The organism is Bacillus sp. 05T21 (assembly GCF_056396785.1).
Genome location: NZ_JBFTMD010000023.1, coordinates 1 through 57,671, shown reverse-complemented (window position 1 = coordinate 57,671; position 57,671 = coordinate 1). Strand labels below are relative to the sequence as shown.

The window sequence follows — 57,671 nt, the reverse complement described above, 5'->3', positions numbered from 1 at the left end:
GAGCTGGCCAAAAGACCTGCGCAAGGTAAATGGGAGTTATGTAAATAGCATGCTCCTTTCCAAGATAAAAAAGGGCATCCATACTTAGAAGCACATCATGTGAAATGGCTATCAGAGGATGGAGAAGATACGATTTATAATACTGTTGGAGTATGTGCGAATTGTCATCGGAAGCTGCATGTTTTAAATCTACATGAAGATGTTGCAAAATTAGAGAAGAAGATGGCGCGATATAAGCAAGAAGACGAGATATAGAGAGTATATGTACTAAATAAGATGTGAAAGAAGTGACGATTCATGAAGAAAAAAGTATCGGTTGTTGGAGCGGTCATTTTTAATGAGAAGAATGAAATACTATGTGCATTACGTTCTCCTACAATGTCATTACCGAACTATTGGGAATTTCCAGGTGGGAAAATTAATGAAGGGGAAATGCCGCAAGATGCATTGATACGTGAGATCAAAGAAGAACTAGGATGTTTAATTACTGTTGGTGAAAAAATAGAAGAAGTGGATCATGAGTATGAGAATATTATAGTTCATCTTGCTACTTATAAGGCATACATAGAGTGCGGTATACCTAAAGCGCTTGAGCATGCCGAGTTGATATGGGTTCATGTTAATAATTTATTGGAGTTAAAGTGGGCCCCGGCGGATCTTCCAACCGTGGGAGTTTTATGTTTGAAGTTTAAAAATTAAGGTCTGAAATAAGAAATAATGAGACAGATTTTTATAAGTTATAAACTGTTTTAAAAGTAGTTGTATGACTCCGGTGGCTCGGGCTCATGATCTTTACCCTGTCAAGATGGCGCTCTCCCTACTGAGCTACGGGGTCCCAACTAACGTTGATGTATCAACGTATCCGAAAATTATTTTAAAACAATTATACAGAAATGAGTGAAACCTTACAACAGTTTTTAATTGTAATATTTAAAGTGAAAGCCTGTAGTATGTTACTTCCCATTTTTTAAATAATTGATAAGAGTGGGACGTTTAATATTGAGAGCTCGACTCGCCTCTGAGACTGAATGAAATGAGATTTCATCAGTTTTGTTAATTGCAATAATTCTGCGCTGTTGTTTTGTATATGCTATTTTTTTATTTTCTTCAGTAGATATAACACTGCAATTTTCGAGGGAATATAGTATCCCACCTTTTTTATCCTTATCTAATTGATAATCAGAGCTATATAATAAATGACCGTTTGGCATAATGTTATCAATATCATATATAAAATTATTGAAGCTATGCCATCGTTCGGCGACTGTCACTCCTTTAGTACCGTAATATTTATAATTTGGATGGCTTTTGACATAACATCTAGCCATCATATTTTTCCATGTAGAATATAGGTTATGTTTCTTTTTATCTATCATTTTCATTCCTCCAATATAAGTGTACAAGTATTATATTGGAAAGAAATGTAGATGACAGGAGAAACTTCCACGAAAAGTTATGGCATAGAGCAAATTGAATGGACATATGGAAAAGGTGTTGATCAGCCTACAGTGAAAATTAAATGCAAGTAAACGAACCACGCTCGTCACTGGGCGTGGTTTTGATGTGTGTAATAGGAAACTGTATGTAAAAAAGAAATTAAAAAGCTCATTAGCACTGGATGATTTAGGATGAAAAATGAAATTTATAACAAATTATAGCTTAAAATTGATATAATATGGTAAAAAGGATGTTTTGCTATTGCAGTTTAAGAACAAGAATTTTGAACGGAAAAAAATTCATTATATAAATGGAATTGTGAAATTGCCTTTGGGGTTTAAAGGAGGGATGGCTAGTGGATATAAGTTCTTATCCTAGCTTGGAAACTTACGAAGCACGTGAGAATACAGGTTCAAGGTCTTCAAACAGGTTAGCTATGCAGATTAGTTTTGCTATGTGGAAGATTTTTGAATTATATCAAAACGAAGATTTTACTGTTGCCATGGATTGTATTGATGATGTGGTCATATTTAAAACATCAAACGAAAAACCAACCATTGTGACCTATCAATTGAAAACAAAGGATTCTACTACCGGGAATTTTGAACTGAAAAGTTTAACAAATAAAGATGTATTTTTGAAAATGTATGACCATATTGAGAAAATAGATGCAGATATTAAAGAAATATATTTAATAACCAATAACCCTTTAAAATATAAACAGAAAATGGTCAATGCAGAAAGAATTCTATTTGAAAATTTAGATGAAGAAATTAAAAAGCTAATTGAAGAAAATATGTCTAAGAGCCCGGTCTTTGTAGAGAAAGGATTATCACCGAAGTTTATATATTCTTTGTTAGATATGTCTTTTCATAATCATAGAGAAATCAGCCAATATAAATTAAATTCTTTATTAATGGAACAAAAAATAGATATTAGTATAACAGCTGCCGATGCACTTTTTAATACGTTGCAGGATATTTTAACAACCAAACAAAATTATGAGTTTAGTTTACAAGATGAATTTAATACTGTACTTAATAAAAAGAGTTATTCGAAAACAGAATTCGCATCATTATTAGATAACTCAAAAAAGATTAATGCGGATGTTTTAACTTTTGAGGATATTTGTGCCGATTATAAAGGCAGACGTTTAGGCTTGAAAGAAGAAAGCTTATATAGGAGAGCGATGGCAAGTGTTAAAGAAAAGTGCAATAAATCTCCAAATATATTACAAAATATAAATAGGGATATTTCTCGATATGCTAAAGAACAAATTGATACTAACGATGAATTAACGAGAAGTGGACTAGTCATACTTTTGCAAAATGCTTTCGATGACAAAGTAGATGTTGAGTTATCTAAAGAAGAAAAAGAAATCTTGTATATGCAAAATATTGAATTAGCCCTGAGGGAGGGATAAACTCATGAATGAAATAATAATTCGTAAGTTATTCATATTTGATGTAATTGAAAAAAAAGCTAAGAGTGTAAATTTCGAGGATGGTATTAATATTGTTACAAGTAAAGGAAATCAACTAGGTAAATCAACAATAATGAAATCCATTTATTATACATTGGGCGCAGAAGTATTCTTTGCTGATAGGTTAAATGCGAAAAGTAAAATCCACATGTTAGAGATAGAAGTAAATGATATGAAACATACTTTTATTAGACATGGTGATGTTGTTGTAATAAAAGACCTTAAAGGAATCTTTAAAACATCGAGCGCTTCTGAATTATCACATAAGTTACATGATATATTTGGATTCAATGTTTTTTTAGAAGACAAGCAGAAAAAATATGTGATAGCTCCGCCTGTGTTTCATTACATTCCTTATTACATTGACCAGGACCATGGTTGGACATCAGAATTGAAATCTTTTGATAAATTAGGCCAATTTGATAAAAAAAGTAGAGACTTATTATTTTATTATCATCTAGATATTCTTGATGAAGATTATGGAATAAAGTTGAAAGAAAAAAAAGAATTAGATGTTTCTATGAGTGATTTGAAAACGAGAAAAAAAGAAATTTTAGGTTTGCTTGCATATATAAGAGAAAACATTACAGCGTTTAATTTGGAACTGGATATTACAGCACTACAAATTCAAAAGAAAGAGATACTTCATAAATATGAAAAGTACTCATATGATTTGAATAACATTCGAAGAAAACTTATAGAATATCAGGAAGAAATATATAAAATTGACAATGTAATTGATAATTTAAATAGTACTTTGAAACAAAATGATAAAGTAAGAGCACATGTAAAACATCAATTTGATGTAGAATGTCCGTATTGTAAAGAGCATTTTGAAATACAAGCTAAAGACATTTTAAGAATTAATTATAATATTGTAGACTTAGAAGCATCAAAATTAGAAATGTTAGATATAAAGGGAAAATTGCAGGGGAAAATGAAAAAAGTACAAAAAGAATATGAAGATTATCAAGCTACGTTGAAAACTATTGAAGAAGAAAAGGTTGATTCAGACAATACATTTGAAGACATACTGAAATTTAAAGGATTACAAGAAACTCAAAATCAACTAAGCACGGAACTTGTCAAAAATGCTGGTGACATAGAAGAAAAGTCAGAAGACTTAAAAGAAATAAGAAAAGATTTAAAAAAATGGCAGGATGAAATAGATAAAGCTAACAGTAGTTATAAGGATATCTTAAATTTAAATCTAATTAGATTTAATACGAATGAACACGCACTCCCTGAAAAATATAATATTGGAAAAAACCTCAAAGCATCTGGTAGCGGTCAAGTTCGAGTTAATTTAGCTAGAGTATATTCATTTATAAAGCTTCTTGAAGAATATAATCCTGAAGGATTAAAATATCCATTAGTAATTGATTCTCCTAAAGGTGGAGAACAAAGTACTACAAATAGTGAATTGATTTTAAGGTTGTTGACAGAGAAAGCACAAATTTCAAATCAAATTATTTTAGCTACAATTGATTTTGAAAGTTTTTATAATGGAGATACTAAAAAATTTAACATAATTACTTTAGAAAATGAACCTTATCATTTATTATCTGCTGAAGATTATCAAAATAATCAAGTGATAATTGATGACTTTGTTGCTTTATATTTTGAAGCAAATCAATAATTAGAAATAGTAAAAGGACGCTTTAATACGGAGCGTCCTTATTTAATTTGAAGGGAGCCTTAAATTCAGGCCTCCTTTGTTATATTGTAAAGGGAGTTACGTTTCGTTCCTTCCTTCACTCCATATTTTTTATTATTTCTAAACGTTGTAGGCGTCGTTCCTCCCGTTCTTGCTCTTGTCTTATCATTTCATCATCTTTCTTAAAGGTGACGTCCCACACGGTAATAGCGAACATTATCATCATTATTATTACCGATACTGTTAATAGTATCATTTGTATGTTCTCATTCCATTTCATTGCCTGTTGAATATCCTTTATATCTTTGGTTATTTATTTGTGCAATGCTCTTTCTCAATTCAACTGAATCTTCAAAAGCGTAACATTGGTATTTTTTATTCTTCCGATTCCGTGTCGTATATTCCAAATCATGTCCCGCTTTTATCAAATCCATAGCAAGAGTCTTTTTGTATATCATTTTGATTCCCATATTACAAACCTCCAATTGGTAATTGTTTATTTAAAAATGTCAAACGTTTATTGAGGCATTTTTCGACAAGATAGGTCACTAACGAAACGTTATATACCTCATCTGCAGTCTAAGGCAGCGTCCAAAATTATCTGAAGCTGCTACACTCTTTTCGTGTAGCAGGTGGAAACAGTATTTATCTCAGGCCTGATGGGGGAAATATCCGCATCATCTCTACCCCGAACAATAATCTGAGCAGGTACAAACATTGTTTGTAGCAGGTCAATTCTCATATGGGCGGTATTTGACACGAAGCAGTTCAAGTTCTTCTCGCTTAGTGATTACATCATCTTTGAGGAATAGGGACACACCTCTTGTTTTATTTTTGGGATTATCAATATGCACTAATTAATTCCACGAACCAGATAGAACAGAAAACCTAATGTAAACAGTTGACGAAAGGAATATATTAATCTCATAAAACATTACAAAATAATAAGGAGAAATTTAACGACTATTAATACTGGTTTATTTACTTCAAAAACTGATTTGTGGGCTACTTCACAAGATTTATTTGATAGATTAAATGAAGAATTTAGATTTGAACTTGATGTATGTGCAAGAGAAGAAAATGCTAAATGCGAAAATTATTACAGTCCAGAAATAGACGGTTAAAACAAGAATGGCGTTTGCTGGATGAATCCTCTTTACGGTCGTACTATTGGAGAATGGGTTAAGAAAGCCTATGAATCTTCGAAGAAAGATGCTACAGTGGTTTGCCTAATCCCTGCCAGAACGGATACGAAGTGGTGGGATGACTACTGTATGAAAGGTGAAATTCGGTTTGTAAAGGGAAGGTTAAAGTTTGGTAATTGTAAAAGTTCAGCACCGTTTCTTTCTGCCATTGTAATTTTTAGAAATAAAACTAAGAAATATAGTTTAATGGCTATAAATATTGCTTGAATATTACCTATTAGCATATGCTTAAAAGGCTGCGTTAGAAAACGAGGCTTTTTATATTTATATGTTAAGTAACTATCAATTGAAAGAACCCAAGATTGGATGGTATTCGTATTTTAAGATATCGGGATATCTTAAAAATGTTCTTCCAAATTAATAGCAAATAATAGTAGATTGTTGGTACAATAAAAATAGAACATTTATATCATTTGGAGGGGGGAAATTGGATACAAGGGGAAGTATTACTTTAGAACAGTTGTTTGAAATACATAGATTTAAACCAAATGAAGGGCAACGTGAAGCGATTTTATCATTAGATGGTCCTCTGTTCCTAATGGCAGGTCCAGGTTCAGGAAAAACGAGGGTTCTCTTATGGAGAACTGTAAACGCTATTGTTTTTCATAGTGTATTACCAGAAAGAATCTTTTTATCAACATTTACAGAAAAGGCCGCAAAGCAGTTAAAAGACGGATTGCAAACTATATTAGGAACAGTAACAAATCTTACGGGAATCTCTTATGATATTTCACGTATGTATGTTGGTACAGTCCATTCACTTTGTCAAAAAATTATTGGTGATAGACGATTTATTAAAAATCGTACAAGGGTAAAACCTCCAATTCTTATGGATGAATTAGATCAATACTATTATATAAATTCAAGCTCTTTTTGGAATTTAGCAGAAGAATTGCTTCATGTAAAGGAGAATGAATGGCGATCTGATATAAAGCAATACTTTGGGAAACGTTCGGAATCACGTCACGAAACTGCCTTGTCTCTTATTTCAATTTTTAATAGATTATCAGAAGAAAATCTACCGATTGAATTGATTAAAAATCACTCAATTAAAAAGCAAGACGAAACATTGCTTCAGATTGCAAAGTTATATGAATGGTATACACAAAAACTTCAGTCTAATAATATGGTAGATTTTTCACTTCTACAACAAAGGGCTTTACATCAATTACTTGAAAGTAAACATGTCATTAATGAATTTGAATATCTTATTATTGATGAATTTCAAGATACAAATCGAATCCAAGAACAGCTTTTTTTTCGATTAGCTTTAGGGAATAAAAATCTATGCGTTGTTGGTGATGATGATCAAGCCCTGTATCGTTTCCGAGGTGCTACAGTAGAAAACTTTGTTCAGTTTCCGCAAAGAAGTCAGTTGTATTTACAAACACCACCGAAAGAAATAAGGTTAAACATAAATTACCGCTCAAAAAAACAAATTGTTACAACTTATACGAACTTTATTGATAAGGTTAGCTGGGTAAAGGAAAACGGTGAAGGATATTACAGATTACATGATAAAAATATCCAAGCGTATAAACAAGATAATGACATTTCTGTCATTACGACTACCCCTTCAAAGTCTGAGGATATAGCGGAGGAAATTGCTCATTTTGTTAAAAAGCTCATAGATGAAAAAAAAGTCGAAGATCCCAATCAAATTGCATTTTTATTCCCAGCATTAAAAAATAATAAGCATGTAAAACGAATGAAGAGAGCTTTAGAAAAGGAAGGAATTAATGTATATGCTCCAAGAGCAGGGAGATTTTTAGAAGTTGAGGAAGCCAAGGCTATGTTCGGTATTTTTACAAAGGTATTTGGAAAACCTGCTCGACAAGATTATTCTGGTGTATATAAGGACTACCATGATTGGTTAGACATTATAGAGGGAACAGCTAAAGAATTACTGCAGAAGGATGAACGGTTGGAGCGGTTTGTTAATGTAAAAACAGAAGAACTGAAAAGATGTAAAGAGGACTATATTCGTTTATTAAAAACAGTAAATGATAATGGATGGACTTTAAAAGAAAGTTATATTCCTCAAAAACATAAAAGAATATTATCGAAAACACCATTGATTTCTCAACTAACAATTAGAGGATTAGGCTCAAATAGATTAGATAAAATCATTGAGCAAAGAACAAAGCAAGGAAAACCTTTTAGTTTGCAATATATTCTTAATCGAGCAACTTCAGTTGACTGGAACATCCTTGACTTATTCTATCGTCTTTGCGGATTTCCGTATTTTTCTCAAATGTTTAAATTGGCGGAAGATGGATTAGACGAAGGACCGATTTGTAATTTGTCGATGATATCTGAGTATTTATCACGATATATGGAGCAATCTTCTTCTGTTATTACTGGTGCAAGGCTAATTGAGGATCACCTTTCAAATGATTTCTTTGGTCGTTATGTTTATGGCCTATTTAGAATTGGAGAAACAGAGGTAGAAAATAAGGAAACTCCATTTCCAAAGGGGCGAGTACCATTTTTAACTATCCACCAGTCAAAAGGATTGGAATTTCCTTATGTTGTCCTTGGAAACCCAGGAAAGAAGAATCAGAGTGTTCCAAGGGAGGAAGAAATTGTTAGACCTTTAATTGAAGGTGACAATGAGCCATTGGAAAAAATACCTGAATTCGATACAATGAGATTATTTTATGTTGCTCTTTCAAGGGCTGAAGAAATGTTGATTATTAGCAATTTAAGAGGGGCTGGACAAAAAGTCGAACCAGCATTTAAGCAGTTATTAGAAGAGATGAAATATCCCCAAATACCGAACGTAGTTGTATCTGATATGCCTAAAGTGGAAGTGAAAGAAGAAGAAATCCCTAAAGTGTATTCATATACAAGTGATTATTTACTTTATTTAAAATGTCCAAGAAACTATATGGTGTTTAAAAAGTATGGGTTTATCCCTTCTCGATCACAAACTATGTTATTTGGTAGTCTTGTTCATCAGACGATTGAGGATATTCATAACCGAATCATTTCTTTAAGAGGTGATAGAAATGAATAATGAAGAGATGTTAGAATTTATTGCGGAAGCATTTGAGGAAAATTATGAGCTTTTGAGATTGGAAGGGGGACATTCATTGTCTCCTCATGTGAAAAAGTTAGCTTTAGAACAGGTGAAGCAATATTGGAAAAAGCTTAGAAACCTTGCAGAGAATGTTTCAGATACTGAAGTTAGACTCACACTTCCACAACAAAAAACACCGTCAGGAAAATATTATACAATTCAAGGAGTAGTTGACGTTGTAAAAGAAGATGATAAAGTAGTCATGTATGATATAAAAACCCATGATGTAGATTTTGTAAGATGTAACAAAAAGGACTATGAAGGCCAACTAAACATTTATGCTTATATTTGGCAATCTATACGAGGACAACATTTAGGTGGTACCTCAATTATTGCTATTGGTGAAACTGACGAATTAAGAAAAGCAAAACAACGAGCATCTCAATCTAAAAATGAACAAATTTTAGAAGAAGCCATTGTAAAATGGAATCCAGAAGTTCCTATTCAATTAGAATCAGAACAAGTAGAAGCCTATTTAGAAGCATTTGGAGAAGTGGTTGATAGGATTGAAGACTTTCAATTTACCCCACCTCCTGTAGAGAAACTGCATTCTAAAATACAAGATAATAAAACTTTTGCAGTACACGTTTGTCGAAACTGTGATGTCCGCTTTTCGTGTGAATCATATAAAGAATATGCTTATTCCTCCAGTCGTGCTAAAAGTAATTTCTTAGCATTTTATGATGACTATGGAACGGAGCATGAAAGAGTAGAAGTAATAGAAGCGAATTTAGAGGAAGAAGAGGTGTAAGGAATGTCTATTGAGAAATTAAAAAGACCTGAACAGATTGACGAAGATAGAATTGAGAAACTTAAGGAGTTGTTTCCAGAAGCATTTATTGAAGGTATTTTAAACATAGATAAATTGAGAGAGGAACTAACTGCACTCAATGATGAAAGTTTTGAAGAAGGTAATGAAGAATTTTACAGTCTCAATTGGACAGGAAAAAATGAGGCAAGGAAACTTGCTATGCTTCCTCCAAATGGGACTTTAAAGTTCGTAGAAAATGAAGGAATCAATGAAAAAAATACAAGAAATATCTTTATTGAGGGAGATAATCTTGAGGTTCTTAGACAAATTAAAAAGAGTTATTCAGGTAGAATCAAACTAATATTCATAGATCCTCCCTATAATACAGGTAGTGATTTAATTTATAAAGATGATTTTAAAGAACCTACAGAAAAATACCTGCAAAAAACAGGACAAGCAGATGAAGAAGGTTTATTGACTGCAAATCCTAAAGCAAGTGGTCGCTTCCACACTAGCTGGCTGAATATGATGTATCCACGTCTTAAACTGGCAAAGTCTTTGCTTAGAGATGATGGTTTTATATGTATTACTATAGGGGAAGAAGAAGTTAGTAATTTAAAGTTAGTTGCAAATGAGATTTTTGGTGAATCAAACTTTTTAGGTTGTATTATTTGGAAAAAGAAAACTAATGGTAACAATGTAGGGTTTATTCCTTCTGTCCATGATTATATCCTTTGCTATGCTCGTAATGTAAATTTGGTAGGGGAGATTGGTTTACCAATTAGTAAAGAATACATTGAGAAAAACTATTCTAATCCAGATAACGACCCAAGGGGTCCTTGGACAGTGCAAGACTTATCTGCAAATCATGTTGGACCATATTTTCCAATTACTAATCCTTTAAATGGCGAAGTCCATTTGCCACCAAAAGGTAGGTATTGGGTGTTTAATGAAGAAGAGGTAAAGAGAAGGATTAAAGATGGTAGAATAATTTTTGGGAAAAGTGGTACTGCTCGTCCAGTACAAAAAGTTTTCTTTATGAACAAGAAGGGGAGTAGACAAAAGTCTGATTCTTTGTGGGATAAACATGGGATGAACTCTGACGGAACAGAGGAATTAACTCAATTATTTGATATTCCAAAGATATTCTCTCACCCTAAGCCGTCAAAATTGCTGAAGAATATTTTAAACATGTTCACTGATTCATCGGCTAATGATATTGTTCTTGACTTTTTTGCAGGTTCAGGAACAACTGGTCATGCAGTATATGAATTAAACACAGAAGATAAGGGGAACAGACAATTTATCCTAATTCAGTTACCAGAGAAAACGGATAACTCTCAATATCCTGTAATTTCAGAGATTACTAAATCCAGATTGAAGAAAGTTGTTGAAAAAGTTGACAATGAGGATGGCAATAAAGATGGGTTAGATAGAGGCTTTTCGGTTTTTAAAATGGGAAAATCAAATATAAGAAAATGGCAGAGTTTTGAAGGGAACAATATAGATAGTTTTGATCAGATACTTGATTTATTTACAAATTCTCCATTTATTCAAAAGGCAAATGAAATAGATATTATTATTGAGTTGATGCTACATCAAGGATTTCCGCTTGATACTAAAATTAGGAAAGAAGCGAGAGAATCTAATTTACTTTGGATTGTTCAGCATGATAATGTTCCTTTCTCATTAGTAGTATGTTTAGATGATAAATTGCATGAGGAAGTTGGAAGTTACTTATCCTTGAATTTTGTAAATGGAACGTTTATTTGTCTGGATAGCGCCCTGTCAAATGAGCAAAAAATTATCCTTAGTGAATCAATGAATGTCAAAACAATTTAATGGAGGTGGATTAATTGGCGAAAAAACTTACTTTACAATATAATCCTGATCAACAGTTCCAGTTAGATGCCATTTCCAGCGTGGTTGATTTATTTGAAGGAGTACCATATCAAGAGCAAATTGAATTGCCAGTTGGGACAATGAACGATGTTACTCCCAACTTTCCTCCTGATGAATTTTTAGATGAGATTTTGTTGTTTGAAAATCTTCAAAGAGCTCAAGAGAAAAATAACGATGAAAATCGTGGAAGTGAACTGGAATTTTCGGATGACTTGTATGTAGATGATGGGATGGTACTTGAAGTAGCTGGGAACGATTCAATTCGTGTCCCGCATTTCACTGTTGAAATGGAAACAGGTACAGGGAAGACTTATGTCTATATTAGGACAATGTATGAGTTGAAAAAGAATTATGGGTTTACGAAATTTATAGTTGTTGTCCCAAGTATTGCTATTTATCAAGGGGTTATTAAGTCCCTTAAAACAATGAGAAATCATTTTCGTCAGATATATGATAACCAAGACGTTGCTGTTATTGAATACGATAGTGCAAAATTAGGTGAGTTGAATACTTTCGCAAATAGCAATGATTTAACTGTAATGGTTATGACGATAGATTCATTTAATAAAGCGAGTAATAACATTTTCAAGCATACAGAGAAACTTCAGGGTGAATGGAAACCTTATGAGTATATACAGGCTACAAGACCAATAATTATTTTGGATGAAGCCCAAAACTTTGAAACAAATAAAGCAAAGGAAGCAATTCGTACACTCAAACCTTTATTTGTATTAAGATATTCGGCAACGCATAGGGAAACACCTAATTTGGTTTACCGACTAACACCAATTGATGCTTTCAGAAACAATTTAGTTAAGCAAATTGAAGTAATTGGGATTTCTGAATTGGGCAATCTCAATGAGGGAGTTCTTCGCTTATTAGAAATAAAGAGAAACCCAATGTCTGCGGTATTAAGGGCATTAGTTTTAGATAAGGGGCAGTTAGTTGAAAGGGACATTTCCTTAAAACAAGGGGATGACCTGTTTGTTAAAACGAAAAACTCTGATTATGAGCAATTCGTTGTTGAAGATATTCGGTACGGACGGAATGAAGAGGATCAGTTGATTGTATTTGAAAATGGTGTAACTTTATCGGTTAGCGATTCCATGCTATCAAAAGAGAGTATCTTTAGAGCTCAAATTGAAAGAACAATTAGTGTTCACATGCAACGCCAACAAACATTAAAAGCTCAAGGAATCAAAGTGCTCTCTCTGTTTTTTATAGATAGAGTAAAGAATTATACTGCTCCCGATGGAATGATAAAGAAACTATTCGATGAAAGTTTTGAACGATTAAAACGTCATTATGACGATTTTAAGAATTTATCTGCAAACGAAGTACGTCAAGGTTATTTTTCAAAGCCAAAAGCAGATTCTCCCGAAGAAGAAGCTGTTGATACAGATGGTAAAAACAAAAAGCAACGTGAAATGGAAAAACAAGCGTTTGAACTAATAATGAAGGATAAAGAACGTCTCTTAGGTTTTGGTGAACCAGTTTCATTTATTTTCGCCCATTCAGCATTAAAAGAAGGCTGGGATAATCCGAATGTATTCCAAATTTGTACGTTGAACCAAACAAGTTCAACAATGAAAAAACGTCAAGAGATTGGTCGGGGCTTACGGTTATCTGTGGATCAAGAAGGAAAAAGAGCAGAAAACCAAGATATTAATATTCTTACAGTTGTAGCAAATGAGCAATATGAATCATTTGTATCCAGACTACAACAAGAATACATTGAAGATGGAGTGGATGCACCACCAGCTCCTAAGCCGCCTGAATCAAGTGAGGTAAACAGAAGAGATGATGTTTATAAGTCAGAAGAGTTTAATGAGTTTTGGAGAAAGCTAAATAAAAAGATGTCTTATATGGTAACAGTGGACACTGGTAAACTAATTGAGCAGTGCGTAGAAAGGCTCAATAATGCAAAATTCCCTTCTCCTCTAATTGAAATTACAAAAGGCCGCTTTATCATGTGTGAATATAAAATCTCTCTTGTTTCTGTTGAAGGAGAGAGTGCAAAACTCAAAATTGAAATGGAAGATTCCAGAGGGGAAAAGAATCATTATGAATTTGTAGTTGGGGTTAATGATGACCTTAAGAAAAAGACAAAAGATGAACGACTGCGTGGATTTAAAGTTCTTCATATGGGAGAGCTGTATGGAGAGCCTTATGTAAAGTTTGCAAATGAAATAACAGTAAAGAAATTTGAGCCATTTAAATTTCAAACTGAAAAAGCAGAGAAGCCTAAAAAGCAAGTTGAACAGGCTGAAAAGTCAGCCTACCCAATTCCAGATTTTATTACTCGAACTGCAAACGAGACAAACTTAACGAAGAAAACAATTGTAGAAATTTTCAAACGTATTAGTAAAGGACAGAAGGAGAAGATTTTCTATAACCCAGAAGGCTGGATTTCAACGTTCCTTTCTGAAATTCGTATTATGTTAAGTGACCATATTGTTGATAATATAGAATTTGAAATTGACGATAATACAGAAGTCTATGAATTAGATACTCTTTTCCCTGCAACGGTTAAACAACCTCAAAGAGAACTAATTGAGGCTGGTAAAGCGGGGCTGTACGATAAAGTGCAGGTAGATTCAGATGTTGAACGTGATTTCATTGAAAATCTAATCAAACCAGATGTGGAGAAAGACAACACAATTCTTTACTTTAAATTTCCACCAAAGTTCAAAATCTTGTTACCAAAAATTATTGGAAATTATAATCCTGACTGGGCAATTGTGAGAAAGTATAATGGTAAATTGAAACTTGAATTAGTAAGAGAAACAAAGGGTGGAGTAAAACTTGAGGATCTTCGATTCCCACAAGAAAAACGTAAAATATTATGTGCAATGAAATATTTTGAAAAGATTGGTGTTAGCTATCGAGTAGTGACTTCAACAAGCCATGATTGGATGGGAGTTAATGAAGCAAAACAGATGAGTTTTAAAGAAAGCTAAAATGTTTGTAAAAGTGAGAGAAAGTTTATATTGCTTATGAAAAAATGCTGGTTAATTTCAGCATTTTTTCTTTTAAAAAAGATTAAAAATGGTATTTTTGGTCTCATCACTTAATGGGATAGGCTCTATTACTTCTTTCTTATTATCAGGTAATAGTAATTCATTATTTTGTAATGCTTGAAGAATTCTTACCGAAATTTTCTTTTCATCTATAAAAGAAGAACGGTTATCCATGTCTTGCTGAATAAGACCACGGATATATTCGCTTACTTACAAATTAGTGGAATCCTGTAATAAACGCCTGACCAGTAACTTTTGGAATAATTGCCTCATATTCGCCTACTTTTGTCGATGACGTTCAAAGTTGAAACCGTACTTTTTGTTGTGCGCCTAGCATGCACATATTCTCTAGGGTTCAAGTCCTGAATCGCGAACACATTAGTAGCGATTAGCTTAAGACAAGGGTGTTGAAGGAAGTCAGCGGTAAATCTTCGGCCTGAGGAACATGAACTTCATATAAGGCTAGGTATCATTGGATAAGGTTGCACCACTCATCGTAAGTTTGAATTAAAGATTGACCGTTTTGAAAAAAGATTAACTGTTATTAAAAAAGTCATGATGTTTTGAAGAAAGTTTAACCGTTTTCCTTTCAAAAGGGTTCTGGTGCAAACACTCCAAAAGGCTTATAAGTAACCTCCTAAACTTAGACATATTGATACTAGTACTCTAAAAAAGGATGTGATCGGTATGGAAAAGCAACATCTATTTAAATGGAAACATTATCAACCTGATATTATTTTTCTGTAAATTCAAAGTTTAGGTTGCTAGTTGATAAATAATAATAAAATTGAGAAAGGATGATTTTTCTTGGTAAGTAAAATTGTCAAAAATAAAATCATATACGCAGCAATAATATTCTTTTTTTTGTTTATAACTATAATAATCGTTTCAGTCTCTTATGGTCAGGCTGGAATAACAATCGGATTTGGTTTTCTAGGGAGTATTTTAGGTGGAGGAATAGGGGGGGTTCTTACATATCTTGGCGTATTGTTAACTATTAAACATACAAGTGAGAGCCTCAAGATTCAAGAAAAACAAAGATATATAGAACAATTACCAAATAGGGTAATACATATAGATAATATGCTGACTGAATTAGGTGAATTTAAGGGTGTTCTCTTTAAAATTCAATGTCATCCCAATTATCATATTGCTGCGCTTGATGAAGAAATGCCTTCTCCTCGTGAACAAGATGAGGCACCTGCTAAAGCAAAAAGTATATCAGATGGTATACTGGAAAATCTCGAAAAGTTAAGACCAAAATTGGCTCATGGATCAGCGTACTTAGATAGTAATATCTATCCGAAAGTAAGAACGTTTTATAATGAAATTTTTCAGGAGGCACATGAAGTAAGGAGTGCGGATTTATTTATTGAACGAGTAAGCGCAAAGGATTATGCAAGGAAAGTTATAGACCTGGTTCAGAACACAGAGAATAGAACCGATAAACTAGTTAGAGATTTGCAAGATCAATTAGCAGTATATACAAGCTTATACAGTGAACAAGGTCAGGCTATTATTAGTATTAAAGAAGAGCATGAAAAGACAAGTTATATAATAAATAAGCAAAATAATGAAACAAATATGTTGTTAACTCTAATGGAACTAATTAATTTTCCTATGTATTTTATTCTAATTAATGTGATTTATAATGAAAAGATAAGTAGTAGCAAGGATATGGATAAAGTCTCTTATTTTTATAATCTTATTGATAGTGAGTTAGGTATAGAATGCCTTTTGAAAAATGAAATATTAATTGGTTCAAAAGACAGTTTTAGAATTAATGAGAATTACAATTCGTTTTTATCAGTATGGCTAAATGAAAATAGAAAAATTATTAATGAACTTATGCATATGAACAAATTTTCAATGAATAACTTTGCTATAGGAGAGAATGTGCTTGGTAGTGAAATGCAAAGGATAGCCCGAACTTTAAAATTTAAAAAAGATGTTTAAAATTGGATTTATTGTTTTAAATTATAATCTTATAAATTTAGATGTATCATTATTTATAAACCGTTATTTTCTTTATTTTTACTTATAAGTAACATACACTTAAGGTGTTTATTACTTATAAGTATATTCTAAAGGAGCCTTGATTCGCGAGTTCAGGAAGGCGTATTAGAGATTGAACATTTTATCCAGGTAATTCGGATTTTTGAACATTGGAGGGGATTCAGCTTGTATGATGAAGATAAACAAGTTAGGACGGGGTATACTCTTACGTACCTGGTAAATGGAAAGCCTAGATGTATAGATATTAAGGAAAAAAATTTTATGACGCTAACGAAAAGGCGTTAAAAGGTAAGTTTACTAAAAACATGAATATTAAATTACGCTCAAATAATTCTAAAGCAATATATAATCTTGAGTGGAAAAAACATCCACCATTATCAGGGTAAGGAGGGTATTTTACCACATTTAAATATAATTCAAATGAAAATGACAAAAAGGTTAAATCTAATACTAGTTTTAGTAATACCTATGCAATGCCTTTATTTGTACTTGTTATAGGTGTACTCAGCGGTTTTACCTTGGGTGAGGTCTAATTTGTTGGAAAAAGCTAAAAATATAATTTTGAACAATATACTTTTAGATTCTCCTATTTGGCTCGGGACGTACTTTACTATGTATGCTTTTATTAAAAAAGGGATTATTACAGATACAGTACAATATATTTTTTTGGTGATATCCTTGCTTTTTGTTAAATTAGCTATAAATTATGGGAATGAGAGAGAGAAAAGTTACTATGATAGAATATCAAGTTAATGTAACTAAATGTGCTTACTTGTATTTTCATAGCGTTGAAAGGAAAATTCTATATTACATAAAGTCTCCTTTTTAAAATGAGAGAAAAGGATGTTTTAAACAAGGGGAAATGGGTGTTAGTGACGACTGAACTTGCAATAGTGTCCAGTCTCTTTTTTCCTTCATAAAAGGTTACTTTGGAATTGGAACAGGTAATACAGAGCATATAAATCAACAAATAGAAATCAACTTCTTGAATATATTAATTCCTGTATTGGTTGCTCCTATTATAGAAGAATTGATATTCAGAAAGCAATTGGGTTAGAAAACTTGTTTAAAAGGATTAATCGAACCACAGCGGGTATTATTACTAATGGTATATTTACAGTTGTTCATTTTGAATGGTTCTTCTTTCCTTACTTTTGTAAATGGCTGTTTATATGCGTGGAGTTATAAAAAGACAAAAAAATTTAAAATACCGATGTTAGCTCATACTGTATATAACTCATTTGTATTTGTGATGACAAGTTTTCTAGTTAATTAACATAGTGCTATAGCAATAGAATAGAAAAATGGATTAAGTAGAGAATAGCGACATAGTGATATGTAGCTATTCTGTTTGATTTTTAAGTACAATTTTATAAATTTATACTTTATTATAGGTGTTGTCTAGATTTTTAAAAATGTAAAACATATATAATATCAAAATGATATTAGTTCTTTTCCTGTATGTATTACTTCACCACATGCATTGCATTGATGTATCCATTCGAGAGCACCTTGATAACTTGGTCTGTAAGCACTTTCCATTTGTGCTTTGCATTTTGGACACTCTGGCTCTGATGTGTATTTATAGTACAATTCTCTTTCTATACCTTGTTCAATGGCTTTCTCAATTGAATTGCTATGAATTTTATTAATTAATTGAGCAATGTTTGTAGAATATTTCAGATTTATTTCATCTGCATAAGGTTTTAGGTCATCGTGTAGTGTACTTCTCTTTTTTCCTGAAGTTCCTTGACTGTAATCCTCGACATTATCTGTTACAAAATACAAATTTGTATATTCAAACCCAGAATTTTTAAAGTAATCGTATATACTAAAGAATATAATAGCATCTCCCATGCTATTTTTATTTTTTGTAAATGGTTTTTTACCCTCTAATGCAAAGTCAATTGTGAGATTTTTAATTTCGTTATCCTTTATTGAGATATGCCGAGATGCATGTTTTAATAAATCATCTACAAGATGTACCATTGCTGTATTTCTAGCAATCATATTCATTCTAATATCATAACCAGTTTTTTCTATTAACTTTGAGTATGTAGCTACCTGGGAATTTGGTAAATAATTTGAAAGTGCTTTTGTTTGTCCAATGCTATTTTCAATTGAAGCATTTAATCTTTTCATGACTTCAGGTTGATTTCGATTCCATTCTACTATTATTTGTTTAGGTGTAAATAATAGTATGTCCTTTTCGCGAAATAATTCACTTAACTTCTTAAAGTTGACCATATCTAAATCAACAGTCTTTAAGAAATTAAGCCATACACATGTATCTAATATTAATACTGGTGTTGTAATAGTTTCTCTTGGAGAATTCTCCATTTATATCAGTCCCCTTTTTATTTTGTTAATTAACATATGAACGGTAATCTATGTAATCGAAAGGAAATTAGTATTATATATAAATTATATAGTATATTACATGAAAAAACTGCTATTTCTTAATTAGGAATAGCAGTTTTTTATATAATGAATTCTAATAGAAATTATTCGAATTTTAGTTTAGTGCTATCTAGTTCATTCAGCCACTCACTAATAGCTATAATAATAATCTCTACAATTTCATTATATGGGGGAGCTAATATTTTTGTTTCATTTTTACTATGTCCGCGTGACGACATAGAAATCTTGATGCCCCTTTATTATTTATATATTCATTTAATTCTTCTAAGTCAAGAAAAGATTTAAATGAATATTTCTCTGTAATTTCATCTTTTCTTTCTTTTGCTGAACCCTTTTTATGTCCGTCACGTTGTTGAAATCCCCTAGCATTACGAATAATTTCATATATTTTATAGGCATTAACCAATAAATATAATTCTTCTTCTAACGAAAGTGTTAAAAGTAGAACCGCTTCTCGAACTAAATTATATCTAACTATTAATTCAGTATAATCAGTACGTATAGTATTCTTAATAGGTCGCTTTGCATTTTCCTCTTCAATTTTATTTAATACACTTTCTACAAACGGACAATGTATGCTGTGTGAGCAACCAGCCAGCCCCTTTTATGGATGAGCTGGGAAGGCCATATTTAAAATGTCATCATATTGAATGGCTTTCAAGAGGCGGGTTAGATGTAATTGAAAATTGTTCAGCGGTTTGTAGTAATTGTCATTCTCGCTTGCATGTACTTGATAATGAGAAAGATATAGAGAAATTAAGAAAAATTGCATCAGAATATAATAACTAAAGGGGAGAAATTAAATGTTGCATGTTGTAGGAACAATTTATACAAATAAAGAGTTAAATGAAGAGACAGATTATTCAATTATGGGAGGTATTCGTGTTGCTAATACAACTAATATCATTGTATTAGTTCATGTTCCTAATTCAGTATACGTAGATCGACCAGCTCCTCAAAATTCAACTATATTCTTATATACAGGTCAAGGGCTAGACGGTAATCAAAAAATGGAAAAAGGCAATCTAGCATTAAGAAATTCAGAGCTAATGGAGTAACAAGAAAAGGAAGTTTCAAATTAATATTGTTACCAAGGAGTTTACCGATTAGCTGAAGAAGTGTTTACGGAAGAGCAATACGATCAAAAAGGAAATTTAAGAACTGTATTCATGTTTCCGATTACTGCAATTTAATAACTAATGAGAATGAAGGTTTTTCTATTTTATCAAAGCATGCTGCTCGTAAAAAGCCTTTCATAAAGGGGCATGTTTATCAGTTGAAATATCCACTTAGAATAAGTATTTACGCAAATGAGAGGAACTAAGTCTGAAGATAGAAGTACCTATAAATTTTAAAAGATTTCCTCTTGTGAACCAAGAAGCAAAATATATTTATGATAAAATATAGAAAAAGATGATTAAGAAGGGACAATTAAAGTGAAACCAACAATTTATGATGTTGCGGAAAAAGCAGGTGTATCAATAGCGACTGTATCTAAGGTAATTAATCAAACAGGGCGTATTAGTGAAAAAACAATAAACAAAGTAAATAAAGTAATGGATGAATTAGATTACCAACCAAGTAGTGTGGCAGCAGCGTTAACAGGAAAAAAAACATATACGATTGGGGTACTTGTTCCGGATATCTCAAACTCCTTTTTTGCAGAAGTAGCAAGAGCTTTTGAAAATAGTGCACGAGAATCAGGGTATACACTCATTTTATGTAGTACAGACCATCAAACAAAACGTGAGCATGAATACATTGATTTATTATTTAAAAAGCAAGTAGATGGCATTATTATTGCAACGGAGCTAAATGATTATAAACTAGTTAAAAAAATAGTGAATCGAGATTTGCCGCTTGTTTTATTCACCGTAGATCATCCTTCCATCACAACTCATGTTGTAACAACTGATGATATGAAGGGAGGCTATCTAGCTGGACAGTATTTAACGCAGAAAGGCCATACATCTTTAACGATTATGATGGAGAAGGATAGAAAAAGTAGCTTAGGGAGACTGACTGGTTTCAAACAGGCTCTTACAGATTCAGAGGTTTCGTTAGAAGAGGATGCTATAATTAGTTGCTATTCGACAGTGGAAGATAGTAAACGTGCAAGTAAGGAATTACTTAATTTGCCTAACAGGCCTACAGCTGTTTTTGCTTGTACAGATTTGATTGCTATATGCCTTATGAATGAAGCAAGAAAACAAGGGCTTTCAATTCCAGAAGATTTATCAATTATCGGATTTGATAATACCATCTATGCTGAGATTGCAGATCCAGGGTTAACGACGATTGAACAGCCAATTACACAAATGGCAGCCTGTACGTTTGAACAACTCTTAAAAACGATGGAAATGAAGGCACATGCTAAGCAAAAAATTACAATTATTCCTCAGTTAGTAGAGAGATCCTCAGTAAAGGATATTACATGAAAACTTTTTTAATAGCCCACTTGAATGTAACGAAAAGAAGGTCATCGTAACCATGTACAGTTATGATGACCTTCTTTTTATTTAGAGTTTATACTGAGAATTGCTCTCCACTTTTCGTATTTAAATCCTGTTTCATCTCATTCTTCTTTGGAATAGTAAGGAAATGAGTTAAAAATGCACCAAAGAAGTACAACCCAGCAAAGATCCACATCACGCCGCCTACACCTAATGGACCGATGAAGGCAGTTACTACTAATGGACCAACAAAAGCTGATAATCCTGAACCTAAATTTAAGACAGACATCGCGGCTCCTTTATTTTCAGGAGCTAAAGATGGTACTAAAGCTGTAAGAGGTACATAACCGGCAAGTGTTGCTCCGTAGCAACATGCAACAAATAATATTGCCCAATAATTATGTCCTACCATTTGTGGTACATAATAGAGTGCAAGAGTTACAATTCCGCAACCGACTCCTCCGAACCATTTAATCGTATTTACCCAACCAAACTTGTCTCCAACAATACCAAAAATAATATTAAATACCATATTTACAAAGAATAGAGTACCCCAAATTTGAAGCCATTCAGTCATCGTAAAATTATATTTCATCATATAAGTAGGCAGGAAAACAACAAATCCAAACTGAGCGGCCGAGTTTATAATTTTAACAATACCACCTATACCAACTTTAGGATTTTCAAATGCGATGGTAATGCCTTTTAGTAATTCACTTGATTTGTTAGAGCTTACGGTTTGTGCTTTAAATTTGTCCTTATTTACAACAATTGAGAATAATCCCCCGACGACAACAAAAATTAAGGCGCTCCATAAAGTAGCGATTTCTCCGATTTTAGGAACCATATAGCTAGAATAGAAGGCCCCGATAACACTAAGTCCAAGCTGGAATACGAACCAGAACCAACCAACTGCTCTTGAAAGCATTTGCTGAGGAGTACTGTAAGATACCCAAACTAGGAAAGAATAAGCAAATAAGGGATAACCAAATCCTCGTAGAGCGTAGCAAAGTAATATAACGGGATAATTCATATGTTGAATTCCTATACCGATGAACCCAATGGAGCCTAAAATGAATGATACTAAACCAAACGTCATTACTTTTCTTGGTCCCCACATTTGTACAAATACCCCCGAAAACCAGGAAGAAGCAGATACAGTAATTCCGTAAATAGTAAACAGCAAAGCAGCGTGTTCTAGCGTTAAGCCATTCTCAACGAGATAAGGGGATAACCATCCTTGTTCTAAACCATCCCCAATCATAAAAACAATAATCCCTATGTATCCCCAAGTTAAATTAGAAGGGATACCAATCTTGTCCATAAATGTTTTGTTTGAACTCATTGCGTTCATTCTCCCACCACCGATAATTTTTTGGTTAAGCGCTTAATTCTTTTTGATAAAAAAAGTATACGCTTACATTATGAGGTCGTCAATGAAATTTTTTGACAATTTACAACTTTCTTTCATAGGGTGCAATCTATTTACTTATCGGACACTAAAATAATTGTGAGTATGAAAAGAAAGAAATAACTTATAGATGGGAGTTTACTATTTAAAAGGCTTAATTTCCTTTGTTATATCAGTATTTTAAAAGAGTATTTTTGTAGCTGTTTAGATTATTTGTTTCTTATTATTACTTTGTAGATGCATGGATTACGTTTGTTGAGGAAATTTGAAATTCGGATGAAAAGAAAAGTATTCAAAAAAATAAAAATGTTTTCGATTTAGAATCAAGTGTGTATAATGAAGAAAAATAGGGAAAGCGCTTAACTTAATTTGATACGCTAAACCTTATAGACTTCCATTTTGTTTCTTAAATTTAAATAAAGAGGGAGAAATCATATGAATGTTTTAACGATTGGGATTATTGGTGCTGGACGAATTGGGAAACTGCATGTTGATAATTTGCAGCTTATGCCACAAGTAAAAATTAAAGCGGTTTCAGATGTAGTGATTAGTCATCTAGAAAAGTGGGCTGAGGATAAAGGGATTTCCACTTTGACAACTAGCTATCAGGATTTATTAGCAGATCCAGAAATTGATGCTGTCTTTATATGTTCACCAACAAATACACATGCGCAAATTATTAAAGAAGCGGCTCTTGCGAAAAAACATATTTTCTGCGAAAAGCCAGTTAGTTTCTCAGTAGAAGAAACATTAGATGCATTAGAAGTAGTAAAAGAACAAGGAGTATCTCTTCAAGTAGGTTTTAATCGCCGTTTCGATCCTAACTTCAGAAAAGTCTATGATCTTATTCAACAAGGAGAAGTGGGACACCCACATATTTTAAAAATTACGTCTAGAGATCCACAACCGCCAAGTATAGAATATGTTCGTTCTTCAGGTGGATTGTTTATGGATATGATGATTCATGATTTCGATATGGCTAGGTATGTGATGAATAGTGAAGTTGTTGAAGTATTTGCATATGGAACAACATTAATTGATCCTTCCATTCAGGAAGCAAATGATGTTGATACAGCAATTGTCACATTGAAATTTGCGAATGGAGCATTAGGGGTAATTGATAATAGCCGCCAAGCTGTTTATGGATATGATCAGCGTCTTGAGGTGTTTGGTGAAAAAGGAGCGGTCGCTGCTGATAATTGCTGTCCGACAACAGTACAAGTGTCAAAAACAGAAGGTGTTGTAAAAGATAAGCCACTTTATTTCTTCTTAGAGCGCTATACGCAGGCTTACATTGAAGAAGTAACACAATTTACAAAGTCAATTATAGAAGGACAAGCTGTTATTTGCAGTGGTAATGATGGGTTACAAGCGGAGCGAATTGCGAAGGCCGCGAAAGAATCTTTACTAACAGGAAAACCTGTTCAAATTGAGCATAAACAGCCTGCTTTAAATCAATAAAGAGAGCGCTTACTTCTAAATAGTTAAAGAGTGGTGAATAGTATGGCCATAAAATTTCTGAACCATATCATTTACCTTTACATAAAGCACGGGAGGTAGTAGCAATGAATCCACTTATTTTTAAAGAAGATTGTCCATTAGATCTAATTGCAGTTGGACGTTTATGCGTTGATTTAAATGCCAATGAAACACAACGTCCTATGGAAGAAACAAGAACGTTTACTAAGTATGTGGGGGGATCTCCTGCGAATATCGCAATTGGTGCGGCGCGTCTTGGCTTACAAACAGGATTTATCGGTAAAGTGTCCGATGATCAAATGGGCCGCTTTATTACAGGATACCTAAAGGATAACAATATTAATACAGATCAGATATGTATTGATCGTACTGGTGCAGTGACAGGTTTAGCTTTCACAGAAATTAAAAGCCCTGAAGATTGCAGTATTTTAATGTACCGCGACAATGTCGCCGATTTAAATCTTGATCCAACAGAAGTATCTGAGGACTATATTAAACAATCAAAAGCTCTCTTAATTTCAGGAACAGCTTTAGCGAAAAGTCCTTCTCGCGAGGCGGTATTTTTAGCGCTAGAATATGCGCGTAAGCATGATGTAGTCGTATTTTTTGATGTGGATTACCGCCCTTATACATGGCAGTCAGAAGCTGAAACGGCTGTGTATTACAATCTAGCGGCTGAAAAGTCGGATGTCATTATTGGAACGCGTGAAGAATTCGATATGATGGAAAAACTATTAAACTACGAGGAATCTAATGATCAAGTTACGGCTGAAAGATGGTTTTCTCATCATGCAAAAATCGTTGTAATTAAGCACGGCGGGGATGGGTCAATCGCTTATACGAGAGACGGTCAATCGCACCGCGGCGGTATCTTTAAAACAAAGGTATTAAAGACGTTTGGCGCTGGTGACTCGTATGCTTCTGCGTTTATTTATGGCCTAATGCAAGGGCTTGAAATTCCTCAGGCGATGCGATTAGGTGGTGCTTCTGCTTCCATTGTTATTTCTAAACATAGCTGTTCGGATGCAATGCCAACAAGGGCGGAGATTTCTGCATTCATGGAAATAGCTGAGGAAATTGTATAGAAACATCATAAATGAGTAATCAAGTAAGGGGCGTATCTTATACACGCTTCTACATTAAATAAAAGGGAGAGAATAAATATGACAGTACAAACAGCACAAATTGTAAAAAACTACATTGGCGGCGAATGGGTAGAATCCTCTTCAACGAAGATGGAAGCTGTATATAATCCTGCAACAGGAGAAGTAATCGCCCGGGTACCACTTTCAACAAAATTAGATGTTGAACAAGCTGTACTAGCAGCAAATAAGGCATTCAAATCTTGGTCTAAAACAGCTGTGCCAAAACGTGCTCGTATTCTATTTAAATATCAACAATTACTAGTAGAGAACTGGGAAGAGTTAGCGAAACTTATTACGATTGAAAATGGAAAAAGCTATAACGAAGCTTACGGTGAAGTTCTTCGTGGTATTGAGTGTGTGGAATTTGCTGCAGGTGCTCCTACATTAATGATGGGAAAACAGCTTCCTGATATTGCGACAGGTATTGAGTCTGGTATGTATCGTTACCCAATTGGTGTTATAGGCGGGATTACACCTTTTAACTTCCCTATGATGGTTCCATGCTGGATGTTCCCACTTGCGATTGCTTGCGGTAATACATTTGTGTTAAAACCTTCAGAGCGTACACCACTTCTAGCAGCAAAATTAGTCAAATTAGCTGAAGAAGCAGGCTTACCAAAAGGTGTATTAAATATCGTAAATGGTGCACACGATGTAGTAAACGGTCTTCTTGAACATAAATTAGTGAAGGCAATTTCATTTGTTGGTTCTCAGCCTGTCGCAGAATATGTATACAAAAAAGGAACAGAAAACTTAAAACGTGTTCAAGCATTAGCGGGTGCGAAAAACCATTCCATTGTATTAAATGATGCGAATCTTGAACTAGCAACAAAGCAAATTATTAGTGCTGCATTTGGTTCAGCTGGTGAGCGTTGTATGGCTGCTTCAGTTGTAACAGTAGAAGAAGAAATTGCAGATCAATTAGTTGGAAGACTAGTAGAAGAAGCAAATAAAATTGTGATCGGCAATGGTCTTGATGCAGATGTATTTTTAGGACCAGTTATTCGTGATAATCATAAAGAGCGCACAATTGGTTACATCGATTCAGGTGTAGAACAGGGCGCTACATTAGTTCGTGATGGACGCGAAGATACAGCTGTAAAAGGAGCTGGATACTTCGTTGGCCCAACAATTTTTGACCATGTTACAAAAGAAATGAAAATCTGGCAAGATGAGATTTTTGCTCCTGTTTTATCCATTGTTCGTGTGAAATCATTAGATGAAGCAATTGAAATTGCGAATGAGTCTCGCTTTGCAAATGGAGCTTGTATTTATACAGATAGCGGAGCAAGTGTACGTCAATTCCGTGAAACAATTGAATCAGGTATGTTAGGTGTGAATGTTGGGGTACCAGCACCAATGGCATTCTTCCCGTTCTCTGGTTGGAAAGACTCTTTCTATGGTGACCTTCATGCAAACGGTACGGACGGCGTTGAGTTTTATACTAGAAAGAAAATGCTTACATCTCGCTGGGAAAAGTAATCATTAAGAGAGAAGTAGAATCTCTCTAGTTGCTTGTAAGCGAAAGTAACGGAAGTAGTAAAACATAAGAAGGAAGTATTAGGAGTCTATCAAATTCCTGATACTCCTTTTTCATATGCAGAATGACTGATAGAGATAGAAAGGAGCAAATAAAATGCAAACTGTTAGAATGACGACGGCGCAAGCATTGGTGAAATTTTTGAATCAGCAATACGTAGAGTTTGATGGAGAGCAACAAAAGCTTATTAAGGGTATCTTTACTATTTTTGGCCATGGAAATGTAGTTGGCCTAGGTCAAGCTTTAGAAGAAGACGCAGGGGAATTAGAAGTATATCAAGGAAGAAATGAACAAGGGATGGCAAATGCTGCGATGGCTTTTGCAAAACAAAAACATAGAAAACAAATTATGGCATGTACTTCTTCTGTTGGTCCTGGATCAGCAAATATGATTACCTCTGCTGCAACTGCTTCTGCAAATAATATTCCCGTTTTACTACTTCCAGGTGATGTATTTGCAACGAGACAACCGGATCCTGTTCTTCAACAAATTGAACAAACACATGACTTATCTATTTCTACGAACGATGCTTTTCGAGCGGTAAGTAAGTACTGGGACCGGATAAATCGTCCTGAACAATTGATGACAGCTATGATTCAAGCCATGCGTGTTTTAACGAATCCGGCAGATACAGGAGCTGTAACAATTTGCTTACCACAAGATGTCCAAGGGGAAGCATGGGATTTTCCAACTTACTTCTTCCAAAAGCGTGTTCACCGTATTGAGCGTCGTCTCCCTACAAAAGCCAGTTTAGCGGATGCGGTGGAAATGATTAAGAAAAAGAAAAAGCCAATTATGATTTGTGGTGGTGGTGTAAGGTACGCAGAGGCAGCAGAGGAACTGAAACAGTTTGCTGAAGCATTCCGCATTCCATTTGGAGAAACGCAAGCTGGGAAAAGTGCGATTGAAAGCAGCCATCCATATAATCTTGGCGGCATCGGAGTAACTGGAAATTTAGCAGCCAATACAATTGCAAAGGAAGCGGATCTTGTTATTGGAATCGGGACGAGATTTACTGATTTTACAACGGCATCTAAGCAATTGTTTCAGAATGAAGAGGTTGAGTTTTTAAACATTAACATTTCAGAATTCCATGCGAACAAGCTCGATGCATTAAAGGTTATAGCAGATGCAAAAGAAGCGCTTCTTGCTCTAATTGATGAACTACAAACAATTGATTATCAATCTAGTTATACATCAGAAATTGATGATGCAAAAGAGGCTTGGAAAACAGAATTAGCACGTCTACATAATATTCGCTTTACAAATCAAGATTTTAAACCAGAAGTTGAAGGTCATTTCGATGAGAATTTAAATGAGTATGTAGACGCACTAGGTACACAATTAACACAGACTGCGGTCATTGGACAAATGAATACACTACTTGATGAAGATGCAATCATCGTTGGTGCGGCAGGAAGTCTTCCAGGTGATTTACAAAGAATGTGGGCACCCAGAAAACCAAATACATATCACATGGAGTATGGATACTCTTGTATGGGCTATGAGGTTGCAGGCGCACTTGGTGCAAAGCTAGCTGAACCATCGAAAGAAGTATATGCAATGGTAGGGGATGGCAGTTACCAAATGCTTCATTCTGAGCTCGTAACAAGTCTTCAAGAAAACAAAAAAATTAACGTTTTATTGTTTGATAACTCCGGATTTGGCTGCATTAATAACTTACAAATGGGTAACGGAATGGGGAGCTTTGGAACAGAGTTTCGCTACCGAAACCAGGAAACTCGTAAATTAAACGGGGCTATTATGAAAATAGATTTTGCAGCTAGCGCGGCTGGATATGGCGTAAAAACGTATCATGTTACATCGATAGAACAATTACAGGAAGCGCTTATAGATGCGAAAAAACAAACAGCTTCTACATTGATTGATATTAAAGTATTACCAAAAACAATGACAAATGGATACGATTCATGGTGGCATGTAGGTGTTGCAGAAGTATCTAATAGTCAAAGTGTACAAGCCGCGTATGAGAGTAAAGTAACTAACTTGCAAAAGGCAAGATCTTATTAGATTAGGGCAAAAAGAGAGCATATTATCTACATGCATATTTATAGAAAGCTCTCTTTTTAACGAATAGATAGGAGAATTTAGCGAAACTCTATAACATTTTACAAAGAGGAGAGACAAGGGGATGTTCAAAGAAAACACGATTAAGCTTGGGATTGCACCAATTGCTTGGACAAATGATGATATGCCGGAGCTAGGAGCAGAAAATACGTTTGAACAATGTATTAGTGAGATGGCACTAGCTGGATTTAATGGAAGTGAAGTAGGGAATAAATATCCAAGAAATACAGTTGTATTGAAAAAATCTTTGGAATTACGAAATCTAGAGATTGCTAGCGCATGGTTTAGTGCGTTCTTGACAACGAGGCCACTTGAAGAGACGGTACAAGCATTTATTAAGCATAGAGATTTCTTGCATGATATGGGTGCAAAAGTCATCGTTGTTTCAGAGCAAGGACATAGTATTCAAGGTTTAATGGATGTACCGCTATTTCAAAACAAGCCCGTTTTTACAGAAGAAGAGTGGGATAAGCTTGCAAATGGGTTACATCACCTCGGTAAATTAGCTCAGGAAAAGGGGCTACATATTGTATACCATCATCATATGGGTACGGGTGTTCAAACAACGGCAGAAATTGAAAAGTTAATGGAAATGACGGATCCAGAGCTTGTATCCCTGCTTTTTGATACAGGTCATCTTGTTTTTTCAGGAGAAAAGCCGCTTTATATTTTGAAAAAATATTTACCTCGTATTAAACATGTACATTTAAAAGATATTCGCCAAGAAGTAGTAGATGATGTAAAGGAAAACGAATTAAGCTTCTTACAGGCAGTGAAGAATGGTGCATTTACAGTTCCCGGAGATGGCGTAATTGTATTTGATGAAGTGTTTACTATCCTTGCAAACTCTGATTATAAGGGTTGGTTTGTAGTAGAAGCAGAGCAAGACCCGGCTTTAGCGAATCCTTTTGAATATGCATTAAAAGCCCGGAAATTTATACAAGAGAAAGCAGGTCTTTAATTTCCGCATGGTGAGATTACATAAGGAGTAAAAAGACGAAACGTTTGTTTTCTATTTAATAAATAATATTGAAACAGGTGAATGTGTAATGCCATTAGTGCAAATGAAGGGTATTTTAATTAAGGCAAATGAAGAGAATTATGGGGTCGGGGCTTTTAGTGTCGCTAATATGGAAATGGTAATGGGAGCTATCAAAGCAGCAGAAGAGTTGCGTTCTCCACTTATTCTACAAATTGCGGAAGTTCGTTTGAATCATTCGCCGATTCATCTGATTGGTCCTTTGATGGTTGCTGCGGCGAAAAAAGCGACTGTCCCAGTAGCAGTTCACTTTGATCATGGTATGACGTTTGAAAAGATTAAAGAGACATTAGAAATTGGGTTTAGTTCGGTTATGTTTGATGGCTCTCACTATCCGTTAGAGGAGAATATCCAAAAGACAATAGAAATTGTAGCGCTTGCGAAACAGTACGGAGCGACGGTAGAAGCTGAGATTGGCAGAGTAGGTGGTAGTGAGGACGGATCAGAAGATATTGAAATGTTACTGACAAGCACTACAGAAGCAAAACGATTTGCAGAAGAAACAGACGTTGATGCGTTAGCTGTTGCGATTGGAAATGCGCACGGTATGTACAATGGAGATCCTGATTTACGATTAGACCGCTTGCAGGAGATTAATGAGGTAGTTCGTATTCCTCTCGTATTACATGGTGGTTCTGGCATTAGTCCAGAGGATTTCAAGCAATGTATTCAACATGGTGTTCGTAAAATTAATGTAGCAACAGCGACGTTTCAGAATGTAATTGCTGCGGTTAACACCGCTGCCCTAAATACTCCTTATTCAGATTACTTTACATATCATCAAGATGTAATTGAGGCCGCATACGAAAACGTTAAAAATCATATGCTCATATTCGGAAGTGAAAACAAAGCATAACCAGAAAGGTTTTCTTCATTAATATCAGAAGAAACTCGAAATTTAGTTAGCTGACAAAGATAGAGAATTATAGAGTAGCCATTAATTAAAAGGGGGAGAAAGCCGTGTTAGGAAAATTAGGTGAATTAAATGAAGGGTATAATATATTAACAGAAATGAACGGTCAATGCAGTGATATGTTAATGGATATAGGCATATATAAGATGTCTAATGGAAAAGAAGAGTTGCTATTTGATAATAAGAATGAAACGGCAGTACTTTTACTAGAAGGGGCAATACGTTTAGAGTGGGATGGAATGGAACAAGTTATTCAAAGGCAGTCTGTTTTTGAAGAAAACCCTTGGTGTTTACATGTGGCTAAAAATGTGAAGGTTACAATTACTGCTCTGTCAGATAGTGAAGTGCTTGTTCAAAAAACAGATAATGATCAAGAATTTGCGTCTAAGTTGTATACTCCAAATGAGTGTCAAAGTGTTGTAGCTGGAGATGGAGTATGGGAGGGAACAGCGCAGCGTGTTATTCGGACAATTTTTGACTATAACAATGCAGCATATTCTAATATGGTAGTAGGAGAAGTTATTTCTTATCCAGGGGGATGGTCCAGTTACCCACCACATCATCATGACCAGCCAGAGGTATATTATTATCGCTTTAACAAGCCGCAGGGATTTGGATGTGCAATGGTTGGGGAGGATGCTCATCGCGTCGTACATAATAGCTTTATTACGATTCCAGGTGAGCTAGACCACCCGCAAGCAACTGCGCCTGGATATGCAATGTATTTTTGTTGGATGATTCGACATCTTGAGAATAATCCATGGAATGATCGTATCATGGAGGAAGACCACAAGTGGTTATTAGAACCAAACGCGAAAATTTGGCCAGAAAAGGAATAGACGAAAATAAAGGATCTGGTGCAAAAAAGTATAAAAAAGTAGGAAGTGAATCTTTTAGGATAAAGTTACGAAATTTCTAAGAAGTAGATTTAATTTTTACTTACTAGGAGAGACTATATTGATTCGATAATTATCCATAAAAATAAAAACGAGCACTCCTAATCATAGCGATAGGGTGCTCGTTTTCCTATTTATGCGCAGAAAGGGAAATTCATCTCCTACCTACTAGATAGCAATAGGTAATTTTCAGGTTTGATGAATTCCTCTCACTCTTTATTTTTTTAGCTTGATAGCGATGTGACACTCCCCCTATCAGAATGTTTGCATTAAAGGGTTGACCCATCAACCCGATTTATTATATATTATAAATGTTAGAAAATTCGCTTAATTATAATTAGAACAGAGGAGATGATAAATCTTATATTAGAAATAAAACAGAAAATGCATCCCAATAAGCAGAAAGGACATTACAAATAGAAAAGAAACGAAGGGCTGAATTGATAATAACAGCATATTCCTCTAGTATACATCGACAATCTTTCTCAATCACAAATTCCCTATCAATATAAATTTTACGTAATCTTCCAGCATACCAAATTTTATCTTTCACCATATAATCTCAAACTAAGACTTTATAAAGGTTTTACTCAAAATTACTATATGTTCGGATAAGAAAATATAAAAATATATAAGGGATGGTGTTATAAATGATTTTTTGCAAGTCAAAAAAAGATCGTTATTCATAAACAGGATAAATTGCAAGCTTTTAAGTTTTTAAGGGGACTGTCTTTCTTCTCTTGCGATTGGATCCACTAGGAATTGGTACGCCAATTATCCATACGAAGAGTTAAAGACTATTAGTATTCATTTTCGGTAAACCATTATTACATTCGGAGGTAGAATATGCTAAGACGTCGAGCTAAGTTTAAAAAACTGGTAACCTTATCCTTATCAGTGGGTATGTTGCTTACTATGCTTCCAACAGCATCTGCAACTGCAATTAAAAAGGAGTACTCCATTAATAATGTATCTGACAATCAAACCTATAAGGCTATAGGTAAAATTACTAAGGTTACGAAAGAAGGAAATAACGTATTCTTTGACTTAGAAACAGGAGAAAAAATAAAAATTAACTTTCTAAAAAATAATGTTTTTCGATTGCATTTGGACCCAAAGGGTGTTTTTGAAGAATATCCAACTCCAAATCAACCTGAGCATGAGACGAAAATTATCGACAAAAATGTTGGCGATTACAAAAAGGAATATGGAGAAATTAACATTAAGGTCGATGAAAGAGATAAGAATGCCTATAAAATATCTACTAATGCTTTAGAGTTAAGGGTAGATAAAGCTACTTCAAAGATGAGCTTGTACGATAAAAAAAGAGCAAAGATTCTTTGGAGTGAAAGTGAACCGCTAAAACATTCGGGCGGAAGTACTGTTCAAACCCTCGGCACAAAAGAAAGTGAATATTTTTATGGTGGAGGTCAACAGAATGGGTTTTATGCCCATAAGAATAATTCCATAAATATTGCAGTCGGGGGAGGTTGGGATGCAGGAGCTGCATCAAGTCCAGTCCCATTCTATTTAAGCACTGAGGGCTACGGAGTCATGCGAAATACTTTTAAGCCGGGTGTTTATGATTTTACCAAAACGTCTACCTTTACTCACGATGAAGACAGATTTGATGCTTATTATTTTGTAGATGATTCCCTTCCAAACATCATTGGCGAATATACAGAATTAACCGGGAAACCGGCCCTTATGCCAAAAACTGGTTTTTATTTAGGACATGCTGATTGTTTTAATGGAACTCATAATGGTCATAAGGACCAACGAACACTCCTAACTAATGGGTTAAATACATTAAATCAATATGTAGATAACGATATGCCTTTAGGATGGATTTTACCAAATGACGGGTATGGATGCGGGTATGGCGGATTGGATAATTTGGAGCAATTTGTTGATAAAGCAAATGACCAAAAAGTAGAGGTAGGCTTATGGACACAAAGTAATCTCTATCCAGACCCTAATTTACCTGGAGATAGCCCTTTACGCAGAGACCTTGACGGGGAAGTTAAAGCTGGTATTCGAGCAATAAAAACGGATGTTGCATGGGTTTGGCAAGGATATTCCATGGCTTTAAATGCCACACGCCAAGCAGCAGAAGGAATTCAAAAAGATGCTAATTCAGGTGGTGCACGTCCATTTGTTATTTCGCTAGATGGGTGGGCTGGTACGCAGCGTTATGCTACATTATGGTCAGGTGATCAATATGGCGGTAATTGGGAGTACATCAGAATGCATATCCCTACTTACATTGGTGCAGGATTATCAGGAAATCCAAACGTTGGATCAGATATGGATGGTATATTTGGCGGAGATCCAAAAGTGCAGACACGTGATTTCCAATGGAAGGCATTCACGCCAATCCAAATTGATATGGATGGCTGGGCATCAGGAGGCAATGATTACAGTAAATCTAAAAATCCATGGAATTATGGTGAACCATATACATCGATTAATAGGATGTATTTAAAATTAAAGTCACAAATGATGCCTTATATCTACACGATTGCTGAGGAATCTACATCAAAATCCATGCCGATGGTTCGAGGGATGATGTTAGAGTATCCGAAGGATCCATATACGTACGGGACACAAACACAGTATCAATATATGTGGGGGCCAAATCTATTAGTAGCGCCAATATATGATGGAAACTCTAATGATGCTGAAGTAAGGAACGATATTTATCTTCCAGATAAAGATCAAGTTTGGATCGATTATTTTACAGGTAAGCAATATCAGGGAGGTTCGGTCCTTCATAATTTTAATGCCCCAGTGTGGAAGACCCCTGTATTTGTTAAGGCTGGTGCAATTATTCCAATGGCACCAGAAAATAATTCTATTAATGAATTAAATGGTTCGGAAAATAGAATATTTGATGTTTATCCATCGGGAGAATCAGAGTTTACTCTATATGAAGATGATGGTAAAACTGTTGAGTATAAGGAAAAGAAAAATACAACAACGAAGGTCACTTCAAAGGTAATCAAGGAAAAAGCTGTTATAACCGTTGATATCGCAAAAGGAAAAGGCTATAAAGGGATGGTTAAAAATAGGGGCACAGAAGCGATTGTTAATACACGTGTAAGTCCAAAGGATATAAAGGTTAAAGTTGGAAACAAAGATGTTGCATTAAGGAAAGTTACGAATGAAGAGGAATATAACAATTCAGAGAACGTGTACTTCTATAATGAAAAGCCCAACCTGAACAAATATTCTACAAAAGGCTCACCATTTGAACAGACTGACATTGTTACATCACCAAAATTATATATTAAGGTTGGAAAAACAGATATTACGAAAAATAAAATAACATTTACAGTTGATGGCTTCGATAATACCGAAAAGAAAGATGTAGTAGATAAAGAAGTACCAACGATTCCATCAGGGATAAAAGCTGATGAGGCTAACACTACTGATCGAGACATTAAATTAAATTGGAACAAGGTTGATGGCTCGAATACAACATATGATTTAATGATTGATGGTATTGTTCATACAAATGTGTTTAAGTCAAGTGATAGTGGGCAAGCACCATCCTATCTTCATACAGGTTTAACATCTGATACAGAACATTCTTATCGAGTAAGAGCAACGAATACAAAAGGATCATCAGGCTGGGGTGACGAGATCAAAATAAGAACGAAGCTTGATCGATACAGAAATGTCCCTAAGGATATGACGGCAAAAGCTGATAGTGAACAGCCAGGGGAAGAAGCATCTCTAGCTGTCGATGGAAAAGATGAAACAATGTGGCATACGGCATGGGGAGATACGGGTAATAAACTGCCACATACTTTTGAGATTGATATGAAGTTAGCTTATGAATTAGATAAGCTTGAGTATATTCCAAGACCAAATGCAGGAAATGGTACGATATTAAAATATAATTTAGACATAAGTTTAGATGGAAAAACTTATAAAAACGTCATCACTGATGGAACATTTGAGAAAAATGACAAAACGAAAATTATTGATTTTCAGGGGAATATTACTGCAAGGTATATTAAGTTGACCATTACAAACTCTGTAGGTGGCTTTGGAAGTGCAATGGAATTCAGACCATACAAAAAGGATAAAACTGAAGGAATGGTAGTTGGTGAAAATATACCAAATGGCGTAATTGATGAAGCTGATCTGCTTTTCTTTGCCAGCTATATGGGTGTTGATAAAACGGAAGCTTGGGAGCAGGTTTCAAAGGTGGATATTAATTTCAATGGTGTAATAGACGCATACGATTTAATGTATGTAGCATCACAATTGGGACAAAAACCACTTCAAGCAACAGGTAAACCGGTTGCCGGATTATTGGATATTAGACCTAGTAAGCAGGAGTTAAAAGCAGGAGAGGAATTTTTCGTAGAAATAATCGGGGCAGGATTAAAGGATATTAATGCATTCAACTTAGAACTAAAGCTAGACCCTAACAAATATGAATTAGTAAAAGATTGTAAGCCTGACGGGACTTGCGGTAAAAATATTGTTTCAGCTTCCAATGAAACTGCTAATATGTTGAATTATTCCTTACTTGCGGGGATTGGAAAGCCTGAACAACGAATTATGGCTGCATTTTCCAATAAGGGAACACAAAATACATTAGAAGGTACGAAGACATTGGCCACGATTAAGTTAAAGGCTAAGAAAGATCTTCAATTTGATATGCCGATAACCAGGTCCTTACTGATTAATACAGCCTTTGACACTATTGATAAAATAGGAGAGGTTTTAAATCCTGGCCAAGAACCTGGAGAGGTGGAACAGCCACAAAAGCCAAAGGAATTACAATAATCGGATAAAGATATGTTAGTTACTGGTGAAGGGGAAAAGATGCAGGGTGGTGCAGCAGCTTTTGCCAAGCTGATTGACGGAATTGAAATGGAATCTCACTGAAAAAGACGGAATTTCTTTACCGTTACCTTTTGACTTTACTAAACCACAAGAATTGGATAAATTTATCGTTTATAATCGCCCGCAATACACAAACGGTAAAATTAAAACACTAAGTGTCAAAGTATATACTGAATCTGGAAAAGAGTATGATTTAGGTACAAAAAGTGTTCAAGTTGACGCTAAATCAATAACTTTCGATTTAGCGGAGGCTGCTATACCGATTGGAACTAAATTTACAAAGTTATCGATTAACTTTCAGGAATCGCACAGTGGTCCTCTTATGTTATCTGTTGCAGAGGTAGAAGTTTTTGCCAAGAATCCTGCTTAAGTAGAGAAATAAACATAAATATATCTTATTACCTTAGTTGTGTTAGGGTTGATCCGTTAACCCTGACACATAATTTCTGTTATGAGTGGAACAAAAGGGAACCGCAACAGATTGACATCCGAAAAAATTATCGATGAATTTGAGGCTGCAAATCCAAATGTCAAAGTGGATATTCAATGGATGATCAGTGAATTCATGTCGAAGGTTAGAATTGCAGCGTTAATTTGGGATGCACCGGACCTTATAGAGCAATCAGGAGCATAGGTGGAAGGAGTATTAATAAATAACAAGTTTGTAGAACCTTTAAATAAGGGGTATAGGTTGTCGAAATTTTTATCTGAAAATTTAATATATTTCAACTTGTTGGGTTGACCCTACAAGTTGATGTGGTACAATATAAATAATTGAAATAATCTAATTATTTAGACGGTCTAATTTCTATAAGTTTCTCGTACATTTAACTTATACCATCAACCCGATGTTAAAAAGGGGATGGAATGGATTTTTTAAAGAAAACTCGTCTTTCCATGTACTGGCGCAGAATAATGGTGTTGTTGGTGCGGGATTGTGAGTATTCAAAAGAATTTAAAGAGGAGTGTTCGGATATGTTTACGTTCAGTCAAGAAAAATTAGTACCATTAGGTGCACAAATCACAACGGCAGAAATAAAACAGCAGCCTGATCTATGGGCTGAAACCTTTGCATTGTATACGGATAGAAGCAGTGAGATTGAAAAGTTTTTACTAAAATTATCAATGAAACACGACCGAGTTCGGGTTATTTTTACTGGTGCCGGAACATCGGCCTATATCGGCGACCTTGTCACTCCATACCTAAAAGAAAAAGTGGATGAAAAACAGTGGGAATTGCTGAGTATTCCGACAACCACCTTGGTATCCAATCCATATCAATTCCTAAAAGCGGACTTTCCAACCTTACTCGTTTCATTTGCAAGAAGCGGCAACAGTCCGGAAAGTGTTGCTGCCGTCCAATTAACAGAGCAAATTGTGACCGATTTGTATCATCTAACAATTACCTGTAATAAGGATGGCCAATTGGCTAAGCGAGCAGCAGGGGATGAAAATAATTTATTGCTTTTAATGCCTGAAAGATCGAATGACCAAGGATTTGCGATGACGGGAAGTTATACTTGTATGGCACTATCGACTTTATTCATTTTTGATCCTAAGCCCCTGGAAGAAAAAAAGGCCATTTTAAAAATGATTCGGCAAATGGGTGAAAGTGTCATTCAAAGAGAAGACGTCATTCAAGCAATTATCGATCGTGATTTTGACCGCATCATTTACTTAGGCTCTGGTAGTTTAGAAGGTTTAACGAGAGAAGCACAATTAAAATTATTAGAACTGACAGCTGGAAAAATAGTCACTACCTTTGATTCAACGTTAGGCTTCCGGCATGGTCCTAAATCATTTGTGAATGAAAAGTCCGTGGTTTTTGTGTTTGTTTCCAACCATCCTTATACACGCCAATACGATTTAGATATGTTAAAAGAAATGCAACAGGACAATATTTCCAGCTATATATGTGCCATCGAGGTTGATGGAGAAAGCAATTATGATGGGAACATATTTAGTTTTGGCAGAGAGGCTCAATCTATACCAGATGCTTATCTGGCCTTGCCTTTTGTCATGGTTGGACAGACGGTTTCATTGCTGGCTTCGATAAAGGTTGGCAATACACCAGATACCCCGTCGCCTACAGGAACAGTGAACCGTGTCGTTAAAGGTGTAACCATCTATGAATACTAGTAATTTGGGTAGGGAGAGCAGCAAGTCGATGTTTATCTTTGCCGATCAGTTTTTTCTTGAGGGAGAGGTCGTAGGGCCTGGTTTTTTGGAAATTAAAGATGGGAAATTCGGTGTTTTTTCCGAAAATCGGCCTGATGAATCAGCAGAAATCATTGATTACGCGGGGGATTGGATTGCTCCTGGTTTAGTAGATACACATATACATGGGTTTGGAAATCACGACATTATGGACAATGATTTTCAAGGATTGAATGAGATTTCAGAAGGGCTTCTTTCCTGCGGCGTTACCTCGTTTTTGCCGACAACATTAACCTCTTCAACAGAAGTGTTGAATCACGTCGCTGAAATGATCGGTGCCAATTATACGAAAGTCAGGGGAGCAAAAATTAAAGGAATCTTCTTAGAAGGGCCGTTTTTTACCGAAAAGCATAAAGGGGCACAAAATACGAAATATTTTTGTGACCCATCCGTTGAAAAGTTGAAAGTTTGGCAAAGGTTATCCAATGATTTTATTAAAAAAATTGCGATTTCACCTGAAAGAAAGGGTGCAGCGGAATTTATTGAATATGCTGTCGGTGAAGAGATAGCTGTAGCGTTAGCTCATAGTGATGCAACTTATGAAGAAGCAAAACAAGCGGTTGAGAGAGGGGCTTCGATTTTTGTTCATACGTTCAATGGAATGAGCCCGCTCCACCATCGTGAGCCAGGGATGGCCGGAGCTGCAATGAATCTAAAAGATGTTTTTGCGGAAATCATTTGTGATGGACACCATGTTCACCCTGCTGCCGCCAATATTTTAATGAATGCACGCGGCAGAAATCAAACCGTTTTGGTCACCGATTGTATGATGGCTGGGGGAATGGCAGAAGGACCCTATCAGCTCGGCGAATTTGCTGTAGAGGTGAAAGCTGGTGCGGTCCGTCTTGAGGACGGCAGTTTAGCAGGCAGTGTTTTACAGCTGAAAGATGCAGTCAAAAATGTCGTTGATTGGGGGATTGCCACCCCAGAGGAAGCAATCTATATGGCTAGTACCGCACCTGCTAAAAGTATTGGGATGGATGAGGAATGTGGGAAAATTGCTAAGGGTTACGCCGCTGACTTTATTGTGTTGAACCCTGAACTGGAATTAATGGCGACGTACCTTGATGGTGCTTGTCGCTACCATTTACAGAAAGAGGGAGTGCGCAGATTTTAACTGACACGATGAATCCATCTCCAGGTACGCTTTAACTAGTAATGACGTGTCTACCTTTCCTTAAATTATTTGCTTTATGGTCTGCTTTTTGCATTATTCTATTCGATTTATTTGGGAATAGCTCTAGATAACCCATCACCATCTGGTATGGTAAACCGGGTTGTTAAAGGAGTTTAAATATATTTATCATATTTATAGGGGGTAATATCATGCCGAATATTTTGCTAACAAGAATTGACAATCGATTGGTTCATGGTCAAGTAGGAGTAACATGGGTTAATCATTTAGAAGCTAATTTAATCGTCGTCGCAAATGATGAGGTGTCTGAAGATGAGGTACAACAGGATTTAATGGAAATGGTTGTTCCGGAGTCAATTGGAATTCGCTTTTTCTCAATCCAGACGACCATTGATGTGATTCACAATGCAGCAGATGAACAATATATCTTTTTAGTTGTAAAAACACCACAAGATGTGTTGCGACTTGTAGAGGGCGGCGTACCAATTGAAAAAATAAATATTGGAAATATGCATTTTTCTCAAGGGAAAACACAAGTATTCTCCACCATTTCCGTGGATGAAGATGATAAAGCAGCCTTTAGGAAGCTGCGTGACTTGGGAGCGAAACTTGAGGTACGTCGTGTTCCGGATGAAAGACCAGATGATATTTATAAACATTTATAGAAAGAAGTGAGAATGAATGGATAATCACATGTTGCTTCAAGCCTTATTAGTTGCCATATGGGCTGGAATTGCAGGGATTGACCTTTTTAACGGGTTGTTCCACATTCACCGGCCAATCGTAACCGGTGTCATTATTGGCTTGATTTTTGGGGATGTAACAACAGGGGTTATGACAGGTGCTGCCATGGAATTAGTGTGGGCTGGGATGGTTCCGCTTGCTGGGGCACAGCCGCCAAACGTTGTTATTGGGGGAATAATTGGAACGTCGTTTGCGATTTTGACAGGACAAGAGCCAACAGTGGCAATCGGTATTGCTGTTCCGTTTGCGGTTGCGGTTCAGGCATGTATCACTCTCATGTTTACTGCTTTTTCTCCGGTTATGCATAAAGCTGACCAATATGCACAAGAGGCTAATACTAAGGGAATTGAACGGATTAATTATTTCGGGATTCTTACATTATTTATATTCTATTTTGTTATTGCTTTTTTACCAATTTATTTTGGCGCAGAAGCTGCTAAAGGGGTCGTAGAGGTATTACCAAAATGGCTTATTAGTGGCCTTGGTGTTGCCGGGGGAATGATGGCCGCAATTGGTTTTGCAATGCTATTGAAAATTATGTTAAAAAAACAATACGTTGCATTTTTAATCGTCGGATTTATTTTAGTCACATATATGAAGATGCCAGTCATTGCTGTTGCTCTAATTGGGATTGCCATCGCGTTATACGATTACTTCAAAACAAATTCTGGTGATGGATCAGTAAGGGGGGGTGCAAAACGTGGAATCTAAAAAAGTAGAAACGTTAATGAACCATACGAGCAGTCCGGAATATTATCAAGACGGTGCCACAGAACAGGTCTTAACTAAAAAAGATTTAAACAAGATGGTATGGCGATCTCTGTTACTTCAAGCCTCATTTAACTATGAAAGAATGCAGGCCGCAGGATGGTTATATTCGATTTTGCCAGGTTTGAAAAAGATTCACAATAATAAGCACGATTTAAGTGAATCGATGAAAAGTCATATGGAATTCTTTAACACACATCCATTCCTTGTAAACATTATTATGGGGATTGTCCTTGCTATGGAGGAAAAGAAACAAAATCGAAACACGATTAGAGCCATTCGGGTAGCCATGATGGGACCGCTTGGGGGAATTGGTGATGCTCTTTTCTGGCTGACTTTGCTTCCCATTTGTGTTGGTATAGGTGCTTCACTTGGGCAAGATGGAAACCCTATGGGGGCAGTGATCTTCCTATTAATCTTTAACGCAGTTCATTTTGCTCTTAGATTTGGATTAATGCATTACGGTTATAGTGCTGGAACAAATGCTATCAGTTCTTTAAAGGAAAATACTAAAAAAGTAGCACATGCAGCATCTATTGTCGGGGTAACAGTTGTTGGCGCATTGATTGCCTCATTCGTAAAGTTAGAATCAAGTTTAGTGATCCATGCTGGTAAGGCAAAAATCGCCCTGCAAAAGGATTTACTCGATAAACTCATACCAAACCTATTGCCTTTAGCATACACTTTATTAATGTACTATCTATTAAAAAAGGGATTTTCTCCAGTTAAGCTAATTATCATTACCGTGATCATCGGTATTATTGGTAAAATTCCATTTCCTTTTGGAACCATTTTATAATATATAGCATGTTAGGAGGATTTTAATATGAATGGTTTGATTATTAGCGGTCATGGATCGTTTGCAACGGGTCTTCAATCTTCGGTAAAACTAATCGCTGGAGATCAACCCAATGTGGAATACGTGGATTTTCTTGAATGCGATTCAACATGCGATCTTGAAAAAAAGCTGCTTGAGGCTTTTTCAAGATTACAAGAATGTAAATCTATCTTAGTCTTATGTGATTTAGTTGGCGGTTCTCCGTTTAAAACGGCCGTTTCGCTTACGAATGGGAAGGAAGGTTTTGCTGTGGTTGGCGGAACAAATCTTGCGATGGTCCTCGAAACTGTTTTAATAAAGGATGGACTTCAAATCGATGGATTAAGAGATTTAGCGATCAATACTGGTAAAGAAGCGATTAAGGGTTTTCAAAAATCGGAGCGTCCAAGATTCAAAGAGTCTAGCATGTAATGAAAGCGATAAAGGATAGAGAAATCTATAGGTCTAATAATTGTGACTCCCAGGCCCTGATAAGGAATATGATAGAACGGAACTACAACTAAATATTGTAAGGATGGATAGGTTGTTGGATTTTTTGTCTGAAAATTAAAACATTTAATGTGGATGGATTCGGCTACATTAAATGTTTTACTGCTAATGGGTTAATCCTACAAGTTATGGTGACATAATAGAATTACTTAAAACAATCTAACAATTAGTCTCATAATCTAGTTTATATGAGTTTTTCTTTCAATTTAACTTGTACCAACAACCCAATGTTATAATCGTTTTTTGAAGAAACACCCGTCTTCCTGATTATATCAATTTTTTAAAATCGATGAGCAGGTACAATAGAATAAATAGAGGTGCAGGAACATGAAAATGGCAATAGGTATTGATATTGGTGGGAAAAAGATTGGGGTGGTCAGTATTTTGAAATTCAAAGAGGCTGTCAAAAATACCATTGATTGGAGTATTGCGATCCCTAAGGAGTCCCTCCATATGACAAGTACAGCGTCCGTGAAAAGTATTGGCATCGATGGGGGATGCGATATGATTGCGAACGGTTATGATGCCGATTTTATCGCCTTAATACCGGATCTAGATTTAATTGCCACGTATCTTGATAGGGTTTTCCGGATTCAAGTTAAAAACTTGATAGGGAAAGAGGGAGTGCGATGATTTTAGCTGTCACTATGAATCCATCTGTTGATATTTCCTATCCAATTCAAGATTTTAAGCTAGATGATGTTAATCGTGTGGAAAATATTCGTAAAACTGCTGGCGGAAAGGGCTTAAATGTAGCCCGAGTTGTCAAGCAGATGGGAGAAGACGTTTTGACCACAGGTGTAATTGGCGGGACTATTGGTGATTACATTATTCATGAATTGACGAAAAGTGATATCAGGAATCATTTTTATAAAATCAATCAAGAATCAAGAAACTGTATCGCGATCCTCCATGATAGCAAGCAGACAGAAATCCTCGAATCCGGGCCAAGTTTATCCACGGAAGAAGGAACGGCCTTTTTAGAAAAATATCGAGAACTGCTGTCTGAAGTTTCTCTTGTTACTATTTCAGGTAGTTTGCCAAAAGGGCTTGAGTCTGAATTTTACCGTCAGATGGTCGAAATTGGCCGGGAGAAGGGAATTCCAGTGATTGTAGATACATCAGGGGAGCCGCTCCGACAAGTTTTGAACCATAATGTAAAACCTTTTGCGATCAAACCGAATATCTCAGAACTGTTCCAGCTTTTTGGCATGGAAGTGGAGGAGAGCACAAGCAGCTTGAAGCAACTATTAAATAATAAGTTATTTCATGGGATAGAATGGATTGTCGTTTCGATGGGAGCGGCAGGTGCTTTTCTCAAGCATGGTGGAGATTATTACCGGGTTACTATTCCTGCTATAGAGGTCATAAACGCTGTTGGCTCGGGTGATGCGACTGTCGCAGGGTTAGCGGTTGCCCTAAAACGAAAGCAAGCCGTTTCGGACATCCTGAAAACTGCGATGACGACGGGCATGCTCAATACGATGGAAGAGGTAACGGGTTATATTGATCCGGAGAAGTTCGGTCAATTTTTTGAAATGGTAGAGGTTATTAAAATAGATTAATAGAGGTGATTGTTGATGTTAAAATTAACGAATAATAAATTAGCGGCTCTCAAGCGTTTGTCGGATGAAAATGGAATTATCGGGGCTTTGGCAATTGATCAACGCGGTTCATTAAAGAAAATGATTGTAGCTGGAAGTGAGAATAATGTCGGGGATGAGGGCATCATTCGCTTCAAAGAATTGGTTTCTGAAGAGTTAACACCATATGCAACTTCGATTCTATTGGATCCGGAATATGGTTTGCCGGCTGCGAAGGTCCGTCATTCGGACGCTGGGTTATTGGTGGCGTATGAAAAAACAGGTTATGATGCAACAACTGAGGGCCGATTGCCTGATTTATTGCCAGAGTGGTCCGTTAGACGCCTGAAGGAAGCTGGAGCAGATGCAGTTAAATTTTTACTGTACTATGATGTAGATGAAGATGAAAAAATTAATGACTATAAGCACGTTTATATGGAACGAGTTGGATCTGAGTGTGCGGTAGAGGACATTCCGTTCTTCCTTGAAATAGTGACTTATGATGCCAAAAATGATGATGTGAAAAGCATGGAGTATGCCAAATTGAAGCCTCATAAAGTTATCGAGGCCATGAGGGAATTCTCTAAACCGCAATACAAGGTGGACGTTTTAAAGGTAGAAGTTCCAGTAGATATGAAGTTTGTAGAGGGTTACGCAGAAGGCGAGACAGCCTATAGCAAGGAAAAAGCGGCTGCGTATTTCAAAGAGCAAAGTGAGGCAACAGATCTGCCGTTTATTTTCTTAAGCGCCGGCGTAAGTGCAGAATTGTTTCAAGAAACCTTGACGTTTGCGAAAAAATCCGGCTCAACTTTCAACGGTGTCCTCTGCGGCCGGGCAACATGGAAAAATGGTGTCGCTCAATTTGCCGAAAATGGTGAACAAGCCGGACGTGCTTGGTTACAAGAAAACGGCAAAAAAAATATCGAAAGACTAAATATTGTCTTGAAAGAGACAGCATGCCCGTGGTTTGTAAAAATATCAGGATAAGGAAGCGAGGTAAGAAAGTGTGGGGAAGGTTTTCGCGCTTCCTTATTTTTTGATTTATTTTTAAAAGTCGTTTTGATTGGAACTCGGAAAACGGTCCGATTAAGAAGGGTGTCCATATTCTGCAAACGTAGAAGGTATTAATAACGATTTTGATAAGCTATCAGTATTATAGTTTGGTAGAAGCTATTTCGTTATAGAACCTGGTTGTTAGTTTGACGCAATAAGTGATGATGGTATAATTTAGGTTATTAAAAGAACGATAGTATAGTTTGGAGGCAGGTTTAGTAAAATGAAACCATTGCAACATGAAAGTTTAATCCCGCTTTATCATCAATTAATGGAAAGATTAAAGGATTCAATTGAAAAAGGTCATTGGGCACTTGGTGATAAAATTCCTTCAGAAAATCAGTTAATGGATCAATTTGGTGTGAGTCGCAACACGGCAAAAAAAGCAATTGAGGAGCTTGTACAGGAAGGAATTCTATACCGAATTCAAGGAAAAGGTACCTTCGTAGCAAAACCAAAATTGCAGCAGTCATTGATGGGATTTTATAGTTTTAGTAAAGTATTGAAAGAAAAAGGCTTGAATCCTAAGGATATCATTCTAAAAATAGAAGAAGTCAAACCAAATGCCAAAATCAAAGAAGCGCTACAGCTGAGTGATGATGTGAATGTGATTGAAATGAAACGCCTTCGCTGTGCTGAAGATGAACCGTTTATTTTGGAATCATCTTTTATTCCGAAACGTGTTGTTACAGATATAGAGCAGTTAAAAAGGGTAGGTGAAATTTCTTTATATGATCTATTTTCACAACATTTTAATACCGTAGTAACAAGAGCAAACGAGGCATTTGAACCCGTTCTCATCCGTTCCGAAGAAAGTGAATATCTGCAAACGGAGGAAGGTCGACCCGCACTTCTGCTTGAACGAACTGCCTACGATACCAATGGTGTGCCTGTTGAATTTTGTATATCCATTGTGCGGGGCGATCGCTGCCGCTTTTACACTGAATTAACCTAATCTTTGAATCACTCATAATATTTGTTTATGGGTGATTCAATTGATCTTTTTTTACAATACTCCATTATCCATTCTAAAATTTTACTTTAGTTACAATTCAGGTCGCGTATCAGAATATAATCCGGTGGAAATGGACATAGTTGAGGCCATAACTTACTCGGAACAGGTTTACTGGCAGCAGCTATGGTACTTCGTTATTATGGTTGCCCAGGAGGAGAAATTGCTTCTAGATGAACAAGCTAAGCTAGCACATGCAGAACAAGAGGGCATGGAAAAAGGAATTGAGCAAGGTAAGATGCAAATGATTCGAGGGATGCATGAAATTGGTGTACCGCTTGAAACTATTGCAAAAGCAAGTAAGTTAAGTCTGAAGGAAATAGAGCGTATCTTGAAGTTAAAGTAAATATATGGACCTACAGTACTCATGAATAAAAGAAGGTAGATGCTCATTATCATGGTACGTTTAATAGAAAAGCATTGCTGAAGACTTTAGCAGTGCTTTTTCTCAATCAATTTTTTGATATTTTTCATTCTGCTCACAATTATATAGAAAAGTTGAAAAAAAGAACGTGAATAGTCCGAAACAAATATGTTTCGGACTAGGGGTTCAATATTTTATCCATTTTATTCAACATTTTTTAAAGATTAAGAGCCTGAATTTTCTGATTTTAAAAGTAGGAAAAATGTATTACGTTAATCAATAGATACGCCACTAGAGACAATCGGTTTTGTTGGTGCTGGCGTATCTCCACCATTAAACGAAGAGTGTTGTGATACATTTAAACTGATTATGCTACATGCTAATGCACTTACTACTACCATACTTAATAACACTTTTTTTATTTTTTTCATTACTTTAACGCTCCTTTTCTCAAATGTTTCTTATCAGCATTATTGCTAATATAGAAATATTTGCTCGCTTTAACATGATTATTTGCCTCGTAAAATTGGAGTGCTAAAATCTCTGCATATTCTTTTACACAATTCCACATGTCCTCTTTTTCAAAATAAGAAATTGCATCAGTAACTACTTTTTCTAGTTTAATTCTAGGTAGTTCTGTGATTAGTTCATTTAAAACTGCGAAACGATGCTTATATTCCTCATTTCCTGATTCATTTGTATACTTCATTCCTTGCTCGATATATGCTTTTGCTGTTTCAACGCCTTCTAATTTATAATATGCTCTTGCTAAGACAAATAATGCTTTAAAATGGTTCGGTATGGTATTTATAATCTCAGAACTCTGTCTAATCGCCAATGGATATAAATCTTGAATATTATATAACCAGCCTAAATTGGATCGTACTCGCAATAATAATTGTTCTTCATCATACTTCTTAAAAACATCAATAACCGTATTGAGACATTCTTCCGCTCTTCCAAATTCTCTTAGATCTATACAAGCCAGTCCATATACATTGTCGCATAAAGCAATATTAATTTTATAGCCTACATGATTCCGGTATATTTCTTTGGCTTTTACTACATGTTGAATCGCTTCAAATGGTTGATAAGATTGATAACAGTAAGTTGAAAATCTATACTCAAACTCGGCTTTTTCTACTTCATCAGGTATATCAATTAAAAGTTCTTCTGCCTTTTCATAGTGTGTTTTCGCTTCAGTATAATTAGCTAAAATTGTAGAGTGGATTGCCTTAAAGAAATAATAATAGTAAGCTAAAAATGAAAATTCCTCTTTGATATTAGGGAGTTTTTCTATTTGATTAAAAGAATCTTTTGTAATACTCATTCCATCTGCCAAGACTTTATATCTAAAATTCAGTAGGGAATAATAGAATGATACATATTGGTCTGTTTCTATTTCCTTTAAACGTTCTTTTACTTGTAGATATGTCTGTTTTGCTTCTTTTACATGATATAAACGAATTTCTTCATACCATTCATGTAATAATTCCATCAATTGCTTATTACTTTTTTCTTGAACAGTCATAATATCCCCCTTTTTCTGTAAAGGCTTATTCTGATAATAACAGGAATTAGATAAAATAAATTTAACTACGATTTTTTTCACTAATGTACAGAATATTCTGAATTATAATAATGTCCATGCTTTTAAATTTGAAAAAGTATAGTTAAGCCAGTACAAGTTTTGTTAATGCTTTTTTTGATTTTGATTTATTAACTGTTGTCTATTGAATACTTCTTATAAGAGCTGACGTAGCACTATAGTAGAAAAAGAGAGAGCTTATACTGTTATGGTATTGAGAAATACGTAGGGCTTATTAAGCATCAAGGAATTCCTCGAAAATAAATAGAAGTATATCCATATCTATTTACATTGAAGAGGGAGCGTTGGTTTATGATAAGTTTTGGGGTTAATTTACGCACTATTATTAGTTATACACAAGAGAGTAGGAATCTTAATAATATACGGATTTTAAGTAAGTTGGGTATAAGATTATTTGATACATATGGAGAACCATTACCTGTATCAGATGTTAATCGAGAATTAGTAACGGCATTAAAATGCCAAGACATAAATACGCAAAGATATATGTTAAGTCATTTACAAGGTTAGAAAAACCGATATTATGCTGCGTTTTTCCATTCATATGTTCTATCCGATAAACAAAGAATCTATCATCAAAGGTTTGTGAAATCTTATTTTCTTAAATTGATTGAATTACGTAGTAATATTTTAAAATTATTTAATTTGGTACTATAGTTTGTATCACCATGAAATGTATAAAACTCGTCTATGTCAATAAAAACAGAATAAAGCATGTATAAAAAGTACCCATCCAATTATTATGTGTATCACAATTGGATGGGTACTTTTTTACTTATTCCCAAATAGGGAAAAAGCTAAATGCAATGGATAGTCATCAAAACGCAAGTGTACAGATGTAACAAATGAAATTTCTATTCATAAGTGTGGTTCTTCTATTTAATTAAATATGATTTAATACTTTCTTAGTTTTGGTTAGGTAAGTTTATATACTTAAAGTAAAGGGTTTAATTTTAATTAAGGGGGAGGAAAATTTGGAGGTGTATAACTTAGCTGCTTCTGCACAGACAAAAAGTGAAGATCTACCATTTGATATTTCCTGGATGACCGATTGGATTGTAGACTGGTTTGGTTCTTTGTTTAATGGCGGCAGTGATGTAATAAAAGATGGGGGAGATAAAATAGATGGTGCAGTCCATGCGAGTGTGCCTGCATTTTTTGATATTATTTTCCTTATTCTTTCTGTAGTAATTTTAATATCATTATTAGTTTTTGGAGCTTCTTTATGGTTTAAACATATAAAGTGGAAAAAAAGATCTATATATTTTGGAGTAGGCTCATTTATCCTCATATTATTAATAAGGATTCTACCAGTGTTAATGTTAACAACACGTTCTTTTGATTTTCAAACCTTTATGAGTAATATGGTGGGCTTAATTACTTCCATAATTTTAGGAACAGCTGTATTAATGTTTTTAATATCTCTAGCATTAGGTATGCTTTATAAGAAATTTGAACATCCCAAATATGGAAAATGGAGTTCAAGTTTGAGATATAGTTCAATTTTTATATTTGTAATGACATTGATAGTACCGGCCTTGCTGCGTCATTTATAATCTTTGTTTATATAGGGGAAGGAGGAATAGTGCAGGTAATTTCTATAAAGTTTCTGTGTAATTATGCTAGTGCTCGTTCTCCTCTAGATTTCTGAGTTAAGTCTAATACATTAAAAAGAATTTTGTTGTATGAAGTTTTGGCAAAGGGGGAGAGGTACTAGTGACTACTTTTGTTGTAATGGTGAGTATATTCTTAATTCTGTTTGTAATTGGTCCCAAAGCGACTAAGAGAAAAGAAGAAAGAGATAGAATTGAAAAAGAACATAAAGAGAAAATGGAGGCTTTAGAGGAAGAAAAGATTGACTTAGATATTAATGGGACTAAAGTACGGTTACACAAGAAGCCAAAGCTAAAGAAAAGTATATATAAAATAAAGGGTAACAGGTAATTACTCAGTTTTATTATCCAAAAGGACTCAGTTGATTGTTTACTAGGATAAAATGGCATTAAAAAAGATTGTGTGAATTTTTTAATTCACACAATCTTTTTATTTGAGATAATGAGTAGCTTTATTTTATAGCTTTTTTAAATTTACGACCAAAAGTAATTAACATACCTACAAGGATTGCTAATATGCCTACTGCTGTACCGTTATTTGAACTTGCACCTGTTTTTGGAAGCTCTTTAATGGTATCTTTTTTGTTATCCAAAGTACTACTAGTGTTGTTATTGCTAATATCAGAACCATTTCCAGTATTAGTATTGTTATTATTGTCAGAGACGTTTCCAGTATTAGTGTTGTTATTACTATTATCAGAACCGTTTTCTGTGCCTTTATCTTTCACAATTACTTTTTGTGTTGCCGTTACTTCATTTCCACTTGCATCACGAACTAGAAACTTCACTTCGAAATTACCTGCTTTAGATGTATCAACTTCCCCTAGATGAATTACTTTAGAAGTAATATCGCCATCTTCGTTATCAATAGCTTTAACGCCAGAAAGCGGGTTATATTTATCACCCACATTGATAATCACTTCAGCAGGTACCGTTAAAACTGGGGTTCCATCTTTTGACTCTACTTTTTGTTTCACAGTTACTGTTTGCTTAGCGGTAACTGTATGTCCTTTAGAGTCTGTAACCTTATAAGTTAACTCGTATTTACCAGGTTTAGAAGTATCTACGTTTCCGTCAAATGTTACTTTATCAGTAATATCCCCATCTTCGTTATCGATAGCTTTAACCCCAGAAAGTGGATTGAATTTATCTCCTACAGTAATCGTTGCTCCAGTAGGTACCGTTAATCTCGGTTCCAGATCGGGAGTTTCTTCATTTTCTTTTACAATTACGGTTTGTGTAGCTGTTGCATTAACCCCTTTAGAATCGACAACCCAATATTCTACAATATATTTACCTGGTTTAGAGGTATCTACATTACCTTCATATTTAATTTTATTCGTTAAGTTGCCATCTTCCTTATCAGTTGCAGACACACCAGCCATTGGATCAAACTCTTCACCAACACGAAGTGTAGTAGTAAATGGCACAGTTAATACAGGCGCTTCATTTTTCGTTTCTACTTTCTGTTTCACAGTTACTGTTTGTTTAGCAGTAACTTTATTCCCATTAGAGTCTGAAACTGTATAAGTTAATTCATAAGTACCAGGTTTAGAAGCATCTACGCTGCCATCAACTGTTACGTTATCAGTAATATCGCCATCTTCGTTATCAATAGCTTTAACGCCAGAAAGTGGATTAAATTTATCCCCTACATTGATAGTGGCTTCAGCAGGTACCGTTAAAACTGGCACTTCATCCTTAGGTTCTACTTTTTGTTTAACAGTTACAGTTTGTTTAGCAGTAACTGTATGTCCTTTGGAGTCTGTAACTTTATAAGTTAACTCATAAGTACCAGGTTTAGAAGTATCTACGTTGCCATCAACTGTTACTTTAGAAGTAATGTCGCCATCTTCGTTATCAATAGCTTTAACGCCAGAAAGTGGATTAAATTTATCCCCTACATTGATAGTGGCTTCAGCAGATACCGTTAAAACCGGATCTTCATCTTTAGGTTCTACTTTCTGTTTAACAGTTACAGTTTGTTTAGCAGTAACTGTATGTCCTTTGGAGTCTGTAACTTTATAAGTTAACTCATAAGTACCAGGTTTAGAAGTATCTACGTTACCATCAACTGTTACTTTAGAAGTAATATCGCCATCTTCGTTATCAATAGCTTTAACGCCTGCCATTGAGTCAAATTTATCCCCTACATTGATAGTGGCTTCAACAGGTACCGTTAATTTTGGTTCCATATCGGGAATTTCTTCATTTTCTTTCACAATTACGGTTTGTGTAGCTGTCGCATTAACTCCTTTAGAATCAACAACCCAATATTCTACAATGTATTTACCAGGTTTAGAAGTATCTAAATTACCTTTATATTTAACTTTATTAGTTAAATTACCATCTTCCTTATCAGTTGCAGACACACCAGCCATTGGATCGAACTCTTCACCAACATGAAGTGTAGTAGTAAATGGCACAGTTAATACAGGTGCTTCATTTTTTGTTCCTTCCGTCTCTTTAACCTTAACTGGTTGTTTCCTAACTATTGTAAGACCCTTAGAATTAGTAACCGTGTAAGTTACCTCATAAGTACCAGGTTTAGAAGTATCTACATTACCATCAACTTTTATTTTAGAAGTAATGTCACCGTCTTCTTCATCAGTAGCCGATACTCCTGCCATTGGGTCAAAGTTATCTCCTACATTAATCGATACTTTATAAGGCAATCTTAATATAGGTTTCTCTCCCCTTTTAACCCATACAGATACCTGTTTAATTACTGAAAAACCTCTAGAATTAGCAACCGTGTAATCTAAATTATACGTGCCTGGCTCAAAAGGATCTACTTCACCAACTATGTTTATTTTATCAGTAATATCTCCATCTTTTGAATCATAAGCTGACACTCCCGCCATTGGATCAAAAGGATCTCCTACATATATCGTAGTGTCATAATTTATATCCATGCTCGGAAATAAGCTTTCTGGACGTTCTTCTTTCTTGTTTTTTGCTTTTTCCTGTACTGGTTCACTTGCTTTTAATGTACTTGTCGTTTGAGCACTTGCGTTACTTGCCCCTGCAATCATAGATGTAGCTAATGTTGCTGTTGCTACAAACCCTACTAGTTTTTTTGATTTGGCTGTTGAATTCCCCACTTATAAGCCCCTCCGATGTTTGAATAATTAGTGTTTTTATAATATTCAATGGTATTTTAACATAAATTATCCAATATATGTATAATTTAATTGATTTATATCTAAATATTAATATTTTTTTGCTTTAGAGTGTCTCTCCAAGTCCTTATCAATTGAAGGTTAGATTAGAAGGTTCTGGTACAAAAATAAAATAAAAGATAATAAAGCGCATATATTCCTAACGGAATCGTATCTTATGCTGCAAGTCCAAACAATTGATGGATGAATTCTTTCTGATTTTGGACAGACTGGTTCCGTAAATCAAGCTGTTCTTTTTTAATCATATGCATGGCTTCTACTCCAGAAAGAATGGATGTAGCTGTGTCAAAACATTTGAACCCTAACATAGAACGGATTCGCTTCTTTATAAAGCGATGATCTTGTTCTACTATGTTATTCAAGTACTTTTGTTGTCTAAGTTGCATACCATTAGGTATGCTTTTTTCTTTTTTCAACTGTTCAATTGCTATAGGATAAGCCGGGTTCTTATCGACTGTTATAACACGTGGCTTCGAAACATGAAAAGACCGCAAAGCTTTCTTGAAAAAGCGCTTTGCAGCCTTCTGGTCTCTTGTTTTGTTTAGGAAAAAATCAATTGTGTTTCCTTTCGAATCAACAGCATGATACAGATACATCCATTGACCTTTTACTTTGATATATGTTTCATCGACTCTCCAAGAGTCATTTGTTTGTTTGAGGTGACGACGGATTCGTTTGTCCAATTCAGGACCATACTGATGAACCCAACGCATAATTGTTGTATGAGAAATGGATAAACCCCGTTCTTCTAGCATTTCCACCAAATCACGAAAACTGAGGTTGTACCGTTAACAAAATAATATCAGGCTGATAATGCTTCCATTTGAATACATTTTCCTTTTCCATACCAATCACGCACCCTTTCTAAAGTAATAGTAACAGTATGTCCAAGATTTATAGATTCATTGCAATTGTCCTTAAGTTTTTGCACCAGAACCCATCCTTTTTTATTCTTTACCTTCGGACTAATGTTCCTTATTAATATAGTAAATAATCTTAAGGGAAAAGGGCGTAATTCAAATTAAAAATTTAAAAAAATTTGATTCTTAAATGCTTATGTTTTATAAGGTATATTAGTATTTTTTTAATAGGGGCACCATCCATCACCATCAAGTTAAAATAAATTTGTATCCATATAGCAAAAAAATCGCTAAAGAAACTAAAGCTGAAGCTTTAGTTTTCAAAACCCTTCAGGACTTTTCTTTAAAAGCAGGTTAATCATTACCTTCCTTAACATAAATAATATTATTGAGATAAAGAAGACTTATTGATAGTACAACAATAAGTCTTCTTTTTATATATTAGTAGTGTCAAACATATTTCTTTCAATTTGATTCCAAATAACATTAATTTTTGTAGTTTCGAATCGTCTAAACAAAGTTGAAATACTAATTTGACTTTCCTCTTTTAATTCGTTGTAAGTTAATCTTCTATTGTATTTTTTGTATAGTCGAACTAGCTCCTCTTTACACATACTTAATTCAATAGGTTTCTTTCCACCTTTATAATCATGGCGAAATCCACACTCTTCTTTTAAAATTTTCATTGTAGAAAAGTATTGACGATATATATCAAATGAAAATACAGTCCAATCGGTTAGCTCACGAATAGTAGCAGCACGACCCAATTTTTTGCTAATCATTTTATATTCATCTTTAAGCAATTCCTTTGAAATTTCATCATACTTTTTTACTTCACTTAATTGATTACAGCACAATAAAATTTCTGGCCAACTTTGATTTAATCTTATTTTCAAAGTATCGCTATAAGGAAAACGACTCTTATTTCTTTTACTGTTATAAATGCTCTTTCTTGTGGAGCCTATACGCTCAAACTCTTGATTCAGTTGTTCATATATTATTTCTTTAGGAATGTACTTTAAATGGTTATTTAAATCATATAGACCGGATTTAACAACAATTTGAGGAAAAGCTAAATTGAATTTTTTACGCAATGTCTCACTTGTATAATGCAGATCCCCTTTGTTGGCATCATATATTTCCGCAGTTTTAACATCTTTTTTTTCTAAAACTTCTCTTACTTGCCCCAATAAATCACTCTCACTATATATAATCTCTTGTCTCATTCTTATTAGTCCTTTATTTGTATGTTTCACATGTTACACCACCAATTTTAAGATAAGATTCATCGCTTAACAAATAGCTTATGATCTTATTAGAATCTAAATTAGAATTTTTCAAAAAGTATCAGTATATTATTTTTTGTTTTTCGAATCATAAGTTTTCCGTAAGAGGAAGCATAAATTGGCCGTGGTGTATGGATGGTGGAAGATACTAGAAAAAGCTGGTGAATGATAAACTTTTTTTCTATAATGAAACGTGAGGGGGTATAATAAATTATTTGGTTGTGTAGATTAAAAGTTTAATAGGGAAAAACAGGGGGAAGAAAAATGTCAAAAAAAGTAATGTCTTTATTTTCTGTCGTGATGGTTGCAGCCCTTATGATAACTGGCTGTGGTCAAAGTGATAAAGCAAATAATGATCAAAAAGAGAATGTGACAAAAGAAAATAAGGAAGAGAAAAAAGAAACACAAAAAGAAAATAAAGAAGAAAAAACGGATACTTCAAAAGAAAAAGAATCTAAAGATACAGCAGCTAACTCAAGCGATTATTCAAAGCTTATCTCATATATGGAGAAAGAAACACAAGGTAAAACGAAGGTTTTTTATGAAAACAAAGAACCGCAATTACATAAATTACAAGATGTTTCAGTATCACTTGATAACTACACATTAGTTGAATTGAATGATTTTCATACCAATTTTGATATTCCTTTTAACAGGCAAACAAATGGCGGAGTTATTCTGGCACACTATACTGTAAAGAACAGTTCAAATAAAGATGTTTATTATATGCCAGCTTTAAACATAACATTTACAGGCGCTACAAAGGATTACAGTAACTATAAGGATTTAATTCCAAAGGAAGAACAATTACCTACAAAGCTATCTTCAAGCAATAATTATTTAGTAAAAGCTGGGGAAAGCATTTCTGGTTATATTGCATATCCATTTGGTAAAGATGATTTAACAAAAATTTTAGAGTTATCGACAGTTTCAGTCAAAGTTCCTGAAGCACAAGCCAATAAAGGAAAATATGACGCCCCAATTGGAAGGGCTGGAAATTTTACATTAAGTTTAAATAAACAAGGTGATCAAAAAGTTACAACAGATAAAACCTTTTATCAAGATAAAGTAACAGCTGAAAACATGGGCGAGAAGACAATGCTAAATGAGAAATCAAACATTAATAAAAGTGAACAATTAGGTGCTACCAATGTTACATTAGATGGATATCAATTTACCAAATTTACACCAAATTCCACTGAAGCCCCTCGATTTGGAAGTTTCAAAAATGGTGTTGTTTTATTGACAGTCAAATTTAAACTCGATAACAAAGAGACCGAAGATATTTCATTGTCTCCAATAAGTTCTACATTAAGAGTTAATGATGGTACACAATATACGCTCAACGAAGGTATGTTACTGAATTACAAATATAATGATTCGATTAAAGTTGGAACATCTGGCGAGTTATTACAGATTTTCACCTTAGATCAGGAGCAGTATGAAAAGATTTTGAAAGACAAAAGCTTTGAGATCGAATTAGGACCTATGAGAAATAAAGACGCAAAAGATATTTCAAAAGGGAAAAAAGTGAAATTTACATTACCGAAATAGAGTAGCAATAGAAGACGGGATGAGGTTGTTTCCTTATCCCGTCCAATGCTGTTTTTCGACTTATCAGTTTGCCGTAAGAGGAAGCATAAAGTTTCCTAGAATTAAGATGTATTTTTACTTTAAAACCCTAGAAATCTGGTTTAGGTGCAAAAATAAAACAAAAGAGAATAAAGCACATATATTCCTAACGGAATCGTATCTTATGTTGCAAGTCCAAACAATTGATGGATGAATTCTTTTTGATTTTGGACAGACTGGTTGGACTTATCCCCGTCAAGTAGACAACTGTAAAAAAGACTATGCAGCCATCGAAATTCGATATTCGATCGGAGTTCGATGATTGAGTCGTTTTTGGAATCGTTTGTAGTTATAATGATAGATGTATGTTTCAATTGCTTGAATTAGTTCTCCCTTTGTTTGATATTCATTAAGATAAAACATTTCAGATTTAAAATGAGAGAAGAATGATTCAATGCAAGCATTGTCATGGCAGTTTCCTTTGCGGGAATGGCTGCCGATGGCGCCTAGCTGTTGAAGCATACGATAATAAGCAGGAGATGTAT

Annotated in this window: 45 protein-coding genes and 5 pseudogenes; 38 read left to right on the top strand and 12 right to left on the bottom strand. The window is 34.9% G+C overall.

Annotated elements, in window-relative coordinates:
* Positions 1-81 precede the first annotated feature (81 nt).
* Positions 82-255, top strand: a pseudogene (locus AC1DKZ_RS26140) (HNH endonuclease); the annotation flags it as partial.
* A 42-nt stretch (positions 256-297) separates the two neighbouring features.
* Positions 298-699 carry a (deoxy)nucleoside triphosphate pyrophosphohydrolase gene (locus AC1DKZ_RS26135; RefSeq protein ID WP_476997388.1) on the top strand — a complete coding sequence of 134 codons (402 nt, stop codon included), beginning with the start codon at positions 298-300 and terminating at the stop codon, positions 697-699.
* 254 nt (positions 700-953) lie between these two features.
* On the opposite strand, the gene AC1DKZ_RS26130 is transcribed toward AC1DKZ_RS26135, so the two are convergent.
* On the bottom strand, positions 954-1,376 hold the full coding sequence (locus AC1DKZ_RS26130; protein ID WP_476997387.1) for an NUMOD1 domain-containing DNA-binding protein: 423 nt from the start codon (positions 1,374-1,376) through the stop codon (positions 954-956).
* Between the two features lie 416 nt (positions 1,377-1,792).
* On the opposite strand from AC1DKZ_RS26130, the gene lmuA reads away from it, so the two are divergent.
* Positions 1,793-2,860 carry a Lamassu anti-phage system protein LmuA gene (gene lmuA / locus AC1DKZ_RS26125; protein ID WP_476997386.1) on the top strand — a complete coding sequence of 356 codons (1,068 nt, stop codon included), beginning with the start codon at positions 1,793-1,795 and terminating at the stop codon, positions 2,858-2,860.
* A gap of 4 nt (positions 2,861-2,864) precedes the next feature.
* Positions 2,865-4,559 (top strand): Lamassu anti-phage system protein LmuB, encoded by a 1,695-nt coding sequence (lmuB, locus tag AC1DKZ_RS26120; RefSeq protein WP_476997385.1) that lies wholly within the window; start codon positions 2,865-2,867, stop codon positions 4,557-4,559.
* Between the two features lie 115 nt (positions 4,560-4,674).
* Here the strand turns inward: lmuB and AC1DKZ_RS26115 are convergent, their stop codons facing one another.
* The gene (locus AC1DKZ_RS26115; protein WP_476997384.1) at positions 4,675-4,857 is read right to left on the bottom strand and encodes a hypothetical protein; all 183 of its coding nucleotides are present in this window, start codon (positions 4,855-4,857) and stop codon (positions 4,675-4,677) included.
* Positions 4,844-5,047 (bottom strand): hypothetical protein, encoded by a 204-nt coding sequence (locus AC1DKZ_RS26110; protein ID WP_476997383.1) that lies wholly within the window; start codon positions 5,045-5,047, stop codon positions 4,844-4,846. The genes AC1DKZ_RS26115 and AC1DKZ_RS26110 overlap by 14 nt, the downstream gene beginning before the upstream one ends.
* Positions 5,048-5,494: 447 nt before the next feature.
* Here AC1DKZ_RS26110 and AC1DKZ_RS26105 point away from each other — a divergent pair.
* The 7 genes and pseudogenes from AC1DKZ_RS26105 (at position 5,495) to AC1DKZ_RS26075 (ending at position 17,829) form a co-directional block, all read left to right on the top strand.
* Positions 5,495-5,989, top strand: a pseudogene (locus AC1DKZ_RS26105) (DNA N-6-adenine-methyltransferase).
* A gap of 220 nt (positions 5,990-6,209) precedes the next feature.
* Positions 6,210-8,801: an ATP-dependent helicase gene (locus AC1DKZ_RS26100; RefSeq protein ID WP_476997382.1), complete on the top strand. Its 2,592-nt coding sequence runs from the start codon at positions 6,210-6,212 to the stop codon at positions 8,799-8,801.
* Positions 8,794-9,615 (top strand): PD-(D/E)XK nuclease family protein, encoded by an 822-nt coding sequence (locus AC1DKZ_RS26095; RefSeq protein WP_476997381.1) that lies wholly within the window; start codon positions 8,794-8,796, stop codon positions 9,613-9,615. The genes AC1DKZ_RS26100 and AC1DKZ_RS26095 overlap by 8 nt, the downstream gene beginning before the upstream one ends.
* A gap of 3 nt (positions 9,616-9,618) precedes the next feature.
* Positions 9,619-11,457, top strand: a complete 1,839-nt coding sequence (locus tag AC1DKZ_RS26090; protein ID WP_476997380.1) for a site-specific DNA-methyltransferase — start codon at positions 9,619-9,621, stop codon at positions 11,455-11,457.
* A 14-nt stretch (positions 11,458-11,471) separates the two neighbouring features.
* Positions 11,472-14,477, top strand: coding sequence for a restriction endonuclease (locus AC1DKZ_RS26085; RefSeq protein WP_476997379.1), 3,006 nt, complete (start codon positions 11,472-11,474; stop codon positions 14,475-14,477).
* Positions 14,478-15,344: 867 nt separating this feature from the next.
* A complete protein-coding gene (locus tag AC1DKZ_RS26080; RefSeq protein ID WP_476997378.1) occupies positions 15,345-16,493 on the top strand; it encodes a hypothetical protein in 1,149 nt (382 codons plus the stop codon).
* Between the two features lie 890 nt (positions 16,494-17,383).
* Positions 17,384-17,829, top strand: a pseudogene (locus AC1DKZ_RS26075) (lysostaphin resistance A-like protein).
* Positions 17,830-17,987: 158 nt separating this feature from the next.
* On the opposite strand, the gene AC1DKZ_RS26070 reads toward AC1DKZ_RS26075, so the two are convergent.
* Both AC1DKZ_RS26070 and AC1DKZ_RS26065 read right to left on the bottom strand, forming a co-directional pair.
* On the bottom strand, positions 17,988-18,893 hold the full coding sequence (locus AC1DKZ_RS26070) for a PIN domain-containing protein (RefSeq protein WP_476997377.1): 906 nt from the start codon (positions 18,891-18,893) through the stop codon (positions 17,988-17,990).
* 256 nt (positions 18,894-19,149) lie between these two features.
* Positions 19,150-19,380: a hypothetical protein gene (locus tag AC1DKZ_RS26065; RefSeq protein ID WP_476997376.1), complete on the bottom strand. Its 231-nt coding sequence runs from the start codon at positions 19,378-19,380 to the stop codon at positions 19,150-19,152.
* 200 nt (positions 19,381-19,580) lie between these two features.
* Here AC1DKZ_RS26065 and AC1DKZ_RS26060 point away from each other — a divergent pair, with 200 nt between their 5' ends.
* From AC1DKZ_RS26060 to AC1DKZ_RS26050, 3 genes are all read left to right on the top strand, one after another.
* On the top strand, positions 19,581-19,763 hold the full coding sequence (locus tag AC1DKZ_RS26060; RefSeq protein ID WP_476997398.1) for an HNH endonuclease: 183 nt from the start codon (positions 19,581-19,583) through the stop codon (positions 19,761-19,763).
* Between the two features lie 14 nt (positions 19,764-19,777).
* Positions 19,778-20,032 (top strand): SRA domain-containing endonuclease, encoded by a 255-nt coding sequence (locus AC1DKZ_RS26055; RefSeq protein WP_476997375.1) that lies wholly within the window; start codon positions 19,778-19,780, stop codon positions 20,030-20,032.
* Between the two features lie 378 nt (positions 20,033-20,410).
* Positions 20,411-21,412, top strand: a complete 1,002-nt coding sequence (locus tag AC1DKZ_RS26050) for a LacI family DNA-binding transcriptional regulator (protein WP_476997374.1) — start codon at positions 20,411-20,413, stop codon at positions 21,410-21,412.
* 88 nt (positions 21,413-21,500) lie between these two features.
* On the opposite strand, the gene AC1DKZ_RS26045 is transcribed toward AC1DKZ_RS26050, so the two are convergent.
* Positions 21,501-22,781 (bottom strand): MFS transporter, encoded by a 1,281-nt coding sequence (locus AC1DKZ_RS26045; RefSeq protein WP_476997373.1) that lies wholly within the window; start codon positions 22,779-22,781, stop codon positions 21,501-21,503.
* 492 nt (positions 22,782-23,273) lie between these two features.
* Here AC1DKZ_RS26045 and iolG point away from each other — a divergent pair, with 492 nt between their 5' ends.
* From iolG to AC1DKZ_RS25945, 20 genes and pseudogenes are all read left to right on the top strand, one after another.
* Positions 23,274-24,299: an inositol 2-dehydrogenase gene (iolG, locus tag AC1DKZ_RS26040; RefSeq protein WP_476997372.1), complete on the top strand. Its 1,026-nt coding sequence runs from the start codon at positions 23,274-23,276 to the stop codon at positions 24,297-24,299.
* 104 nt (positions 24,300-24,403) lie between these two features.
* Positions 24,404-25,402 carry a 5-dehydro-2-deoxygluconokinase gene (gene iolC, locus AC1DKZ_RS26035; RefSeq protein ID WP_476997371.1) on the top strand — a complete coding sequence of 333 codons (999 nt, stop codon included), beginning with the start codon at positions 24,404-24,406 and terminating at the stop codon, positions 25,400-25,402.
* Between the two features lie 78 nt (positions 25,403-25,480).
* On the top strand, positions 25,481-26,944 hold the full coding sequence (locus tag AC1DKZ_RS26030; protein ID WP_476997370.1) for a CoA-acylating methylmalonate-semialdehyde dehydrogenase: 1,464 nt from the start codon (positions 25,481-25,483) through the stop codon (positions 26,942-26,944).
* 154 nt (positions 26,945-27,098) lie between these two features.
* Positions 27,099-29,033, top strand: coding sequence for a 3D-(3,5/4)-trihydroxycyclohexane-1,2-dione acylhydrolase (decyclizing) (gene iolD, locus AC1DKZ_RS26025; RefSeq protein ID WP_476997369.1), 1,935 nt, complete (start codon positions 27,099-27,101; stop codon positions 29,031-29,033).
* A 121-nt stretch (positions 29,034-29,154) separates the two neighbouring features.
* Complete coding sequence (gene iolE / locus AC1DKZ_RS26020; protein ID WP_476997368.1) at positions 29,155-30,051, top strand: myo-inosose-2 dehydratase; 897 nt, start codon at positions 29,155-29,157, stop codon at positions 30,049-30,051.
* A gap of 88 nt (positions 30,052-30,139) precedes the next feature.
* Positions 30,140-30,985 carry a class II fructose-bisphosphate aldolase gene (locus AC1DKZ_RS26015; RefSeq protein WP_476997367.1) on the top strand — a complete coding sequence of 282 codons (846 nt, stop codon included), beginning with the start codon at positions 30,140-30,142 and terminating at the stop codon, positions 30,983-30,985.
* Between the two features lie 104 nt (positions 30,986-31,089).
* Entirely contained in the window at positions 31,090-31,881 is a 792-nt protein-coding gene (locus AC1DKZ_RS26010; protein ID WP_476997366.1) for a 5-deoxy-glucuronate isomerase, read from the top strand.
* 903 nt (positions 31,882-32,784) lie between these two features.
* The gene (locus AC1DKZ_RS26005) at positions 32,785-36,741 is read left to right on the top strand and encodes a TIM-barrel domain-containing protein (protein WP_476997365.1); all 3,957 of its coding nucleotides are present in this window, start codon (positions 32,785-32,787) and stop codon (positions 36,739-36,741) included.
* Between the two features lie 82 nt (positions 36,742-36,823).
* Positions 36,824-37,171: a hypothetical protein gene (locus AC1DKZ_RS26000; RefSeq protein WP_476997364.1), complete on the top strand. Its 348-nt coding sequence runs from the start codon at positions 36,824-36,826 to the stop codon at positions 37,169-37,171.
* Positions 37,172-37,776: 605 nt separating this feature from the next.
* Positions 37,777-38,940: an SIS domain-containing protein gene (locus tag AC1DKZ_RS25995; RefSeq protein WP_404446766.1), complete on the top strand. Its 1,164-nt coding sequence runs from the start codon at positions 37,777-37,779 to the stop codon at positions 38,938-38,940.
* The gene (nagA, locus tag AC1DKZ_RS25990) at positions 38,930-40,135 is read left to right on the top strand and encodes an N-acetylglucosamine-6-phosphate deacetylase (protein ID WP_476997363.1); all 1,206 of its coding nucleotides are present in this window, start codon (positions 38,930-38,932) and stop codon (positions 40,133-40,135) included. The genes AC1DKZ_RS25995 and nagA overlap by 11 nt, the downstream gene beginning before the upstream one ends.
* A 209-nt stretch (positions 40,136-40,344) precedes the next feature.
* Entirely contained in the window at positions 40,345-40,818 is a 474-nt protein-coding gene (gene agaV, locus AC1DKZ_RS25985) for a PTS N-acetylgalactosamine transporter subunit IIB (protein ID WP_476997362.1), read from the top strand.
* A gap of 16 nt (positions 40,819-40,834) precedes the next feature.
* Positions 40,835-41,608 (top strand): PTS N-acetylgalactosamine transporter subunit IIC, encoded by a 774-nt coding sequence (agaW, locus tag AC1DKZ_RS25980; RefSeq protein WP_404446597.1) that lies wholly within the window; start codon positions 40,835-40,837, stop codon positions 41,606-41,608.
* Positions 41,598-42,464, top strand: coding sequence for a PTS system mannose/fructose/sorbose family transporter subunit IID (locus tag AC1DKZ_RS25975; RefSeq protein ID WP_404446599.1), 867 nt, complete (start codon positions 41,598-41,600; stop codon positions 42,462-42,464). Before agaW ends, AC1DKZ_RS25975 begins: the two co-directional genes overlap by 11 nt.
* 27 nt (positions 42,465-42,491) lie before the next feature.
* Positions 42,492-42,914 (top strand): PTS galactosamine/N-acetylgalactosamine transporter subunit IIA, encoded by a 423-nt coding sequence (gene agaF, locus AC1DKZ_RS25970; protein WP_404446602.1) that lies wholly within the window; start codon positions 42,492-42,494, stop codon positions 42,912-42,914.
* Positions 42,915-43,319: 405 nt separating this feature from the next.
* Complete coding sequence (locus AC1DKZ_RS25965; RefSeq protein ID WP_476997361.1) at positions 43,320-43,625, top strand: hypothetical protein; 306 nt, start codon at positions 43,320-43,322, stop codon at positions 43,623-43,625.
* The gene (gene lacC / locus AC1DKZ_RS25960; RefSeq protein WP_476997360.1) at positions 43,622-44,557 is read left to right on the top strand and encodes a tagatose-6-phosphate kinase; all 936 of its coding nucleotides are present in this window, start codon (positions 43,622-43,624) and stop codon (positions 44,555-44,557) included. Before AC1DKZ_RS25965 ends, lacC begins: the two co-directional genes overlap by 4 nt.
* 15 nt (positions 44,558-44,572) lie before the next feature.
* Entirely contained in the window at positions 44,573-45,562 is a 990-nt protein-coding gene (gene lacD / locus AC1DKZ_RS25955) for a tagatose-bisphosphate aldolase (RefSeq protein WP_309515362.1), read from the top strand.
* Positions 45,563-45,851: 289 nt separating this feature from the next.
* Positions 45,852-46,583, top strand: coding sequence for a GntR family transcriptional regulator (locus AC1DKZ_RS25950; RefSeq protein WP_404446614.1), 732 nt, complete (start codon positions 45,852-45,854; stop codon positions 46,581-46,583).
* A gap of 214 nt (positions 46,584-46,797) precedes the next feature.
* Positions 46,798-46,986 (top strand): annotated as a pseudogene (locus tag AC1DKZ_RS25945) (Rpn family recombination-promoting nuclease/putative transposase); the annotation flags it as partial.
* A 290-nt stretch (positions 46,987-47,276) separates the two neighbouring features.
* Here the strand turns inward: AC1DKZ_RS25945 and AC1DKZ_RS25940 are convergent.
* A complete protein-coding gene (locus AC1DKZ_RS25940) occupies positions 47,277-47,435 on the bottom strand; it encodes a Phr family secreted Rap phosphatase inhibitor (protein ID WP_309515363.1) in 159 nt (52 codons plus the stop codon).
* Positions 47,435-48,535 carry a response regulator aspartate phosphatase gene (locus AC1DKZ_RS25935; RefSeq protein ID WP_328030874.1) on the bottom strand — a complete coding sequence of 367 codons (1,101 nt, stop codon included), beginning with the start codon at positions 48,533-48,535 and terminating at the stop codon, positions 47,435-47,437. Before AC1DKZ_RS25935 ends, AC1DKZ_RS25940 begins: the two co-directional genes overlap by 1 nt.
* A gap of 369 nt (positions 48,536-48,904) precedes the next feature.
* Between AC1DKZ_RS25935 and AC1DKZ_RS25930 the strand changes: the two genes are divergently transcribed.
* From AC1DKZ_RS25930 to AC1DKZ_RS25920, 3 genes are all read left to right on the top strand, one after another.
* The gene (locus AC1DKZ_RS25930; protein WP_040963208.1) at positions 48,905-49,123 is read left to right on the top strand and encodes a hypothetical protein; all 219 of its coding nucleotides are present in this window, start codon (positions 48,905-48,907) and stop codon (positions 49,121-49,123) included.
* Positions 49,124-49,569: 446 nt separating this feature from the next.
* Entirely contained in the window at positions 49,570-50,169 is a 600-nt protein-coding gene (locus AC1DKZ_RS25925; RefSeq protein ID WP_309515419.1) for a hypothetical protein, read from the top strand.
* 160 nt (positions 50,170-50,329) lie between these two features.
* A complete protein-coding gene (locus tag AC1DKZ_RS25920) occupies positions 50,330-50,557 on the top strand; it encodes a hypothetical protein (protein WP_000206853.1) in 228 nt (75 codons plus the stop codon).
* A gap of 121 nt (positions 50,558-50,678) precedes the next feature.
* Here AC1DKZ_RS25920 and AC1DKZ_RS25915 read toward each other — a convergent pair whose 3' ends face one another.
* From AC1DKZ_RS25915 to AC1DKZ_RS25905, 3 genes and pseudogenes are all read right to left on the bottom strand, one after another.
* A complete protein-coding gene (locus AC1DKZ_RS25915) occupies positions 50,679-53,330 on the bottom strand; it encodes an immunoglobulin-like domain-containing protein (RefSeq protein ID WP_476997359.1) in 2,652 nt (883 codons plus the stop codon).
* A 233-nt stretch (positions 53,331-53,563) separates the two neighbouring features.
* A pseudogene (locus AC1DKZ_RS25910) lies at positions 53,564-54,254 on the bottom strand (IS6 family transposase).
* A gap of 448 nt (positions 54,255-54,702) precedes the next feature.
* Complete coding sequence (locus AC1DKZ_RS25905) at positions 54,703-55,524, bottom strand: hypothetical protein (protein ID WP_002186990.1); 822 nt, start codon at positions 55,522-55,524, stop codon at positions 54,703-54,705.
* Positions 55,525-55,818: 294 nt separating this feature from the next.
* Between AC1DKZ_RS25905 and AC1DKZ_RS25900 the strand changes: the two genes are divergently transcribed.
* Complete coding sequence (locus AC1DKZ_RS25900; protein ID WP_476997358.1) at positions 55,819-57,108, top strand: DUF5068 domain-containing protein; 1,290 nt, start codon at positions 55,819-55,821, stop codon at positions 57,106-57,108.
* A gap of 297 nt (positions 57,109-57,405) precedes the next feature.
* Here AC1DKZ_RS25900 and AC1DKZ_RS25895 read toward each other — a convergent pair.
* Positions 57,406-57,671, bottom strand: a 266-nt coding sequence (locus AC1DKZ_RS25895; protein ID WP_476997357.1) for an IS3 family transposase, incomplete at its 5' end; no start/stop codon positions are given.

Coding starts and splice junctions, on each gene's coding strand:
- AC1DKZ_RS26135 (WP_476997388.1), top strand. CDS start 298: ATGAAGAAAAAAGTATCGGTTGTTGGAGCGGTCATTTTTAATGAGAAG.
- AC1DKZ_RS26130 (WP_476997387.1), bottom strand. CDS start 1,376: ATGATAGATAAAAAGAAACATAACCTATATTCTACATGGAAAAATATG.
- lmuB (WP_476997385.1), top strand. CDS start 2,865: ATGAATGAAATAATAATTCGTAAGTTATTCATATTTGATGTAATTGAA.
- AC1DKZ_RS26115 (WP_476997384.1), bottom strand. CDS start 4,857: ATGAAATGGAATGAGAACATACAAATGATACTATTAACAGTATCGGTA.
- AC1DKZ_RS26110 (WP_476997383.1), bottom strand. CDS start 5,047: ATGGGAATCAAAATGATATACAAAAAGACTCTTGCTATGGATTTGATA.
- AC1DKZ_RS26095 (WP_476997381.1), top strand. CDS start 8,794: ATGAATAATGAAGAGATGTTAGAATTTATTGCGGAAGCATTTGAGGAA.
- AC1DKZ_RS26090 (WP_476997380.1), top strand. CDS start 9,619: ATGTCTATTGAGAAATTAAAAAGACCTGAACAGATTGACGAAGATAGA.
- AC1DKZ_RS26070 (WP_476997377.1), bottom strand. CDS start 18,893: ATGGAGAATTCTCCAAGAGAAACTATTACAACACCAGTATTAATATTA.
- AC1DKZ_RS26060 (WP_476997398.1), top strand. CDS start 19,581: ATGGATGAGCTGGGAAGGCCATATTTAAAATGTCATCATATTGAATGG.
- AC1DKZ_RS26055 (WP_476997375.1), top strand. CDS start 19,778: ATGTTGCATGTTGTAGGAACAATTTATACAAATAAAGAGTTAAATGAA.
- AC1DKZ_RS26045 (WP_476997373.1), bottom strand. CDS start 22,781: ATGAACGCAATGAGTTCAAACAAAACATTTATGGACAAGATTGGTATC.
- iolG (WP_476997372.1), top strand. CDS start 23,274: ATGAATGTTTTAACGATTGGGATTATTGGTGCTGGACGAATTGGGAAA.
- iolC (WP_476997371.1), top strand. CDS start 24,404: ATGAATCCACTTATTTTTAAAGAAGATTGTCCATTAGATCTAATTGCA.
- AC1DKZ_RS26030 (WP_476997370.1), top strand. CDS start 25,481: ATGACAGTACAAACAGCACAAATTGTAAAAAACTACATTGGCGGCGAA.
- iolD (WP_476997369.1), top strand. CDS start 27,099: ATGCAAACTGTTAGAATGACGACGGCGCAAGCATTGGTGAAATTTTTG.
- iolE (WP_476997368.1), top strand. CDS start 29,155: ATGTTCAAAGAAAACACGATTAAGCTTGGGATTGCACCAATTGCTTGG.
- AC1DKZ_RS26015 (WP_476997367.1), top strand. CDS start 30,140: ATGCCATTAGTGCAAATGAAGGGTATTTTAATTAAGGCAAATGAAGAG.
- AC1DKZ_RS26005 (WP_476997365.1), top strand. CDS start 32,785: ATGCTAAGACGTCGAGCTAAGTTTAAAAAACTGGTAACCTTATCCTTA.
- AC1DKZ_RS25995 (WP_404446766.1), top strand. CDS start 37,777: ATGTTTACGTTCAGTCAAGAAAAATTAGTACCATTAGGTGCACAAATC.
- nagA (WP_476997363.1), top strand. CDS start 38,930: ATGAATACTAGTAATTTGGGTAGGGAGAGCAGCAAGTCGATGTTTATC.
- agaV (WP_476997362.1), top strand. CDS start 40,345: ATGCCGAATATTTTGCTAACAAGAATTGACAATCGATTGGTTCATGGT.
- agaW (WP_404446597.1), top strand. CDS start 40,835: ATGGATAATCACATGTTGCTTCAAGCCTTATTAGTTGCCATATGGGCT.
- agaF (WP_404446602.1), top strand. CDS start 42,492: ATGAATGGTTTGATTATTAGCGGTCATGGATCGTTTGCAACGGGTCTT.
- AC1DKZ_RS25965 (WP_476997361.1), top strand. CDS start 43,320: ATGAAAATGGCAATAGGTATTGATATTGGTGGGAAAAAGATTGGGGTG.
- lacC (WP_476997360.1), top strand. CDS start 43,622: ATGATTTTAGCTGTCACTATGAATCCATCTGTTGATATTTCCTATCCA.
- lacD (WP_309515362.1), top strand. CDS start 44,573: ATGTTAAAATTAACGAATAATAAATTAGCGGCTCTCAAGCGTTTGTCG.
- AC1DKZ_RS25950 (WP_404446614.1), top strand. CDS start 45,852: ATGAAACCATTGCAACATGAAAGTTTAATCCCGCTTTATCATCAATTA.
- AC1DKZ_RS25940 (WP_309515363.1), bottom strand. CDS start 47,435: ATGAAAAAAATAAAAAAAGTGTTATTAAGTATGGTAGTAGTAAGTGCA.
- AC1DKZ_RS25935 (WP_328030874.1), bottom strand. CDS start 48,535: ATGACTGTTCAAGAAAAAAGTAATAAGCAATTGATGGAATTATTACAT.
- AC1DKZ_RS25930 (WP_040963208.1), top strand. CDS start 48,905: ATGATAAGTTTTGGGGTTAATTTACGCACTATTATTAGTTATACACAA.
- AC1DKZ_RS25900 (WP_476997358.1), top strand. CDS start 55,819: ATGTCAAAAAAAGTAATGTCTTTATTTTCTGTCGTGATGGTTGCAGCC.